General features: G+C 55.7%; 49 protein-coding genes (2 of these 49 only partly in view). 15 read left to right on the forward strand and 34 right to left on the reverse strand.

The window, feature by feature from the left end:
* The 10 genes from ACIP6T_RS10395 to ACIP6T_RS10440 form a co-directional block, all read right to left on the reverse strand.
* On the reverse strand, positions 1–2 hold a 2-nt sliver of the coding sequence (locus tag ACIP6T_RS10395; protein WP_097096464.1) for an AI-2E family transporter. The gene continues 1,072 nt to the left of window position 1, outside the view; just 2 of its 1,074 coding nucleotides fall inside the window; only part of the start codon is in view: it crosses the left edge, with 2 bases visible at positions 1–2; its stop codon lies off the left edge, out of view.
* A gap of 98 nt (positions 3–100) precedes the next feature.
* Positions 101–1,693 carry a diguanylate cyclase gene (locus ACIP6T_RS10400; protein ID WP_400456774.1) on the reverse strand — a complete coding sequence of 531 codons (1,593 nt, stop codon included), beginning with the start codon at positions 1,691–1,693 and terminating at the stop codon, positions 101–103.
* Positions 1,694–1,858: 165 nt separating this feature from the next.
* On the reverse strand, positions 1,859–2,677 hold the full coding sequence (locus ACIP6T_RS10405; RefSeq protein WP_400457121.1) for a phosphodiesterase: 819 nt from the start codon (positions 2,675–2,677) through the stop codon (positions 1,859–1,861).
* A gap of 277 nt (positions 2,678–2,954) precedes the next feature.
* Positions 2,955–3,938, reverse strand: a complete 984-nt coding sequence (locus ACIP6T_RS10410) for an ABC transporter ATP-binding protein (protein ID WP_400456776.1) — start codon at positions 3,936–3,938, stop codon at positions 2,955–2,957.
* The gene (locus ACIP6T_RS10415) at positions 3,935–4,747 is read right to left on the reverse strand and encodes an ABC transporter permease (RefSeq protein WP_400456778.1); all 813 of its coding nucleotides are present in this window, start codon (positions 4,745–4,747) and stop codon (positions 3,935–3,937) included. Before ACIP6T_RS10415 ends, ACIP6T_RS10410 begins: the two co-directional genes overlap by 4 nt.
* Entirely contained in the window at positions 4,744–5,604 is an 861-nt protein-coding gene (locus ACIP6T_RS10420) for an ABC transporter permease (protein ID WP_400456780.1), read from the reverse strand. Before ACIP6T_RS10420 ends, ACIP6T_RS10415 begins: the two co-directional genes overlap by 4 nt.
* Complete coding sequence (locus tag ACIP6T_RS10425) at positions 5,604–6,557, reverse strand: ABC transporter substrate-binding protein (protein WP_400457123.1); 954 nt, start codon at positions 6,555–6,557, stop codon at positions 5,604–5,606. Before ACIP6T_RS10425 ends, ACIP6T_RS10420 begins: the two co-directional genes overlap by 1 nt.
* 65 nt (positions 6,558–6,622) lie before the next feature.
* Positions 6,623–7,642 (reverse strand): substrate-binding domain-containing protein, encoded by a 1,020-nt coding sequence (locus ACIP6T_RS10430; protein WP_400456782.1) that lies wholly within the window; start codon positions 7,640–7,642, stop codon positions 6,623–6,625.
* A 126-nt stretch (positions 7,643–7,768) separates the two neighbouring features.
* Entirely contained in the window at positions 7,769–8,377 is a 609-nt protein-coding gene (locus ACIP6T_RS10435; RefSeq protein ID WP_097096456.1) for a DsrE family protein, read from the reverse strand.
* 23 nt (positions 8,378–8,400) lie between these two features.
* A complete protein-coding gene (locus ACIP6T_RS10440; RefSeq protein WP_097096455.1) occupies positions 8,401–9,006 on the reverse strand; it encodes a DsrE family protein in 606 nt (201 codons plus the stop codon).
* A gap of 309 nt (positions 9,007–9,315) precedes the next feature.
* Here ACIP6T_RS10440 and ACIP6T_RS10445 point away from each other — a divergent pair, with 309 nt between their 5' ends.
* Entirely contained in the window at positions 9,316–9,654 is a 339-nt protein-coding gene (locus ACIP6T_RS10445) for a hypothetical protein (RefSeq protein WP_141400243.1), read from the forward strand.
* Positions 9,647–11,110, forward strand: a complete 1,464-nt coding sequence (locus ACIP6T_RS10450) for a M48 family metalloprotease (protein WP_400456785.1) — start codon at positions 9,647–9,649, stop codon at positions 11,108–11,110. The genes ACIP6T_RS10445 and ACIP6T_RS10450 overlap by 8 nt, the downstream gene beginning before the upstream one ends.
* A 193-nt stretch (positions 11,111–11,303) precedes the next feature.
* On the opposite strand, the gene hda is transcribed toward ACIP6T_RS10450, so the two are convergent.
* The 3 genes from hda to upp form a co-directional block, all read right to left on the reverse strand.
* Positions 11,304–12,005, reverse strand: coding sequence for a DnaA inactivator Hda (hda, locus tag ACIP6T_RS10455; RefSeq protein ID WP_400457125.1), 702 nt, complete (start codon positions 12,003–12,005; stop codon positions 11,304–11,306).
* 93 nt (positions 12,006–12,098) lie between these two features.
* A complete protein-coding gene (gene uraA / locus ACIP6T_RS10460) occupies positions 12,099–13,382 on the reverse strand; it encodes a uracil permease (protein ID WP_097096451.1) in 1,284 nt (427 codons plus the stop codon).
* Positions 13,383–13,505: 123 nt separating this feature from the next.
* On the reverse strand, positions 13,506–14,132 hold the full coding sequence (gene upp, locus ACIP6T_RS10465; RefSeq protein WP_007884850.1) for a uracil phosphoribosyltransferase: 627 nt from the start codon (positions 14,130–14,132) through the stop codon (positions 13,506–13,508).
* A gap of 241 nt (positions 14,133–14,373) precedes the next feature.
* Between upp and purM the strand changes: the two genes are divergently transcribed.
* Positions 14,374–15,414, forward strand: coding sequence for a phosphoribosylformylglycinamidine cyclo-ligase (purM, locus tag ACIP6T_RS10470; protein ID WP_345828754.1), 1,041 nt, complete (start codon positions 14,374–14,376; stop codon positions 15,412–15,414).
* Positions 15,411–16,049: a phosphoribosylglycinamide formyltransferase gene (gene purN, locus ACIP6T_RS10475; RefSeq protein WP_400456788.1), complete on the forward strand. Its 639-nt coding sequence runs from the start codon at positions 15,411–15,413 to the stop codon at positions 16,047–16,049. Before purM ends, purN begins: the two co-directional genes overlap by 4 nt.
* 62 nt (positions 16,050–16,111) lie before the next feature.
* Here purN and pstB read toward each other — a convergent pair whose 3' ends face one another.
* The 3 genes from pstB to ACIP6T_RS10490 are packed head-to-tail and all read right to left on the reverse strand — an operon-like array spanning position 16,112 to position 20,580.
* Positions 16,112–16,879, reverse strand: coding sequence for a phosphate ABC transporter ATP-binding protein PstB (gene pstB / locus ACIP6T_RS10480; protein ID WP_400456790.1), 768 nt, complete (start codon positions 16,877–16,879; stop codon positions 16,112–16,114).
* 12 nt (positions 16,880–16,891) lie between these two features.
* Positions 16,892–18,490, reverse strand: coding sequence for a phosphate ABC transporter permease PstA (pstA, locus tag ACIP6T_RS10485; protein ID WP_400456792.1), 1,599 nt, complete (start codon positions 18,488–18,490; stop codon positions 16,892–16,894).
* Positions 18,487–20,580 (reverse strand): ABC transporter permease subunit, encoded by a 2,094-nt coding sequence (locus ACIP6T_RS10490; RefSeq protein WP_097096447.1) that lies wholly within the window; start codon positions 20,578–20,580, stop codon positions 18,487–18,489. The genes pstA and ACIP6T_RS10490 overlap by 4 nt, the downstream gene beginning before the upstream one ends.
* 182 nt (positions 20,581–20,762) lie before the next feature.
* On the opposite strand from ACIP6T_RS10490, the gene ppk1 reads away from it, so the two are divergent.
* The 6 genes from ppk1 (at position 20,763) to ACIP6T_RS10520 (ending at position 27,128) form a co-directional block, all read left to right on the forward strand.
* Positions 20,763–22,823: a polyphosphate kinase 1 gene (gene ppk1, locus ACIP6T_RS10495; RefSeq protein WP_097096446.1), complete on the forward strand. Its 2,061-nt coding sequence runs from the start codon at positions 20,763–20,765 to the stop codon at positions 22,821–22,823.
* Positions 22,824–22,828: 5 nt separating this feature from the next.
* A complete protein-coding gene (gene ppx / locus ACIP6T_RS10500) occupies positions 22,829–24,352 on the forward strand; it encodes an exopolyphosphatase (RefSeq protein WP_097096445.1) in 1,524 nt (507 codons plus the stop codon).
* 27 nt (positions 24,353–24,379) lie between these two features.
* Entirely contained in the window at positions 24,380–24,979 is a 600-nt protein-coding gene (gene tehB, locus ACIP6T_RS10505) for a tellurite resistance methyltransferase TehB (RefSeq protein WP_400456795.1), read from the forward strand.
* Positions 24,980–25,133: 154 nt separating this feature from the next.
* Positions 25,134–25,319 (forward strand): YfgG family protein, encoded by a 186-nt coding sequence (locus tag ACIP6T_RS10510; protein WP_097096443.1) that lies wholly within the window; start codon positions 25,134–25,136, stop codon positions 25,317–25,319.
* 120 nt (positions 25,320–25,439) lie between these two features.
* On the forward strand, positions 25,440–26,873 hold the full coding sequence (mgtE, locus tag ACIP6T_RS10515; RefSeq protein WP_400456798.1) for a magnesium transporter: 1,434 nt from the start codon (positions 25,440–25,442) through the stop codon (positions 26,871–26,873).
* A 75-nt stretch (positions 26,874–26,948) separates the two neighbouring features.
* Positions 26,949–27,128, forward strand: coding sequence for a DUF2158 domain-containing protein (locus ACIP6T_RS10520; RefSeq protein WP_097096441.1), 180 nt, complete (start codon positions 26,949–26,951; stop codon positions 27,126–27,128).
* 27 nt (positions 27,129–27,155) lie between these two features.
* Here the strand turns inward: ACIP6T_RS10520 and ACIP6T_RS10525 are convergent, their stop codons facing one another.
* The 3 genes from ACIP6T_RS10525 to guaB form a co-directional block, all read right to left on the reverse strand.
* Entirely contained in the window at positions 27,156–27,932 is a 777-nt protein-coding gene (locus ACIP6T_RS10525; RefSeq protein WP_400456800.1) for a DUF3750 domain-containing protein, read from the reverse strand.
* Positions 27,933–28,111: 179 nt separating this feature from the next.
* The gene (gene guaA / locus ACIP6T_RS10530; protein ID WP_097096439.1) at positions 28,112–29,692 is read right to left on the reverse strand and encodes a glutamine-hydrolyzing GMP synthase; all 1,581 of its coding nucleotides are present in this window, start codon (positions 29,690–29,692) and stop codon (positions 28,112–28,114) included.
* Between the two features lie 72 nt (positions 29,693–29,764).
* On the reverse strand, positions 29,765–31,231 hold the full coding sequence (gene guaB / locus ACIP6T_RS10535) for an IMP dehydrogenase (RefSeq protein ID WP_097096438.1): 1,467 nt from the start codon (positions 31,229–31,231) through the stop codon (positions 29,765–29,767).
* A gap of 169 nt (positions 31,232–31,400) precedes the next feature.
* Between guaB and xseA the strand changes: the two genes are divergently transcribed.
* The 4 genes from xseA (at position 31,401) to ACIP6T_RS10555 (ending at position 34,444) form a co-directional block, all read left to right on the forward strand.
* Positions 31,401–32,771, forward strand: coding sequence for an exodeoxyribonuclease VII large subunit (gene xseA / locus ACIP6T_RS10540; RefSeq protein WP_097096437.1), 1,371 nt, complete (start codon positions 31,401–31,403; stop codon positions 32,769–32,771).
* Between the two features lie 50 nt (positions 32,772–32,821).
* Positions 32,822–33,847, forward strand: coding sequence for a M4 family metallopeptidase (locus ACIP6T_RS10545; RefSeq protein ID WP_400456803.1), 1,026 nt, complete (start codon positions 32,822–32,824; stop codon positions 33,845–33,847).
* Entirely contained in the window at positions 33,832–34,158 is a 327-nt protein-coding gene (locus tag ACIP6T_RS10550) for a protealysin inhibitor emfourin (protein WP_097096435.1), read from the forward strand. The genes ACIP6T_RS10545 and ACIP6T_RS10550 overlap by 16 nt, the downstream gene beginning before the upstream one ends.
* A gap of 103 nt (positions 34,159–34,261) precedes the next feature.
* Complete coding sequence (locus ACIP6T_RS10555; protein ID WP_045814915.1) at positions 34,262–34,444, forward strand: general stress protein; 183 nt, start codon at positions 34,262–34,264, stop codon at positions 34,442–34,444.
* A gap of 84 nt (positions 34,445–34,528) precedes the next feature.
* Here ACIP6T_RS10555 and ACIP6T_RS10560 read toward each other — a convergent pair whose 3' ends face one another.
* The 13 genes from ACIP6T_RS10560 to ACIP6T_RS10620 all read right to left on the reverse strand — a co-directional run bounded on the left by ACIP6T_RS10560 (position 34,529) and on the right by ACIP6T_RS10620 (position 54,707).
* Complete coding sequence (locus tag ACIP6T_RS10560) at positions 34,529–36,967, reverse strand: glucose/quinate/shikimate family membrane-bound PQQ-dependent dehydrogenase (protein ID WP_097096434.1); 2,439 nt, start codon at positions 36,965–36,967, stop codon at positions 34,529–34,531.
* Between the two features lie 325 nt (positions 36,968–37,292).
* Positions 37,293–37,520, reverse strand: coding sequence for a zinc ribbon domain-containing protein (locus ACIP6T_RS10565; RefSeq protein WP_097096433.1), 228 nt, complete (start codon positions 37,518–37,520; stop codon positions 37,293–37,295).
* Between the two features lie 129 nt (positions 37,521–37,649).
* Positions 37,650–39,140: a ribosome biogenesis GTPase Der gene (der, locus tag ACIP6T_RS10570; protein WP_400456807.1), complete on the reverse strand. Its 1,491-nt coding sequence runs from the start codon at positions 39,138–39,140 to the stop codon at positions 37,650–37,652.
* Between the two features lie 178 nt (positions 39,141–39,318).
* Positions 39,319–40,500 carry an outer membrane protein assembly factor BamB gene (gene bamB, locus ACIP6T_RS10575; protein ID WP_097096431.1) on the reverse strand — a complete coding sequence of 394 codons (1,182 nt, stop codon included), beginning with the start codon at positions 40,498–40,500 and terminating at the stop codon, positions 39,319–39,321.
* A gap of 19 nt (positions 40,501–40,519) precedes the next feature.
* Positions 40,520–41,137 carry a YfgM family protein gene (locus ACIP6T_RS10580; protein ID WP_097096430.1) on the reverse strand — a complete coding sequence of 206 codons (618 nt, stop codon included), beginning with the start codon at positions 41,135–41,137 and terminating at the stop codon, positions 40,520–40,522.
* Between the two features lie 39 nt (positions 41,138–41,176).
* The gene (hisS, locus tag ACIP6T_RS10585; RefSeq protein ID WP_097096429.1) at positions 41,177–42,451 is read right to left on the reverse strand and encodes a histidine--tRNA ligase; all 1,275 of its coding nucleotides are present in this window, start codon (positions 42,449–42,451) and stop codon (positions 41,177–41,179) included.
* Positions 42,452–42,557: 106 nt separating this feature from the next.
* Positions 42,558–43,679, reverse strand: a complete 1,122-nt coding sequence (gene ispG, locus ACIP6T_RS10590; RefSeq protein ID WP_097096428.1) for a flavodoxin-dependent (E)-4-hydroxy-3-methylbut-2-enyl-diphosphate synthase — start codon at positions 43,677–43,679, stop codon at positions 42,558–42,560.
* A 38-nt stretch (positions 43,680–43,717) separates the two neighbouring features.
* A complete protein-coding gene (gene rodZ, locus ACIP6T_RS10595) occupies positions 43,718–44,734 on the reverse strand; it encodes a cytoskeleton protein RodZ (protein ID WP_400456810.1) in 1,017 nt (338 codons plus the stop codon).
* Positions 44,724–45,458 carry a type IV pilus biogenesis/stability protein PilW gene (pilW, locus tag ACIP6T_RS10600; protein ID WP_097096426.1) on the reverse strand — a complete coding sequence of 245 codons (735 nt, stop codon included), beginning with the start codon at positions 45,456–45,458 and terminating at the stop codon, positions 44,724–44,726. Before pilW ends, rodZ begins: the two co-directional genes overlap by 11 nt.
* A gap of 75 nt (positions 45,459–45,533) precedes the next feature.
* On the reverse strand, positions 45,534–46,703 hold the full coding sequence (locus ACIP6T_RS10605; RefSeq protein ID WP_097096425.1) for a bifunctional tRNA (adenosine(37)-C2)-methyltransferase TrmG/ribosomal RNA large subunit methyltransferase RlmN: 1,170 nt from the start codon (positions 46,701–46,703) through the stop codon (positions 45,534–45,536).
* Between the two features lie 188 nt (positions 46,704–46,891).
* On the reverse strand, positions 46,892–47,323 hold the full coding sequence (gene ndk / locus ACIP6T_RS10610) for a nucleoside-diphosphate kinase (protein WP_007884899.1): 432 nt from the start codon (positions 47,321–47,323) through the stop codon (positions 46,892–46,894).
* Positions 47,324–47,492: 169 nt separating this feature from the next.
* Positions 47,493–49,814 (reverse strand): peptidoglycan glycosyltransferase PbpC, encoded by a 2,322-nt coding sequence (gene pbpC / locus ACIP6T_RS10615; RefSeq protein WP_400456813.1) that lies wholly within the window; start codon positions 49,812–49,814, stop codon positions 47,493–47,495.
* 6 nt (positions 49,815–49,820) lie between these two features.
* Positions 49,821–54,707, reverse strand: coding sequence for an alpha-2-macroglobulin family protein (locus ACIP6T_RS10620; RefSeq protein ID WP_400456815.1), 4,887 nt, complete (start codon positions 54,705–54,707; stop codon positions 49,821–49,823).
* Between the two features lie 145 nt (positions 54,708–54,852).
* On the opposite strand from ACIP6T_RS10620, the gene sseA reads away from it, so the two are divergent.
* Positions 54,853–55,692: a 3-mercaptopyruvate sulfurtransferase gene (gene sseA, locus ACIP6T_RS10625; protein WP_400456817.1), complete on the forward strand. Its 840-nt coding sequence runs from the start codon at positions 54,853–54,855 to the stop codon at positions 55,690–55,692.
* A gap of 66 nt (positions 55,693–55,758) precedes the next feature.
* Here the strand turns inward: sseA and sseB are convergent, their stop codons facing one another.
* A complete protein-coding gene (gene sseB / locus ACIP6T_RS10630; RefSeq protein WP_097096422.1) occupies positions 55,759–56,526 on the reverse strand; it encodes an enhanced serine sensitivity protein SseB in 768 nt (255 codons plus the stop codon).
* A gap of 46 nt (positions 56,527–56,572) precedes the next feature.
* Positions 56,573–57,671, reverse strand: partial view of an aminopeptidase PepB gene (gene pepB, locus ACIP6T_RS10635; protein WP_097096421.1) — the 3' portion only. The gene runs 188 nt beyond the window's last position; 1,099 of the gene's 1,287 nt are visible here — the last part of the coding sequence; the start codon falls outside the window, past its right edge — the gene reads right to left on this strand; its stop codon occupies positions 56,573–56,575.

Consider the following 57,671-nt stretch of genomic DNA (forward strand, 5'->3'; position numbering starts at 1 on the left):
ATGCAAAACATCCTTGAAAACAGAAGAGCGCACATTCTGTAGCGGCGCGATAGATCACGCAATACATTGCGCCGCGGCAGAACGTGCATGAAAGGGAGGGTTAATGGGTAATGCTACTGACCAACGCATCCTGACCGGAGATCATCACGCAGTTTCGTCCGGCGTTTTTTGCTTGATAAAGCGCGGCATCGGCCTGCTTCAGGCTCTGCTCCTGCGTTCCCTCATCAGGCTGCCAATCGGCAATGCCCACCGACAGCGTGACATTGCCCACATCGTCAATCCAGTTTTCCGCGATACTGGTGCGCACACGTTCGGCCAGTATACGTGCATCCTCCACTGATGTGGCCGGCAGCAGCATCAGGAATTCCTCCCCGCCGTTGCGACACACCACATCGGTTTGACGGGCACTGTTGCGCAGAGTTCGCGCGACATGCTTGATGACCTCATCACCGACATCATGGCCAAAGGTATCGTTAACCCGCTTGAAGTGATCGATATCCAGCGCCAGCACCGAAAAAGGCTGGCGCATGGTGGCGAAGTAGTCGAGTACCGCGCTCAGGCCACGTCGATTAAGCAGATTAGTCATGGGATCGGTTTGCACTTCGGATTTCAGCCGGCCAATCTTGTCCTGTACTAAGCCAATGCCGGTGAGCAGCGCGCGTTTCACCTGCGCCGCTTCAAAATACCAGGCGCGAATGCCACGAATCTCGCTCGATACGCCCTGTGAATCCATTTGGCTGGCTTTCCGCGCCAATTGCCAAAGCGGCAGCGCAATCAATCGCGCCAGAATCACCGCCACCAACAGGGTCAGCAGCGCAAACGGCACCGAGTTTTTCAATACTTTCAATAACAAACCCGAGAGCGGCGCCAGCGTAACATGGGTCGGCTTCAATGCCACCACCATCCAACCGGTCGTGGGGACGATGGCGTAGCCGGCAAGTTTGGCCACATCCCCTTCGGTCAGCTGCACTTCCCCGTTGGTGTGCTCCTGACGCTGGCGATCGCTAATGATGCCAGGCACACTTTTGCCAATCAGCTGGCTATTCTGGTGATAGAGCACCTGATTATTGCGGTCCAACACGTAAACATGGGTGCCATCGCGATAGTACTGCTCGCCGAGCAGCGCGTTCAGAATGCTTTTCTTTTTCAGATAAATGGTGCCACCAACATAGCCTCGATAGCGGCCGTCTTTGCTGATGATCGGCCAGGAGACAAAGACAATCAGGTTATTGGCGGCGGAGATGCTGGGCTTACTTACCATCGGCTGACGCTTTGCTAGCGCTTCACGCGATGACTGGCTGGTCAATTGCATGCCTTTCAGCATCAGTGATTCCGGCGAAATCGCTTTCACAATCCCATTACTGTCCACTACCGCAACCGAGTTAAAGCTGTTGGTTTGCTCACGCAGGCGGTTCACTTCCTGCTGCGCCAGATCGGCATTATCAAAATCATTGCCCAACTGCGTCGCGCTGTAGTGCAGCTGCGACTGAGCCAGCTGAAAGAAGACTTCGGTCGTGGCTGCCAGTTTAGCGGCGTAAGCGCGATTGGCTTCCAAAGTACTTTCGATTAGGACCATACGCTGCACGCGCCAGGTGGCGTACAAGGTGTTGGCCAGCGTGATCACGATGCTGGTAATCGCTAAGAGCGCGATCAGGGTTCGCAGGTCTGTTTTTGGCCGGAGACGCGCTAACATAACGCCCCCGCTCTAATGAGTAGATTCATAAATTCGAGTGCCTGACAGTCTTGTTATTGTTGGAATACTTTGTCCTGGTGAAGGAACGGACAATTGTACACCGACAAGCCAGATTGAGCACGACGCATCCTGGCAGACCCACGCAATTCTTTCTCTAGGCTGGAACTAATCAATCAGGCCATTCGCATCGTAAAACGGCCATGGTCCCGGATAATCCCCAATGGCACACAGATGCGTACTCATGCCCTGCGTTGCATGCCAGCGATGTAACAAGAATCCGGGCGGCTCCAGCACAAAGTTTGCCGGGCCATTTTCCGTGAGATCAAATGCCACCTGATGCGATACGCCAGGCGCAACGCACGCCAGCGTCCCGGCAAAACGCGCCTGTACCGAACGATGCAAATGGCCGCTGAGCACGCGCTCCACCTGTGGATGGCGTTGGATAATCGCCGCCAGTGCATCGGGATTGCGCAGCGGCTGTTTATCCATATGCTCAATACCACAGGCAAAGGGCGGATGATGCAACAGCACCAGCGTCGGCAGCTGCGGCGCACGCTGCAGCTGCTCATCCAGCCACTGCAGCTGCGTTTCATCGACATAGCCCCACGGCTGCTGCGGCACGCTGGAATCCAGCGCCAGCAGCTGCACGCCTTTTACTTGCCCTTGCCAGTTCAGCGTTTCACCGCGTTGCAGATAGTGATGATCGGGAAACGCCGCCCGCAGGGCCTGGCGATCGTCGTGATTGCCGGGCATCAACCGATACGGCAGCAGCAGCTGCCCCAGCGCCAGACGCAGGGTTTGATACTCTTCCGCCGTGCCAAAATCGACCAAATCACCGGTAATCACCACCATATCAGGGCGCGGCGCCAGGCGATTCAGTGTCTCAATCACGCGCAGCAGCGCGGCCTGGGTATCCACTTTTTTGTACGACAGGCGACCGTTCGCCTTAATGTGTAAATCGCTGATTTGCGCGATCAACGTCATGGCTTCAGACACAACTCTTTTCCTCTGGATATGTAAGCGCCTGTTGGTCGCCATTAATGGCGTAATGCCGCTCACTTAAGAAAAAAAATGCCTGTTTATGCAGGTGCGCATGAATGCGCACCCTACGAAAACCCGGCGATATCCACGTAGGGTCACCATTCATGGTGACCGATTCACGCTTAACTGACGAGCATTACGCCATTAATGGCGATCCTACAAAACCGCATCCGTTCACGGTGGGATGCGCATTTATGCGCACCGGGCAGCTGAAAACCTGTCAAGCAAATTGCAGCGCGGCGTCCTGCGCCAGCATCCAGCTCACCGGCTGTCCGGCATGCCAGGCTTCACGCGCGTGGCGATCCACCTGAATCGGTGTCGCCAGCCCAATGTCGATCATCAACCGCTGCGAGGCACCTAAAAAGGTACTGGCCAGGATAAATCCCTGACGCCTATAGCGATTGTCGCTGGCCAGTAGCACATCTTCAGGACGGCAGAAACGCAGCGGATTACCGCGCGCATCCACATCCACGCAATTAATTGCCCCAACGAAATCGGCGACAAACTTCGAAGCCGGCTGCTGGTAGATATTCTGCGGCGTATCGATTTGCACCAAACGGCCCCGCTCCATCACCGCAATACGATCGCCGAGCGCCATCGCCTCCTGCTGATCGTGAGTGACGTAAACGGCGGTGATCGCCAGTTTCTTCAACAGTGCGCCAATTTCCAGCCGCAGACGATCGCGCAGGCGCGCATCCAGCGCTGCCAGCGGCTCATCAAACAGCAGCACTTTAGGTCGTGCGGCTAACGCGCGGGCCAGCGCCACACGCTGCTTTTGCCCGCCGGAAAGTTTGTCGATACTGCGCTGTGCAAGCGCGCTGAGATCCACCAGTTCAAGCATCTCCTGCACGCGCGCTTCCCGCTCGGCGCGCGCCACGCCTTGCACTTTCAGCCCATATGCCACGTTCTCCGCTACATTCAGATTTGGAAACAAGGCGTAGTTCTGGAACACCATGCCGACGTTGCGTTTTTCAATCGGCAAGGCGGTGACGTTACGATCGTCAAACCACACTTCCCCCCCTGCATCACAGCTCTCCAGTCCGCTGATAATGCGCAGCGTGGTGGTTTTGCCACAGCCGGAAGGCCCCAGCAGCACCAGCGTTTCGCCGGGATGGACGGTGAGATCGAGCGGTTGCAGAGCCTGATGGTGGTGAAAATGACGCGCGCAGCGGCGCAGCGTTACGGTAACGGCCGAAGGATTCATGCCGCCTCCTTGTATTGGCGCGAGACCGCGCGGTTAAGCCAGTGATTCACGGCATTGAGCATCAGCAGCAGCGGCAGAATCATCAGAATAAAAATTAACGTATAGGCAGATCCTACTTCCAGCCGCATCGAGGCGTAGCTGTCGGCAAGGCCAACCGGCAAGGTTTTGGTCAGCGGCGTGTGCAGCATCCAGGTAATGTTGAATTCGCCCACCGAGAGCGTAATCACCATAAAAGCCCCGGCGAGAATACCGTTGCGGCAGTTCGGCACCACCACGGTAAAGAAGCGCTGCCACAGCGTGGCGCCAAGACTGGCCGAGGCTTCCTCCAGCCGCGGCATATCCACCGCCTGCATGACTGCCAATACCGGCCGCATCATAAACGGCAAGGTGAACAGCACGTGACCAATCAGGATGAACAGCCAGCTATCACGCAGGCCGGAAAACTGGCCGTAGAGCAGAATAATACCCAGCGCAGTGGCCAAACCCGGCAGCGCCACCGGCAGCATCAAACACGCTTCAATGCGTGCCGCCCAGCGTCCCGGCGCTTTCAGCAAGCCCCACGCTGCCGGCACGCCAATCACTAAGGTCACCAGCAGGCAGAACAGCGCGATGAGCAGCGAGAGCCAGAAGGTATCAGCGTACATTTGCCACACCTGCTCAACCCACTTCAGCGTCAGGCCGCTGCGCAGGCCGATAAAATAGTTATTGGTCACGCCTGCCAGCATCGACAGCACCACCGGCACGATCATAAACAGCGCGGTAAAGGTGGTGATTAGCAGTTGCAGACTAAACATGCCGCGACGTCTCATTGCGCCCCCTTAGCCTGCGCCAGACGACGCGCCAGCATCAGCGCCAGCCAGGCGAATCCGCCCATCACCACCGATAGCGCGGCAGCCGTCGCAAAGTTGGCATAGTTGGTGAATTCGCCGTAGATAGTTAGCGGCAGCACCGCCAAATCGGTGCCGAGAGTAAAAGCCGTGCCAAACGCGCCCATGCTGGTGGCGAAACAGAGTGCGCCGGTCGAGAGCAGCGCGGGCTGCAGGCCGGGAACAATCACATCCCAGGTGATACGCCACTGGCTGGCACCGAGCGAACGTGCCGCCTCTTCCAGCGAGCGATCGAGTTTTTCACTGGCTGCCACCAGCGTGACGATGGCGCGCGGCAGCGAGAAATAGAGATAGCCGATAAACAGACCGGCCAGCGAATAGGCCAGCGTCCAGCGTTCATGCACCAGGTGCAGGCTAATCTGCGCCAGCAATCCCTGACGTCCAGCGAGCATCACCACCAGAAAGCCCACCACCACGCCGGGAAACGCCAGCGGAAACGTCAGCAGTGCCAGCAAGATACCGCGTCCAGCAAAACGCTGGCGCGCGAGGAAGCAGCCAACGATGGCGGCAATCATTAACGTCACCAGCGTCACCGCCAGCGACAGCAGTACCGTGTTTAGCAAACTCACCAGGTAATGCGGCTGGCTGAGTACCGTCCAGTAACCGCTGTGTTGGGTGCTGCGGTCTTCTTGCATCCCCATTTGCAGCAACCGGGCAAACGGCAACAGCCAGAAAGCGCAGAAGAATAACAGCGCGGGCAGCGTCAGCCACAGCCAGCGGCTGCCCGGCAGTGTGCGAATCTGGCGACGCGTGGTCGCCAGGGTGTCAGACATCGACATTAACGAATCTCACTCAGGTATTTTGCCGAGAAGGCTTTCTGCGCATCCGCCATCTGCTGGTAGTCCACGGTTTGCGCACGTGCATAATCGCTATCTGGCAGGAAGAATTTCTTCGCGTCGGCCGACATCGCTGAAGGACGCACCGGACGCAGGAAGGCATTGGCCCAAATTGCCTGACCTTTATCCGACAGCACGTAGTCGATCACTTTTTTGCCGTTGGCTGGGTGCGGTGCGTTCTTCACCAGGCTGATGACGTACGGCACCGTCACCGTGCCCTCTTTGGGAATAACAAAGGCCACGTTGGCGTGATCTTTATATTTGGCGCGATAGGCGTTGAAGTCGTAATCGAGCAGGATGGGGATCTCACCGGAAATCAGGCGCGCATAGGCAGTCTGCTTCGGTACGATCGGCTGGTTGGCCTGCAATTTTTTGAACCAGTTGATCGCAGGCGTGAAGTCCTGCATGTTGCCGCCCTTCGCCTGATTCACCGCCACCGCCGCCACATAGCCCACAAAGGCGCTGGCCGGATCGAGGTAGCCGATCATGCCTTTATATTCTGGCTTCAGCAGGTCGTCCCAGGATTGCGGTACCGGTGCGCCGCCAAGGGCATCAACATTAACCATAAAGCCCATGGTGCCAGAATGCAGCGCCACCCATTTGCCGTCCGGATCTTTCATGCCGGCTGGGATCTCGTCCCAATGGGCGGGCTGGTAACCGGTGATAACGCCGGCGCTGTCGGCCTGGATGCCAAAACTGACGCCGTAATAAACCACATCTGCCACCGGATTACCTTTCTCCGCCACCATCTGCGCCAGCGCCTGACCGGAGTTTTTGTTGTCCTGCGGCACCTGAATACCGGTGTCTTTGGCGATAGCTTTAAGCTGGGTTCCCCAGTCGGCCCATTCGGGCGGACAGTTGTAGCAAATCGCGGTATCGGCGGCGTGAGAGGTCATGCTGAACAGCGAACCGGCACTGATTACAAGCGCACCGGCAACGATTTTTACTTTTTTATGCAGCGTCATGATGGTTCCCTGGAGTTAGCGATCAAAGATAAAGCGGGGGCGGCGATGCTGGCGCCGAGCCGTATTTGATGTGGCAGCACGCGCGTACCGCGGCTGGCCTGTTGTAACAACATGTCGATAGCGCCAGCGCCAAGCAAATCGACTGGCTGTGTGACACTCGCCAGCGAGGGCGCCATGTGCTCGCCAATATCAATGCCATCAAAGCCCATTACCGACAGCTGCTGTGGAATGCGCACGCCAGCGCGTGCCGCGGCACCAATCAGGCTGATGGCGAGCAAATCATTGGTACAAATTACGGCGCTGAGCGGCGTATCGCCTTGCAGCTGAGGCTGCAACCGCGCGAAATCAGATTGCGTGTGGCTGGCCATTTCGATCACCGGCAGCGGAAGCAATCCCGCCCGCTGCATCGCATCGCCATAGCCTTGATAGCGCAGACGCGCGCGGTCCGATTGCAGCATTGGCCCTGCCACCATGCCGATGTGGCGATGCCCAAGCGCCAGCAGATGGTCGGTGGCTTCCTGCATCGCCTGACGGTTATCGACGCAAATCGCTGGCCAATGACTCTCCTGAGGCACGTTATGCGTCAGCACAAACGGCATTTCCGCCTGCTGTAAGGTTTGCAGCACCGCGCTGTGGTCGGCATCGGCCACGGTCAGAACCAAACCGGCGACGCGCTGGCGCAGCATGTGTTCAACAATGGCCGCTTCACGCTCGGGCTGATAATCGCTGGTCGCCACCAGCAAGCCATAACCGGCCACGCGTGCCTGGCGCTCCATCGCCTGCAGCTGGCGGGCGAAGATGGGATTGAGCAGCGACGGCAGCAGCACGCCGAGCGTGGTGGAGTTCTGGGTACGCAGCTGGCGGGCAATATGATTGGGGCGAAAGCCGAGCTGCTCGGATGCCATCAACACCTTCTGCAGGGTGTCAGTGCGCAACAGATGCGGATCGGAAAAAGCGCGTGCGGCGGTGGCGCGAGAAACGCCAGCCAGTTTGGCCACACTGATCAAATCGGACATATTCGCCTCGTAAAGTACCAATGAGATCGATCTCATTGGCGCTTAAACTAGCGGCGAACTGTGACAGCAACATCGCGGAAAAATGACGGGAAGATGACAGCAGCGCCAACTGCTGTCAGTCAGAAATTACAACATCAGGAAGGCGTAACCTTCGTTTTGCAGCGAGGCGACGGTGGTACCACTCGACAACGTATGCGTGACGCGGGTATCAATCCAGTTACGTTCCAGCTGATGGAAAGCCACCGACTGATCGCAAATAGTCACTTTCACGCCCGCCTTTTTAAGCTCATCAATCAGCTTAAGGTTTGGGTTATCGGTGCCATACGCTTTGCGGAACTGGTCGTTATTCAGCGCCGCTGGCACCGCATCGCTATTAATCGATACCACAAACTTCAGCTGATCCAGCGGTACGCCCGCTGCGTAATAGAGGTTTGTCACGCGCGCCACACGCTCCAGCCCGAGGTTGGGCTGACGAATATCGCCTTCGCTGCGGTTAATCTGGAAGACAACTTTATTGCTCAAACCCGGCGTGGCGGCGGGATTGTAGTCTGGTACGCTGACAAAGTGGATCTTGCCATAACCCGCGATGGCAGGTGTGCTCCAGAAATCGGCGGGTTCACTTTTCTTGTCCGCAAACTTGCCGCTGACTTTATCTACCCATTCCGGAAGCTGTAACACATTACCGCCGACAAAACCTGCCAGTGCGGCGATGACAATATAGGATGCTGGACGCATTTCACTTCTCCTGTAGCTGAAATTTACATCTGTAAAAGGGCATAACCCTGATTTTCCAGCGTCGACACGGTGGTCGGACTGGAGAGAGCATGAATCACGGAAGCATCGATCCACGCTTTGGGGAAGTGATGGAACGCCACGGACTGATCGCACACCGACACCTTCACACCCAACTTATTCAGTGCGCCAATCAGCGCTAAGTTCGGGTTATCGGCTTTGTAGAACTGCTGAAAATGCGCGTTATCCAGCATCGCGGGTGTGGCATCACCGGTGACCGAAACGACAAAATGCAGATCCTCGGCTGGTACGCCTGAAGCGATATAGAGATTGACCACGCGCGCCACGCGCTCCAGTCCAAGATTTGGCCGCTTCATATCCCCTTCGCTTTTGGTGATCTGAAACACCACTTTGTTGCTCAGGCCCACAACCGGCTTAAATGCCGCGTCAGCTTCATAATGGATTTTGCCGTAGCCATCGACGGCGGGAGTGCTCCAGAAACCATCCGGATCGGTCGGTTCGGAGGAAAAATGACTTACCACGCGCTGATACAGGTCATCACCTTTACTCACGGTGGCGCCCACAAAACCACCCACAATGGCAATCAGGGCATATGAAACAACAGAACGCATAAAGATTCTCCGGCATGCACTGCGCGTCAATTCACAGTCCGTTTGAATAAAGTGCCTTATCTATACCACAGCGCACGCCGGGCAAAAGTCCTGTACTGACGGGGTGTCCGGCATATTCATTGCGCGAAAAATAATTAGCAGGGTTAATTGAAAAAGCCTTTCGATTGTTACGGCGGGGAAAGCGCAGAAATGGCTGGCCGTGAAATGGTGAGCACAATCCAGAGGAAATAAGTTTACGTGCGTTTAAAATCTATCCGTTAATAACTGTATAGCGCGTAACGCGTGTCTCATTCACGATTAAATTAGTTGATGGATAAAATGGGCCAATACCTCAGATTGTCCACTGCTTTTCAGAGTAAACCTGGAAAAGTTCATGCCAAATTCAGTAATTTTGAGCAACTTTACTTAACTTTAAGTTTTGATGTTAAGCAACGCCTATTTATAAGCGCACAGCTATTCAATTTTTTGCTGCAATTTTTCAATACCGCGACCATTTTTTCATTTCACCTTCGTTTAGCGACACGCTTTGCTTGTCGCGGCAGGCTGGTTAAGATAGAGCGCGCTGCACAAATGGATGAGAGCGCAGAACATTTGAACCTCTTACCTGTCCAAAATCAGGTGACTTTTACAGGATCAAGGCATGTTTAACCGGTTGAAAAAATCAGTGCTGGCAGCCCTTATTCCTACGCTGCTGCTTACGCCCGCACTCAGTGCGCGTGCCGACCTGAGTGATACGCTGCCTGATATGGGCACCACGGCAGGTTCAACGCTGTCGATTAATCAGGAATTGCAGATGGGCGACTTCTACGTGCGCCAGCTGCGTGCCAGTGCGCCACTGATTAACGATCCGCTACTAAATCAATACATTAATGAACTTGGCCAGCGTCTGGTGGCGCACGCCAATTCGGTACGCACGCCGTTTCACTTCTTTCTGATTCAAAACGATGAGCTTAACGCTTTTGCCTTCTTTGGCGGCAATGTAGTGCTGCACTCCTCGCTGTTCCGCTACACCGATAATGAAAGCCAGCTCGCCTCGGTCATGGCGCATGAAATCTCGCACGTGACTCAGCGCCATTTGGCGCGCGCGATGGAAGAGCAGAAACGTAACGCGCCCCTTACCTGGGTGGGTGCGCTGGGTTCCATTCTGCTGGCGATGGCCAGTCCACAAGCAGGCATGGCAGCGTTGACCGGTACGCTGGCGGGCACGCAGCAAGGCATCATCAGCTTTACGCAAGGCAATGAACAGGAAGCGGACCGCATCGGCATCCAGGTGCTGCAACGGGCCGGCTTCGATCCGCAAGCGATGCCAAACTTCCTGCAAAAACTGGCCGATCAAAGCCGCTTCTCCTCCAAGCCGCCGGAAATTTTGCTAACGCATCCGTTGCCCGACAGCCGCCTGGCCGATGCGCGCAACCGTGCCAACCAGATGCGTCCAGTGGTGGTGCAATCCTCACAGGATTTTTATATGGCTAAGGTGCGCTCGCTGGGCATGTACTCCACTGGCCGTAATCAGCTGACCGATGATTTGTTAAATGAGTACAGCAAAGGCAACGTGCGTGAACAGCAAGCGGCGCAGTACGGTAAAGCAGTGCAGTTCCTGCAGGCGAAAAGCTTTGATAGCGCGAAGCGTGTGATTGCGCCGCTGCTGGCGAAGCAGCCGGACAACGTTTGGTTTCTCGATATCATGACCGATATCGACATCGGACTGAACCAGCCACAGCAGGCAATCACCATGCTGAGTAGCGCCAAAGGCAGCAGCACCAATCCGGTGCTGCAACTGAACCTCGCCAACGCCTATGTTGAAGCGAAACAGCCGGCGAACGCCAGCCGCATTCTCAACCGCTACACTTTCGCGCATCCGGACGATCTCAACGCCTGGGATCTGCTGGCGCAGGCTTCGGCCGCACAGGGCTTGCGTGATGAAGAACTCTCGGCGCGTGCCGAAGGTTTAGCGCTAAATGGGCAACTCGATCAGGCCATAAGCACCTTGAGTAGCGCCAGTGCGCAGGTACCGCTCGGCAGCCTGAAGCAGGCGCGCTATGACGCGCGCATCGATCAGTTCCGTGAACTGCAAAAGCGCTTCAAGGTGTATCAGAAGGGATAATGTCCAGGTGCGCATAAATGCGCACCCTACGAAAACCGCGCACGTAGGGTCGCCATTCATGGCTTAATGCCGATCGCTTAAGCGTGAATAAATCATCGCACGTTCCGTAGCGGCGCGATTTATCGCGCAATGAATTGCGCCGCTACGGCATGTGGCGCGGTTAATTCAGCTTAAATCCATTCGTTACAATGCGTTAAAGATCCAGCGCTTCCTTAACAAAGGGAATGGTGAGTTTACGCTGCGCGCTAATGGAGGCGCGATCGAGGCGATCCAGCGTATCAAACAGCGTGCGCATTTCGCGATCGAGTCGTTTCAGCAGGAAGCGCCCAACATCTTCCGGCAGCTCAAAGCCACGTAATCCCGCACGCAGCTGCATCGCCTGCAATTTATCTTCATCCGACAGCGGCTGCAAACGGTAGATCTGCCCCCAATCAAGACGCGAAGCCAGATCCGGTAAGCCGAGATTGAGCTGGCGCGGCGGTCGATCGCCCGTAATCAGTAAACGCGTTTTACCGATTTCCAGGATGCGATTGTAGAGATCGAAGATCGCCATTTCCCATTCGGGATCGCCCGCAATACATTCGATATTATCGATGCATACCAGCGCCAGATTCTCCATGCCTTCCAGCACTTCCGGTACGAACCACGTACGTTTATCCAGCGGCACATAACCCACCGCTTCGCCGCGCGCCGAGAGTTCGGCGCAGGCCGCGTGCAGCAAATGACTGCGGCCGCCGCCTTCGCGTGACCAGAAATAGAGATAGCTGCCGTGTTGCTGTGAAAGTGCGCCTTGCAGCGCCGCCAGCAGAGACGTGTTTTCCCCCGGCCAGAAACTGGCGAAGGTTTCATCATCGGGTAAATAGAGTGGCAGTGAGAGCTGTGCCGGCGTGTTCAGAAGTACCTCAACGGATGAGCGGGCAGAAAACCGCGCAAGTTTATCACGATCTTTGTCGGAGATGAACCGGGCTTCCCTGCCCGGCTTGCAGCCTTAGCTTTCGCGCTTCTCTTCCGCATCCAGCACCACTTCTTCAGGACGTAACAGGCTGATTAAACGGAAAATCAGTGCCAGGCCCACGCCAACAATCGTCGCCAGCGCCATGCCTTTTAACTCGGCGGCGCCAATGTGCACTTTGGCACCGCTCACGCCGATGATCAGGATTACCGACGTCAGGATCAGGTTCTGCGCCTTGTTGTAATCCACTTTGGATTCGATCAGCACACGAATACCCGATGCGCCGATCACGCCGTACAGCAGCAGCGATACGCCGCCCATGACCGGCACCGGAATCGCCTGGATTGCCGCCGCCAGCTTGCCAACGCAAGAGAGCAGGATAGCGAAGATTGCCGCGCCACCGATCACCCAAGTGCTGTAAACGCGGGTAATCGCCATTACCCCGATGTTCTCGCCGTAAGTGGTGTTTGGCGTTGAGCCGAAGAAGCCGGAGATCATGGTGGATAAACCGTTGGCAAACATGGAGCGATGCAGCCCAGGATCGCGAATCAGATCTTTCTTCACGATGTTGGCCGTCACCACTAAGTGGCCGACATGCTCGGCAATCACCACTAGCGCGGCAGGCAGAATGGTCAGCATCGCCACCCACTCAAAGCGTGGCGTGTAGAAGGTTGGCAGCGCAAACCAGGGCGCATTCTCTACCGTACTCCAGTCAACAATGCCCATCGCAGACGAGAGCGCATAACCCACCAGTACGCCGATCAGGATCGGGATGATGGCGAGGAAGCCACGGAACAGCACCGAACCAAATACGGTGACCGCTAGCGTCACCATCGAGATGATCACGGTTTTGCTGTCTGGCGAGGTACCGTCAGCAGGCAACAAACCAGCCATATTCGCCGCCACACCCGCCAGTTCCAGGCCGATAACCGCCACAATCGCGCCCATCGCCGCTGGCGGGAACATCACATCAAGCCAGCCGGTACCGGCTTTCTTCACGATCAATGCCACCACACAGAACAGGAAACCACAGAGGATAAAGCCACCAAGCGCCACTTCATAACCGAGCGGCAACAGCAGCAGCACCGGCGAAATAAAAGCAAAGCTTGAGCCGAGATAGGCCGGAATTTTGCCTTTACAGATAAACAGATAGAGCAGCGTACCGACGCCATTGAACAGCAACACCGTAGCCGGGTTGATGTGGAACAGAATTGGCACCAGCACGGTTGCGCCAAACATGGCGAACAGGTGCTGCAGGCTGAGTGGAATGGTTTGCAGTAGCGGTGGGCGTTCGCTAACGCCAATAGCGCGACGAGTCATTATTATCCCCTATCCTCTACGTTCTTCACGCTATGGCTGCATTGCCCGGGCGTGAATAACTCAAGGATGACATTGTTGTGTTTTTAGACAAAAAAAAGCCGACTCTCTGGCCGGCTGGTTGCTTTATTTGGTTCCGAAAATCTTGTCCCCGGCATCGCCGAGTCCCGGGATGATGTATCCCTTTTCGTTCAATCCCTGATCGACAGATGCGGTGTACAGCTCCACATCCGGATGCGCTTTTTCTAAAGCCGCAATGCCTTCCGGCGCGGCCACTAGCACCAGCACTTTAATGCTGGTACAACCGGCTTTCTTCAGCAGGTCGATAGTCGCAATCATGGAACCACCGGTTGCCAGCATCGGATCGACCACCAGCGCCAGGCGCTCTTCAATATTCGATACCAGCTTCTGGAAGTATGGTACTGGCTCCAGCGTCTCTTCATCACGATAGACGCCAACCACGCTGATACGCGCGCTCGGTACGTGCTCGAGCACCCCTTCCATCATGCCCAGGCCCGCACGCAGAATCGGAACGACGGTGATTTTTTTACCTTTGATCTGATCGATTTCGACCGGACCGTTCCAGCCTTCGATAGTTACGCGCTCGGTTTCCAGATCGGCAGTAGCTTCATAGGTCAGCAGGCTGCCCACTTCCGAGGCCAGCTCGCGGAAACGCTTGGTGCTGATATCATGCTCACGCATCAGGCCCAGTTTATGTTTGACCAGCGGGTGTTTGACTTCCACGATCTTCATGATTGTTCTCCCGGAATTGAGTTGAGCTAAAAAAAAATCGCCGGATTATACCGCCTTTTCGCCGCCGCGCCACTTGTCATCGGTCAATGGCTTGCCTTAATCAGCTCAAGAGTAAGGATTGGCGAAAATCTGACGCTGTGCAAAGGCAGCGTGAGATGGGACTCGCAAACGTTTGCCTGCGCTGTTAGAATTGCCGCGCTTAATTTTTGCCACCAACCGCAACTCGCGTGGGGATTCCGCAGTGACCGACAAAACCTCTCTCAGCTACAAAGACGCCGGTGTCGATATCGATGCTGGTAACGATCTGGTTGACCGTATTAAAGGCGTAGTGAAAAAAACCCGCCGCCCGGAAGTAATGGGTGGATTGGGCGGATTCGGTGCGCTCTGTGCGCTGCCGCAAAAGTACCGCGAGCCGGTGCTGGTCTCCGGAACTGATGGCGTCGGCACCAAGCTGCGTCTGGCGATGGATCTCAAACGCCACGATAGCATCGGCATCGATCTGGTTGCGATGTGTGTCAACGACCTGATCGTGCAAGGTGCAGAGCCGCTGTTCTTCCTCGATTATTACGCGACCGGCAAGCTGGATGTAGAAACCGCGTCATCGGTCATCACCGGCATCGCCGAAGGCTGCTTGCAGTCGGGCTGTGCGCTGGTGGGCGGCGAAACCGCTGAAATGCCAGGCATGTATCACGGCGAAGATTACGACGTGGCCGGTTTCTGCGTTGGCGTGGTGGAAAAATCAGAAATCATTGACGGTTCGAAAGTGCAGGACGGCGACGTGCTGATTGCGCTGGGTTCCAGCGGCCCGCATTCGAACGGTTACTCGCTGGTGCGCAAAATTCTGGAAGTCAGCCAGACCGATCCAGAAACCAAGCAGCTGGACGGCAAATCACTGGCCGATCACCTGCTGGCACCTACCCGCATTTACGTGAAAAACATCCTTAGCCTGATTGAACAGGTTGATGTGCATGCGATTTCACATCTGACCGGCGGCGGCTTCTGGGAAAATATCCCACGCGTGTTGCCAGACAACACCCAAGCCGTGCTGGAAGAGAGCAGCTGGCAGTGGCCGTCAGTATTTACCTGGATGCAGCAGGCCGGCAACGTCAGCCGTCACGAAATGTACCGCACCTTTAACTGCGGCGTGGGCATGGTGATTGCGCTGAGCCCAGCGGATGCGGATAAAGCGGTACAGCTAATGACCGACGCTGGCGAAAAAGCGTGGAAAATTGGTGTGATTAAAGCCTCTGATGCTGAAGAGCGTGTGGTTATTAACCCATGAAAAAACTGGTTGTGCTGATCTCCGGCAACGGAAGCAATCTTCAGTCCATCCTCGACGCCTGCGCAAGCGGGCGGATTAACGGCAGCGTTGCTGCCGTTTTCAGTAATAAAGCCAGCGCCTATGGTTTGACGCGCGCGCGGGAAGCCCATGTTCCCAGCCACGCGTTAGCCGCCAGCGAGTTTGCCGACCGTGATGCTTTTGATCGCCAGCTGATGCAGGAGATTGATGCTTACGCGCCCGATCTGGTGGTGCTCGCCGGCTATATGCGTATCCTCAGTCCGACCTTCGTCGCGCACTATCACGATCGTTTGGTGAATATCCATCCGTCGCTATTGCCAAAGTATCCGGGTTTGCATACTCATCGTCAGGCGCTGGAAAACGGCGACGAGGAGCATGGCACCTCGGTGCATTTTGTGACTGACGAGCTGGATGGCGGACCGATCGTTTTGCAGGCGCGCGTGCCGGTGTTTGCGGGCGATAGCGAAGATGACATCAGCGCGCGCGTGCAGCATCAGGAACACGCAATTTATCCACTAGTCATCAGCTGGTTTGTTGATGGGCGTTTGCAGATGCGTGCGGGTAAAGCATGGTTGGATGGTGAACCATTGCCGCCGCAGGGTTACGCCCACGACTGATTTCTCTGGTGCGCATAAATGCGCACCCTACGATGTAGGGTCGCCATTCATGGCGACCGTCATTAACCAAACCTTCCCGTAATGTAATCTTCGGTGCGTCGCGCTTTTGGCGAGGTAAAGATGCGATCGGTTTCATCAAATTCCACCAGCTGACCGTTATGCATAAACGCGGTGTAATCCGACACCCGCGCCGCCTGCTGCATGTTGTGCGTCACCAGCACCAGCGTGAAATGCTGCTTCAGCGTGGTCATCAGCTCTTCGATCACCAGGGTTGAAATCGGATCGAGCGCCGACGTCGGCTCATCCAGCAGCAACACCTCGGGTTCAATCGCAATGGCGCGCGCAATCACTAAACGCTGCTGCTGACCGGTCGAGAGCGTTAACGCATTCTGCCCCAGCTGATCCTTCACTTCGCTCCACAGCGCCGCCGCGCGCAGCGCACGTTCGCAGGCTTCATTCAGCACGCGGCGATCGCGCACGCCCTGCAAGCGCAGGCCGTACACCACGTTTTCGTAAATTGATTTGGGGAACGGATTCGGTCGCTGAAACACCATGCCTACGCGGCGACGCAGGGCGGGAAGATCCTGATTCGCCTGCATCACGGCGTAACGATCGAGTAAAATTTCGCCCTCAATGCGACAGCGATCAATCACATCATTCATACGATTAAAACAGCGCAGCAGCGTGGATTTGCCACAGCCGGAAGGACCAATCAGCGCCGTGATACGGTTTTTGGGGATCTGCAGATCAATATTATTTAACGCCTGGCGCTCGCCGTACCACAGCGATAGCTGATTAACGGTAAGAGCAATGTCGTGATCGCGCGTCATCAGAAAACCTTTTTAGTGCGTCATGAGCCGGTAACGCTCACGCAGCCGATGACGCAGCGCCATGGCCAGCAGATTGAGCGACAGAATGATCACCACCAGCAGCAATGCAGTGGCGTAAACCAGCGGTCGATCAGCGTCAATATTTGGGCTTTGGAACGCCAAATCGTAGATCTGAAAACCGAGGTGCATGAATTTGCGATCGAGGTGCAGATAGGGGAATACCGCATCCACCGGCAGCTCTGGCACCATTTTCACCACGCCTACCAGCATCAGCGGCGCGGTTTCTCCGGCTGCGCGCGCCACGGCCAGAATCAGGCCAGTCAGCATTGCCGGTACCGCCAGCGGCAGCACCACGCGCCACAGCGTTTCCGCCTGGGTTGCGCCCAGCGCCAGCGATCCCTGACGCAGATTATCCGGAATACGCGACAATCCTTCTTCGGTCGCGACGATAACCACTGGCAGCGTCAGCAGCGCCAGCGTTAGCGCGGCCCACAGTAAACCTGGCGTGCCGAAGGTGGGATTAGGTAACGCGCTGGCGAAGAACAGCTGATCAATCGTGCCGCCGATTAGCCAGACAAAGAAGCCGAGACCAAACACGCCGTAAACAATGGATGGCACGCCCGCCAGGTTAACCACCGCGATGCGCACCAGGCGCGTCAATGCGTTGCGCCCGGCATACTCATGCAACCAAAGCGCGGCAATAACGCCAAGCGGCATCACAATTATCGACATCAGCAGCACCATCAGCACGGTACCGAAGATCGCCGGAAACGCGCCACTTTCGCCGCCGCCGGAGGTCGGTGAATCGCTGACAAATTGCCAAATCTGACTGAAAAAGTGCAGCATTTTGTTGGTTAATGTCATGGCATTCGGGTACCACGCATCAACAACCTGCGCCAGCGGAAGGGTATGATCAACGCCCTGCACATCACGCAGCACCAGCGTATCGCGCTGACTTTCCTGCTGCAGATGCGTTAACTGCTGGGCCAGCGCGTTAAAGCGGCGCTGTAACGCCGTGCGATTAGCATCAAACTCGGACTGCACTTCGAGGTTGAAAGTGCCGTTACGCTGCTGCTCATCGGCCTGCTGTTGCAGGCTCTCCAGCTGCGCGTTAAGACGCGCCATATCAATGCGGCGAATTTGGCTCGCCTGCCGCAGTTGCTCATGCACCTGCTGCAAACGCTGATGCAGCAAGGCATCGCGGCTGCGTGCGGTCATCACTTCATTATCCTGACGCAGCTCCACCAGCCAGCCGTACGCATTGCCGCCATTACGACGCTGCAGCACTATCACATCAGCAGGTCGACGGGTTTTCGCTGCGCCCTGGCTATACAGCACGCGAAAATCCGGCGCAGCAAAATCGCGGTTGCCGGTTTTCACCACGTAACGCCACTGCGCGCCCTGCTGCTGTTTTTGCAGCGTTTCACCCAGCACCATCACCGCGCTGCCTTCCGGCGGCTGGAACTGATATTGATCGACTGGTTGTGGCCAGAAGGCGCGTACGCCCTGCCAACCCAGCAGACCAATCAGCAAGGTAAACGCCAGTAGACATACCGCGACAGCGCCGGCCGTCAGCCAGCGCCAGCGATCGTTCTGTTGCATCGCTTTCATCCCTGGCCCTCATGCTGGCTGTAACGTTGGCGCAGGCGCTGACGAATCAATTCGGCAATGGTGTTGATCACTAAAGTGAAGATCAGCAGAAGCAAGGCACTGAGGAAAAGAATGCGGTAATGCGCGCTGCCGGCCGCCGCTTCGGGCATTTCAATGGCGATATTGGCGGAGAGCGCACGCAGGCCAGTAAACAGGCCACCTTCGCTCACTGGCGTATTACCGGTGGCCATCAGCACAATCATCGTCTCGCCGACGGCTCGGCCAAAACCAATCATTAAGGCGGCAAAGATACCCGCCGAGGCGCCCGGCAGCACGACGCGCGTCAGGGTTTGCCACGGCGTGGCGCCCAGCGCCAGCGAACCCTGCCCCAGCGCACCCGGTACGCTGAATAACGCATCTTCAGATAAGGTGAATATTAGCGGCACCAGCGCAAAACCCATCGCCAGCGCGGCTACCAGCAGGTTGCGCTGTTCGTAATGCGCTAAGCGTTCACCCATTTCCGGCCAAAACAGCGTTGGCAGCCACAGCGTGAGTAACGTCATGACGAACAGCACCGGCAGCAGCAGAATCACTTCAAAACCCGGACGTCGCCAACTTGCAGGCAAACGCGGACTGAGCACGCCGCATAATAATAACGTGGCGGCGAGTACCAGCGGCAGCAGCAAAACGCCGACCAGCGCGGTGCTGATATGCGGCGCCAGCCAGACGCCGGCGATTAAACCAATCACCACGCTCGGCAGTGCCCCCATCATTTCAATGCCAGGTTTCACCCAACGGCGTAAAGCGGGCGACATGAACCACGCGGTATACATTGCCGCGGCCAACGCCAGCGGCGTAGCAAACAGCAGCGCCAGGCTGGCGGCTTTCAGCGTGCCCAGCACCAGCGGCATCAGGCTGAACTTGGCCTGATAGCTATCTCCCGCCGCCGTGGATTGCCATACCCAGTCGGGCTGCGGATAGTTTTCATACCAGATCTTTTGCCATAGGTTGCGCCAGGTGAAGTCTGGCCACGGATTATCCAGCGCAAACTGTTGCCATTGCCCGGCTCGCTCAATGATTAAGCCATCACCACGCGGCGAGAACGCCAGCGCCTGAATGCCCGGTGCCAGCTGACGCGTTAATATCGCGCCCAGCTGCTTGCTGGCGAACAGCTGAATGTTGCCCTGTGCGTCATAAGTGGCAAAGACACGACGCTGCGCTTCAGGCGCAACGCCGAGCGCATTCTGGCTGCCGTTGAAAGTATGAATCGCCTGCAGGCGCGGCCCTTTATCACCCGCAATCGCAAACCATTGTTGCACGCCACGCGCATCCTGAATCAGCAAGCTACGACCGCCCGCCAGCATATGCAGGCTCTGCGGCGGCAGATTAAGGGTTTGGGTTTCGCGCAGCTGCGCAGCCTGCGCGGTGATTTGCCAAACGCGCAGCAAACGTCCGCTGCTGGCGTACAGCAGCGTGCCATCTGGCGATAGCAGCAGATGCTCAGCCTGCTGCTGCGGCAAAAGAATCTGTTGTACTGGTTTTTGATTTTCCAGCGTTAACAGAGTGATGCCCGCGGCGGTTTGCGCGGCGATAAGCCAGCGATTATCGCTGAGCGACGTCAACGCCATGTTGCTGACCGGCCCCTGAGGGAGATGCAGCGGCCGATCGCCAAGTGGGAAACGCCATTCGCCGCTGTCGTTGTTGATAACCGGTTGCATTAACAGCAGTTCGCCCTGCATATTGAGCAGCACGCTGCGGTTATCGCTGCTGGTGACCGCCGCATTAGGCGTGCCATTAAGCGCCAGCGCCGGTCCGGCCGGCTGGCCATCGAGCGGAATAAAACGTGCTTCGTTGCGGCTAATGCGCCAGCCCAGATGGCCATCGCTGCCCATCGCCAGCGTCGGGGCTTTATCCCAGAGCTGGATGTTGGTGGTGGCGTGCATGCCCGGTGCGCTGAACAACGGCACTACCACCCAGATCAACCAAAAGAACAGCAGCAGCATCAACAGCAAAATTCCCACGCCACAGGCAGTGACTACGCGGCGCACAAAAGTATCAGTGGCGCGTCGACGACGGTCGCTAAAGTGGACAGGAATACGATTTATGCTCATGCAGGCCAGGTTACCGGTGGAAACAAGTCGCTATGTTGCCCGTAGCTGATTGATAAGACAACCTTTGACGTTGGACAAGCCTGCCATACTCTCGCCATAATGGTGACGGACACTGAGCGGTACCGCATTTTTGCGCTTTTTCCGCCGGACATTCCGTCCAGCATCAGCATCTCGGAGTCAGAATGGGTCAGGATAAGCTGTATATAGAAAAAGAATTAAGCTGGTTAAGCTTTAATGAACGCGTATTGCAGGAAGCCTCGGACAAAAGTAATCCGCTGATTGAGCGGATGCGCTTCCTGGGAATCTATTCCAATAACCTTGAAGAGTTCTACAAAGTTCGCTTTGCCGATCTCAAGCGGCGAATTTTGATCAGTGAAGAGCAAGGCAAGCCCACTTCCCTGCGTCATTTATTAAAAAAAATTCAGCTGCGCGTGCAGAAATCGGATCAAGAGTTTGATGCACTCTACAACGATCTGCTACTGGAGATGGCGCGTAATCAGATCTTCCTGATCAACGAACGCCAGCTGTCACCGAATCAGCAAGAGTGGCTGCGCTACTACTTCAAACATCAATTACGCCAGCACGTTACGCCAATTCTGATCAACCATGACACCGACCTGATCGAATTCCTGAAAGACGATTACACTTATCTGGCGGTCGAGATCATTCGCGGCGACGATGTGCGTTATGCGCTGCTGGAGATCCCGTCGGATAAAGTGCCGCGCTTTATTAACTTGCCGGCTGAATCGCCACGCCGTCGCAAACCGATGATTCTGCTGGATAACATTCTGCGCTATTGCCTGGATGAAATTTTTAAAGGCTTCTTCGATTACGATACGCTGAATGCCTATTCAATGAAGATGACGCGCGATGCCGAGTACGATCTAGTGACGGAGATGGAATCTAGCCTGCTGGAGCTGATGTCATCGAGCCTGAAGCAGCGTCTTAATGCCGAGCCAGTGCGCTTCGTTTATCAGCGCGATATGCCGGATGCGATGGTAGAAATGCTGCGCCATAAGCTGTCGATTTCAAACTATGATTCGATTGTGCCCGGCGGCCGTTATCATAACTTCAAAGATTTCATCGGCTTCCCGAACGTCGGTAAAAGTAATCTGGAAAACCGCCCACTGCCGCAGATTCGCCACATTGGCTTCGATGGCTTCCGCAACGGCTTCGATGCCATCCGCAATCGCGATGTGCTGCTCTATTATCCGTATCACACCTTTGAGCACGTGCTGGAGCTGCTGCGCCAGGCTTCGTTCGACCCGAACGTGCTGGCCATTAAGATCAACATTTACCGCGTGGCGAAGAACTCGCGCATCATGGATGCGATGATTCACGCCGCCTACAACGGCAAGAAAGTGACGGTGGTGGTTGAACTGCAGGCGCGCTTCGATGAAGAAGCCAATATTCGCTGGGCAAAACGCCTCACCGAAGCCGGCGTGCACGTCATTTTCTCTGCGCCAGGTCTGAAAATTCACGCCAAACTGTTCCTGATATCACGCCGCGAAGGGGAAGAGGTGGTGCGTTACGCGCATATCGGCACCGGGAATTTCAACGAAAAAACCGCACGCATTTATACTGACTATTCATTGCTGACCGCCGATGCGCGCATTACCAATGAAGTACGTCGCGTATTTAACTTTATTGAAAACCCGTATCGCCCGGTCACCTTCGAGCACCTGCTGGTGTCGCCGCAGAACTCGCGTGACGTGCTGTATAAGCTGATTGACGCGGAAATCGCCAATGCGCAGCAGGGGAATCCTTCGGGCATTACGCTGAAAATCAATAACCTGGTAGATAATGGTTTGGTTGATCGGCTATATGCAGCATCATCAGCGGGTGTAAAAGTGAATCTGCTGGTGCGCGGCATGTGTTCCCTGATTCCGGATTTACCGGGCATTAGTGAAAATATTCGTATTACCAGTATTGTTGACCGCTATCTCGAGCACGACCGCGTCTATATTTTTGAGAATGGCGGCGAGAAAAAGGTGTTCCTCTCTTCCGCGGACTGGATGACGCGTAACATTGATCACCGCATTGAAGTGGCTGTGGCGATTCTTGATCCACGCGTGAAGCAGCGCATACTGGACATCATTGCCATTCTGTTTAGCGATACGGTGAAAGCCCGCATCGTCGATAAAGAGCTGAGTAACCGTTATGTGCCGCGTGGCAACCGTAAAAAAGTCCGCTCGCAGCTGGCCATTTACGACTACATCAAGAAACTGGAACAACCCGAATAACGCCTATGCCAATCTCACATAAAAGTACGCCGAAACCTCAGGAGTTCGCGGCAATCGACCTCGGCTCGAACAGCTTCCATATGGTCATTGCCCGCGTGGTGGATGGCGCTTTGCAAGTGCTGGGCCGCCTGAAACAACGCGTACATCTGGCCGATGGGCTGGATGCACAAAATCGCCTAAGCGAAGAGGCGATTGAACGCGGGCTGAGCTGTCTGGCGTTGTTCGCTGAACGTTTGCAGGGCTTCAGCCCGGCCAACGTCACCATCGTCGGCACGCACACGCTACGTATCGCCAGCAATGCAGAAGAGTTCTTGCAGCGCGCTGCCGAAGTGATCCCCTACCCTATCGAGGTCATTTCCGGCAATGAAGAAGCACGTCTGATTTTCATGGGCGTGGAGCATACGCAGCCGGAAAAAGGCCGCAAGCTGGTGATTGATATCGGCGGCGGCTCAACGGAACTGGTCATTGGTGAAGATTTTGAGCCACAGCTGGTGGAAAGCCGCCGCATGGGCTGCGTCAGCTTCGCCAATCTCTATTTCCCAAAAGGAGAAATCTCAGCGGAGAACTTCCGCCGTGCGCGCCTGTCCGCTGCGCAGAAGCTGGAAACCATGGCGTGGCAATATCGTCTGCATGGCTGGCAATACGCGCTGGGCGCGTCGGGCTCGATTAAAGCCGCCTGTGAAGTGCTGCTGGCGATGGGCGAAAAAGAGAAGCTGATTACCCCGGAAACGCTGGAGCTGCTCACCAGCGAAGTGCTGAAGCATAAATCTTTTAACGCCCTGAGCCTGCCGGGATTATCGGAAGAGCGTAAAGCGGTGTTCGTGCCGGGCTTAGCAATTTTGTGTGGCGTGTTTGATGCGTTAGCGATTCGCGAGCTGCGTCTCTCTGATGGCGCGTTGCGCGAAGGCGTGCTGTATGAGATGGAAGGACGTTTCCGCCATCAGGATATTCGTAGTCGCACTGCGCAGAGCCTGGCAAATCACTATGCGATTGATAGCGACCAGGCGCGTCGCGTGCTGGAAACCACCGAGCAGCTCTATCTGCAGTGGCAGGAACAGAATCCGAAGCATGCTAATCCGCAGCTGTCAGCGCTGCTGAAATGGGCGGCGCTATTGCATGAAGTGGGACTAACCATCAATCACAGCGGCATGCAGCGCCATTCGGCCTATATCCTGCAAAACTCAAATATGCCGGGTTTTAATCAGGATCAACAGATGCTGCTGGCCACGCTGGTACGCTTCCATCGCAAAGCGGTGAAGCAGGATGAGATGCCACGCTTCACCTTGTTTAAAAAGAAACAGTTTCTACCGATGGTCTTCCTGCTGCGCCTCGGCACGCTGCTGAATAACCAGCGCCAGGCAACCACCAAACCGGATTCGCTCAAATTGAGCACGGACGATGGTCATTGGACGCTCACCTTCCCGGCGGGCTTCATGAGCCAGAACACGCTGGTGCAGCTGGATCTGGAGCGTGAGCAAGCCTACTGGAATGATGTCACCGGTTGGAAACTGATGCTGGAAGAGGAGTAAAACGGGCTGCTGGCCCGTCGTATCACCATGACAACACGCCCCGATAACTATTTCGCTGAAAAGTACGGTCTGACGCCGACGCATTCTGAAGTCCTGGCGGCCCTTCCCCACCTTGAAGTGGGGAAAGCGCTGGATTTAGGCTGTGGCCAGGGCCGAAATAGCCTTTTCCTCAATCAGCATGGCTTTGAAGTCACGGCCTGGGACAGCAATCCGACGAGCCTCGATCGCCTGAACAGCATCATCGCTGAAGAGAATCTGCAGAATATTCACACCGAATTGTGCGACCTCAATAGCGTACGGTTTAACGGTGACTATCAGTTTGTACTTTCGACTGTGGTGATGATGTTCCTGCAGCCGTCCACCATCCCACAGCTGATTGCCGATATGCAGGCCAGCACGCGCAAGTACGGCTACAACCTGATTGTGGTGGCGATGAACACCGATGATTATCCTAATACGCAGAACTTTCCGTTCGCCTTTAAATCCGGCGAACTGAGCCATTACTACCGTAACTGGCACATCGTGAAGTACAACGAAGATGTTGGTGAACTGCATCGGCGTGATGAAAACGGTAATCGCATTAAAACCCGTTTTGCCACCTTGCTGGCGCAGAAAGCCAGCTACTGATACAACGGCCGCCGCGCGCGGCCGTTTTTTTGTCTGACTTCGATCAACACTTTGCCCCTTTCTTGCTCATTTTTCACACAGCGATTGATTTAGCGATGAAGGTATGACTAAATGTTGCCTCCGCCCTGATGGGTAATTACAGGAACCACCCCGCGTGAATAGCGCTATATCTCCACGAAGACGTCCCAAAACCAGCACCATGAGCCGCATTATTTTGCTGATCAGCTTCTTTATTTTGATTGGCCGCCTGCTTTTCATCATTCCCGGTGCCATTGAGCATCATCAGCAAAAGAAAGCCATTCCTGAGCCGGTCACGCTAAGCACCAGCGATTCCCGTTAAATTCGCTGCGGGTGCCGATCGCTTCTCGACATTGTTCTTTGAGACAATGCTGCTTTTTACGCTCTGTTACCCGCAACGCGCTACACTGTGAGCTGACTTTACAGACACAAGGAACGCGTTATGTCTGCTGTGCATTCGCAAAAATTAGCTGAAACCCGTCACCATATTCTTACTCTGCTGCTTAATGAGCATGATCTAGTCGATGTGCTGCTGGATAAATCCGTCGATCTTAATGCTGCCGAGCTGCGCAACATCACCGATTGGCGCCAGCAGCTAGAAGATGAACTTCAGCAGCTGCACGCTGCGGATTTAGCCGATATCCTTGAAGCCTTACCTGAAGAGGAACGTCAGGCGCTATGGCGCTTAGTTCCCACAGAACAGCGCGGCCGCGTGCTGGTTGAAGCTTCGGAAACCGTTTGGGCCAGCCTGACGGAAGAAATGTCTGATCGCGATATTCTGCATGCCATTGAGCCGCTGGATATCGACGATCAGGTATATCTGGCGCGCTATTTGCCGCGTGATTTAACCGGCCGTCTGCTTACTACGCTGGAACCGAGTTTGCGTGCGCGTCTGCTGAGCGTGATAGAGCTGGATCGCGATCGCGTTGGCCAGATCATGGATTTCAACATCCTGACGGTGCGATCGGACGTCACTCTGGCCACGGTGCAGCGCTATCTGCGTAAAGGCAAAAAGATGCCGGACGGCACAGATAAGATCTTCATTACTGATGAACAAAACCAACTGCTGGGTGAGTTAACCCTCACCGATATTCTGCTGAACAAACCAAAGATGTTAGTTGCCGAGGTGATGAACTCACATCCCACTACCTTCCAGCTCAACGATAAAGCCGAAGACGCTGCCAGTGCGTTCGAACGTTATAACCTGATCTCCGCCGCCGTTACCGATGCGCAAGGCAAGCTTATTGGTCGTATCACCATCGAAGACGTGGTTGATTTGGTCAATGAAGAGAATGAAAGCAACATTCGTAAAATGGGCGGTATCAGCCAGGGCGAAGATGTGTTTGCGCCGGTGCGTAAAGCGGTTGGTAAACGGTGGGCCTGGCTGGCGGTAAACCTGTGCACCGCGTTTGTTGCGTCCCGCGTGATTGGCCTGTTTGAAGCGACGATTTCACAGCTGGTGGCCTTGGCCGCACTGATGCCGATCGTTGCGGGCATCGGCGGCAATACCGGCAATCAAACCATCACCATGATTGTGCGTGCGCTAGCGCTGCACCAGGTGGAACCGGGTAACTTCTCGTTTCTGATTATGCGTGAACTCGGCGTGGCGCTAATTAATGGCCTGTTCTGGGGCGGTATTATGGGCGGCGTCACCTGGCTGATGTACGACAATCTGCAATTGGGCGGCGTGATGATGCTGGCGATGGTGCTCAATCTGCTGCTGGCCGCGCTGATGGGCGTGCTGATTCCGTTAATCATGACTAAGATGAAACGCGATCCTGCCGTTGGCTCCAGCGTACTGATTACGGCAATCACCGACACCGGCGGGTTCTTTATTTTCCTCGGTCTGGCGACGGTGTTTTTGCTGCATCACTAAGGCACAAAATCAAGCGCACAGCCAGTGAAGTACATATAAACTCTGTAAATATCACTGACCTGATGGAGAAAAAGCATGTTTAAGGTAGATGATTTTGTACAGTCGAAGACCGGTGGCCCAAAGATGCAGGTGCTGCGCGTGGAAGGCGATATGCTGTGGTGCGCACGCGTTGACGATCACATTAAGCGAGAAATTGAACTCAAAGCCGATACCGTGAATCTGTATCACGAAGATGGCGATTTCGGCGTCTGCTAAAAGAGCGGCCCCATTTCGGGGCCGCTTTTACGGATTGTCGCGCTGCACGTTATTTTGACCGATACCGCCGATAAACGGCAGACGCAGCCTGAATGGGGTGAAATCCAGTCCCATATTCAGACCCAGCACATTCACCTCTAATCCCTCTTCCGCTCCCACCGTTACGCCAAGCACACCGAGTACAGAGAGCTGTACGCCGCGTCCTGAAGGCGGTAACCCCACCGGATTCAACAGTGAGCGATAATCCTTGCCGAGCGCATTGGCTGGCAGATCTAGTTTCAGCGCGGGCACTTCACGGCCAATATGCGCCATAAAGGTATTGCTGTTGGGCCCCGGCCAGGCGTGATAGGTAGTTGGCCATGGATACGATTTAATCGCCGCTTCGATCTGCGGAATCATCGCCTGTGCCGCGCTGCCGCGATGATCTACCAGCAGACGTGGCTTGGCACCGTACCAATAGCCATCCGGCAGATTACTGTTACGCCGCACTTTATCGCCGCTGCCCCAGCTGATGACTTCATAGCGATTGTAGTGGGTCTCCCCGGCGCGCTTGAAGATAATCCACGGATGCACCGCCACTGCGCCCTTCCAGCCATACGTAGGCGCGGCATAGACCTGTACGATAGCTTCGGATGCGTAACGCTGGGGATCGGGTGCGATACCGGCAGAATCGCGTCGGGCGGACGCCCAGCCGCCGCGTTCCGACGTTAACTCACCACCACGCGTTGCCTGCGCCAGACTGGCGCCTAATGAGAGCAAGATGATGCATAGAAAAGAGATCAGTACGGCTTTGAAAGGCAACATCGACGGCATCCTGATGAGTAATAATCACGCGCTATAGTGCAACGAAAGGGGCGAGTTTGTATTCACGAACTATGCGATTGAACTTTATTGAATGAACGCCCTATTACTAACCAAAATACAAATATAAAAAAGCCCGCAGTTAAGCGGGCTTCGTTTTTACGCATGACTCAGAGTCGGATTTATTCCCATTCAATCGTCGCAGGTGGTTTACCCGAAATATCATAAACCACGCGGGAGATGCCGTTCACTTCGTTGATTATGCGGTTGGAGACGCGGCCGAGGAAATCGTACGGCAGGTGCGCCCAGTGCGCGGTCATGAAGTCGATGGTCTCCACTGCGCGCAGGGATACCACCCAATCATATTTACGACCGTCGCCCATCACGCCCACAGAACGTACCGGCAGGAACACGGTGAAGGCCTGGCTGACCTTGTTGTACAGATCGGCTTTGTGCAGCTCTTCAATGAAGATAGCATCGGCACGGCGCAGCAGATCGCAATACTCTTTCTTCACTTCGCCCAACACGCGTACGCCTAAACCTGGGCCCGGGAACGGGTGGCGATACAGCATGTCGTACGGCAGGCCGAGTTCCAGACCAATTTTGCGCACTTCGTCTTTGAACAGCTCTTTCAGCGGCTCAACCAGCCCCATCTTCATCTCTTTCGGCAGACCGCCCACGTTGTGGTGCGACTTGATCACGTGCGCTTTGCCGGTCGCTGAAGCGGCAGATTCAATCACGTCAGGATAGATGGTGCCCTGCGCCAGCCATTTCACGTCTTCCAGACGCAGCGCTTGCTCGTCGAAAACTTCAACGAAGACACGGCCGATGATTTTACGTTTGGCTTCCGGATCGTTCTCGCCAGCCAGCGCATCAAGGAAACGCGCCTCAGCCGCAACGTGTACGATGTTCAAACCAAAGTGGTCGCCAAACATCTCCAGAACCTGCTCAGCTTCATTCAGACGCAGCAGACCGTTGTCCACGAACACGCAGGTCAGACGATCGCCGATGGCGCGGTGCAGCAGCATCGCGGTCACCGAAGAGTCAACGCCGCCTGACAGGCCAAGGATCACTTTATCGTTACCCACCTGCTGACGAATACGCTCAACCGCATCTTCGATGATTTTGGCTGGCGTCCACAGCGCTTCACAGCCGCAGATGTCACGAATGAAACGCTCCAGCATACGCAAGCCCTGACGCGTGTGCGTCACTTCCGGGTGGAACTGCACGCCGTAGAATTTCTTCTCTTCATTCGCCATGATGGCAAACGGACAAGTTTCGGTGCTGGCAACGGTTTCGAAACCGGCGGGAATAGCGGTAACTTTATCGCCATGGCTCATCCACACGTCCAGCAGCGGTTTACCTGCCGCGCTAATCGCATCTTCAATGTCACGCACCAGCGCGCTCTGGGTCAGCACTTCTACCTGCGCATAACCAAATTCACGCTCGTTGGAGCCTTCAACCTTGCCGCCCAACTGCATCGCCATGGTCTGCATGCCATAGCAAACACCCAGCACTGGAACGCCAGCGTTGAACACATATTCCGGCGCACGCGGGCTGTTCTGCTCGGTGGTGCTTTCCGGACCGCCAGAAAGAATGATGCCGTTTGGGTTGAACTGGCGAATTTGCTCTTCGGTGACATCCCACGCCCAGAGCTCGCAGTAGACGCCCAGCTCGCGCACGCGGCGCGCAACCAGTTGCGTGTACTGAGAACCAAAATCGAGGATCAAAATACGATGTTTATGAATATTTTCAGTCGTCATTGAGGCGTTTCCATTGGGATGGACTTAATAATAAAAGCGCCCGGCTGGTGCCGGGCGCTAAATTTTACGGGATTATGAACCCATGCGGTAGTTTGGTGACTCTTTGGTGATGGTCACGTCATGCACGTGGCTTTCGTTGATGCCCGCGCCGCTGATACGTACGAACTCTGCCTTGGTGCGCAGGTCGTCAATGGTGCCGCAGCCGGTCAGACCCATGCAAGAGCGCAGGCCGCCCATTTGCTGGTGCACGATCTCTTTCAGGCGGCCTTTGTAGGCAACGCGCCCTTCGATACCTTCTGGTACCAGTTTGTCTGCCGCGTTATCGCTCTGGAAGTAACGATCTGAGGAACCTTTTGACATTGCGCCCAGTGAACCCATGCCGCGATAAGATTTGAACGAGCGGCCTTGATAAAGCTCGATTTCGCCCGGGGATTCTTCGGTACCGGCCAGCATTGAGCCCACCATAACGGCTGCTGCACCGGCTGCGATCGCTTTAGCGATATCGCCAGAGAAGCGGATACCGCCATCTGCAATCACCGGAATACCGGTGCCTTCCAGCGCGGCAACCGCGTCAGAAACGGCTGTGATTTGTGGCACGCCAACGCCAGTGACGATACGCGTGGTACAGATTGAGCCCGGGCCGATACCCACTTTCACCGCGCTCACGCCGGCTTCCGCCAGCGCCAATGCGCCTGCGCCGGTCGCTACGTTGCCGCCGATGATTTCGAGGTTTGGATATTTTGCGCGGGTTTCACGAATACGCTGCAATACGCCTTCTGAGTGGCCGTGTGAAGAGTCAATCAGCAGCACGTCAACACCGGCAGCCACCAGCGCATCAACACGCTCTTCGTTGCCCGCGCCTGCGCCAACCGCTGCACCGACGCGCAGACGGCCTTCCGCATCTTTACAGGCGTTAGGTTTACGTTCGGCTTTCTGGAAATCTTTAACGGTAATCATGCCCAGCAGGTGGAAGCTGTCATCAACAACCAGCGCCTTCTCAACACGCTTTTCGTGCATTTTGTGCAACACGACTTCACGTGCTTCACCCTCTTTCACCGTCACTAAGCGCTCTTTCGGCGTCATCACTGCAGAAACCGGCAAGGTCAGGTCAGTCACAAAACGCACGTCACGACCGGTGATGATGCCCACCAGTTCGTTGTCGGTGTTCACCACGGGATAACCAGCAAAACCGTTACGCTCGGTCAGCTCTTTAACCGCCGCCAGCGCGGTGGTCGGCAATACGGTTTGTGGATCGGTTACCACGCCGCTTTCGTGTTTTTTCACCTTGCGAACTTCATCCGCCTGGCGCTCAATTGACATATTTTTGTGGATAAAGCCCAATCCCCCTTCCTGCGCCAGCGCAATAGCCAGACCCGCTTCAGTTACGGTGTCCATTGCCGCCGAGAGCATTGGGATGTTCAGACGAATGTTTTTTGTCAGTTGCGTGCTGAGATCAGCGGTGTTGGGTAAAACAGTGGAGTGAGCGGGAACGAGCAGAACGTCGTCAAATGTGAGGGCTTCTTTCGCGATTCTTAACATTGCAATATCTCCACCTGGGGGCGATTAAAACAGATAAAATATTGCCGCGGCATTATACAGGCCGAAACCGATTGCCTCCAGTGTTTTTTCAGAAAAAGTCTTGATCCTCAGGGTGAGCAATGTAGTATCAGTTGATTAACCCTCTGATTTAAAATTTGATCTACATCACATGTCGCTACCGCCAACCGCCAATATTTTTACTGTCAGCCGCCTGAACACCACGGTGCGTCAACTGCTGGAAAATGAGATGGGCCTGGTGTGGCTCAGCGCTGAGATTTCAAATTTTACCCAGCCCGCTTCCGGCCACTGGTACTTCACATTGAAGGATGATGGTGCGCAAGTGCGCTGCGCGATGTTCCGCAACAGCAATCGTCGCGTCACTTTCCGTCCTCAACACGGCCAGCAAGTTTTAGTGCGCGCCAGCATTACGCTGTATGAACCGCGTGGTGACTATCAGCTGATTATCGAAAGCATGCATCCGGCAGGCGAAGGCTTGCTGCAACAGCAGTTCGAACAGCTGAAGGCGCGTTTGGCGGCAGAAGGTTTATTTGATCAACAGTTCAAACAGCCGCTGCCGGATCCAGCCCGTCAGGTGGGCGTGATTACCTCCGCCACCGGAGCGGCGCTGCACGATGTGCTGCGCGTGCTGCATCGTCGCGATCCCTCCTTGCCCGTCATCATCTATCCCACGGCGGTGCAAGGCGTGGATGCGCCGGCCGGGATTGTGCGCGCCATTGAGCTGGCCAACCAGCGTGATGAGTGTGATGTGCTGATTGTGGGACGTGGCGGCGGTTCACTGGAAGATTTGTGGAGCTTCAATGACGAACGCGTGGCGCGGGCGATTTTTGCCAGTCGCCTGCCCATCGTCAGCGCCGTCGGGCACGAAACCGATGTCACCATCGCCGACTTCGTTGCAGATTTACGCGCGCCAACGCCTTCTGCGGCGGCAGAACTGGTGAGCCGGAACCAGCTGGAGCTCTTACGCCGTTTGCAATCGCAGCAGCAGCGTATGGAGATGGCGATGGATTTCTATCTGGCACAGCAGCAGCGCCGCTTCACCCGTATCCAGCATCGCTTACAGCAGCAGCATCCGCAGCTGCGTCTGGCTCGCCAGCAAACCGCGCTGTTTCAGCTGCAGCGCCGTCTGGGCGAAGCAATGGACCAGCGCATGCGTGTGGCGAATCGTCAGCAGGACCGCCTGCTGCAACGCCTGAACGCACAGCAGCCGCAGGGACGTATTTTGCGCGCTCAGCAGCAGCTGCAGCAGTGGCACTATCGTTTACAGCAGGGCATGGAAAAACAGCTCAATCATAATCGTCAGCGCTTTGGCAACCTGGCCGCGCAGCTGGAAGGCGTGAGCCCTTTGGCGACGCTGGCGCGAGGCTTCAGCGTCACCACTGACACGCAAGGTCAGGTGGTGAAGAAAACCCAGCAGCTGAGTAAAGGCGATCTCCTACGCACCCGGCTGGATGATGGCTGGGTGGAAAGCCAGGTTACCGCGCTGGAACCGCAGAAATCCCGCAGCCGTAAAGCGCGTTGATAGGTTAAAAACTATACTTTTGACATATTCATTTATGATCAGGAGTTAGTATGCCTTTTAGCGTTATTCCTCCCTACATGCTGCGCAATATCATTGATAACTGCACCGGTGCGCAGCAAGACTACGCGCGCCGCACTCTAACGCACGTGCAACAACTGATGGGTGAACATAACCATCAAGCCCCCAGCGTCGCCACTGCCAAACCAGGCATCGTACAGCGCGCGATTTACGACGCCGAAGGCACGCAAAATCTACCGGGTACGTTAATCCGCGCAGAGGGTCAGCCGGAAAACGGTGATGTCGCTGCCCAGGAAGCCTGGGATTATCTTGGCATTACCTACGATTTCTTCTGGCAAACCTACCAACGCAATTCACTGGACAATAAAGGCCTGAAGCTTGATGGCACCGTGCATTACGGTAAGGAGTACCAGAACGCCTTTTGGAACGGTCAACAGATGGTATTTGGCGACGGTGATGGCCAGATATTTAATCGCTTCACCATCGCACTGGATGTGGTGGCCCACGAGCTTACGCACGGCGTAACGGAAACCGAAGCCGGACTGATTTACTTCCAGCAGGCTGGCGCCCTGAATGAATCAATGTCGGATGTGTTTGGCTCGCTGGTGAAGCAGTTCCATCTCAAGCAGAGCGCCGATCAAGCTGACTGGATTATCGGCGAAGGATTGCTGGCACAGGGCGTTAATGGTCGCGGGCTACGCTCGATGTCGTCACCTGGCACCGCTTATGACGACCCGGTGTTAGGCAAAGATCCGCAGCCGGCCGATATGCAACACTACATCGAAACGCGCGACGACAACGGTGGCGTGCATTTGAATTCCGGTATTCCCAATCGGGCATTTTATCTGGCGGCAAAAGCGCTGGGTGGCTTTGCGTGGGAAATCGCCGGGCAGGCCTGGTACGACACATTGTGCGATAAAACCCTGCCGCAGGATGCTGATTTCAGCACCTTTGCGCGCTTTACCGTGCAGCACGCCAATCAACAGTTTAATCAATCAGTGGCGGAAAAAATTCAATCCGCCTGGCAGCAGGTGGGCGTAACGTGGACATCCAACTGACCGACGACGCCATCATCGAGCTGGCACGTGAAGGCGGTATCGCCTTTATTCCCAAGTTGCGCGGTGAGCGGCGCTTTGCGTTGTCAGAATTGCCTGAACCGCAAAAGCAGCGCGTCTGCCAGGTATTGGAACAGGCCATGCCGCTCGGCGAACCAGAGGATCAGGCTGCCAATCTGGGGCACGGAGACCAGCGTTACTATCGCATTCAAATCACCTATGCCACCCACCGTGAGGCCAGAACATTAGTGATGTTAATTCCCGAGCAGCTGGCGCCACCCGAGCTGCAATCGCTGTGGCGCGACGGCGAATAAGTTATAAGATATCTCTCAAGGAAAGACATAACTTATTGACTATACTCATTATGTGGCTAGCTAGTCCACGTCGAAGAAAACACCCTTAGATGAGGTCTCTGCTATGACACAAAAAAAGCAACGAGGTGGTGCCGGGAACTTTGCAGAGGACCCGGAGCGCGCCAGGGAAGCAGGTAGCGCTGGCGGCAAAGTCAGCGGGGGTAATTTCAGAAACGATCCTGAAAGAGCCAGGGAAGCTGGAAGAAAAGGAGGTCAAAAAAGCCGCCGCCCTTCTAAGCAGCAGTGAATAAGGTACCTTGAGGGATAAAGTGCGCTAAGGATGGTAAAAAAAAGGCCGACATCATGATGTCGGCCTTTCTCATAGTGGAACTTATTTGCTGTCTGGCAACGCGTAAGCAATCACGTAATCACCACGGTCTGGCGATTGACGTGCGCCACCTGCGGAGATCAGGATGTACTGTTTGCCGGTTTTTGGCGAAACATAGCTGATTGGACCGCCCTGGCTGCCCACTGGCAGACGTGCTTTCCACACTTCTTTACCGGTTGAGCTATCGAAAGCGCGCAGATAGTAATCCTGCGTACCGGCAATAAATACCAGGCCGCCCTGCGTGGCCAGCGTGCCGCCTAATGTCGGCATACCAATTGGCATTTTCGCGCGCATTTTGATGCCGAACGGACCGGTATCTTCTACGGTACCAACTGGCACCTGCCAAACGATTTGGCGCGTTTTCATGTCAATCGCCGACAGTGTACCGAACGGCGGTGCCTGGCAAGGAATACCCAGCGGAGACATAAAGCGGTTTTTATTCACCGCGTAAGGCGTGCCTTTCAGCGGAACCGCACCCATACCGGTGTTGATCGCTTCACCACCGTTGCTGGCAGCCGTTTTGCTGGTGTCCTGCGGGATCATCTGTACCCACAGGCCCAAACGCATATCGTTGACGAACATGTACTGATTGTTCGGATCAAACGAAATACCGCCCCAGTTCATACCGCCCAGGGAACCAGGGAAGCTGAGGGATTTATCGGTATCCGGCACGGTGAACAGCCCATCGTAACGCATGCCTTTAAAGGCAATACGGCACACCAGCTGGTCGAACGGCGTTGCGCCCCACATGTCAGACTCGGTCAGCTTCTGGTTACCAATGCCCGGCATCTCCACTGAGTGCGGCTGGGTTTTGGTGTACTGCTCGTTCGGGATATGGCCCTGCGGCATCGGTTGCTCTTCAACTTTCGTTAAAGGCTTGCCGGTCAGGCGATCCAGCACCCAAATCATGCCGGTTTTGGCACCGATGACCACGGCTGGCTTATTGGTGCCATCCTTCATAGGGAAGTCGACCAGGCTCGGCTGCATTGGCAGGTCGAAATCCCACAGATCGTTATGTACGGTCTGATAAACCCACTTCTGCTTACCGGTGGTTGCATCCAGCGCCAGGATGGATGCGCCGTAAGTGTGATCCAGTTTGGTGCGGTTCGCACCCCACAGATCCACTGACGAACTACCCATCGGCAGGAACACGGTGTTCATCGCCGGATCGTAAGACATCGGCGCCCACGAGTTTGGTGTGCTGCGGGTGTAATCTTTGCCCGGCATCAGGACCGCATTAGGATCGTCGTTGCCTGGGTCAAACGCCCAACGCATCTGGCCAGTGATCACGTCAAAACCACGCAGCACGCCGCCAGGCATGTCAGTTTGGACATTATCCGCGACGCGACCACCCACCACTACCGTGGTTCCGGCCATCGCAGGAGGCGACGTCAGCTGATATTGCGGATCGGGCGCGTTACCCAGACCGATTTTCAAATCAACCACACCGTGCGTACCAAAGCTGTCACACAGCTCACCGTTGTCGGCGTTGATAGCAATCAGGCGCGCATCAATGGTATTCATCAGAATACGACGCTGGCAGGTATCGCCTGCGGGCAGCACGGCGGCCGTGACCGGCGTTGAACCCGGCTGGCTTGGCTGCTGCAAGGGTTTAGTCGCATCGAAGTAGGCTAAACCACGGCAGCGGTTCCACACTTCAGCCTGCGCGTTGATTTCACGTTTCCAAATTTGCTTACCGCTATCAGCGGCTACCGCAATCACGTTGTTGTGTGGAGTGCAAAGATACAGCGTGTTGCCAATCTGCAGCGGAGTTTGCTGATCTTCCGCACCGTTGCCCGTTGGGCTGATCGGCGTATCGCCCGTATGGAACGTCCAGGCAACCTGCAGATCTTTCACATTATCGCGGGTAATCTGATCGATGGCTGCGAAACGGTCGCCACCCGGCGTACGGCCGTAGCTGCTCCAGTCCTGCTGCGGTTTCGATTTATCCACCGGAATCAGCGGCAGCTCTTTGCCATCAAACGCCACGGTAGGATGCGGCTGGAACATCTGCACGAAAGTCACCACCATGCCAACCGCGATAACCGCGGACAGTACATAGGAGACTTTCGCCAGGGAGTTTTTGCCTTCACGCTTACGCAGGGCTGGCCAGGTGATGAATGCCAGCAGCATCAAGCCAGCCGGAACCATCAGACGTGATACCAGCGGCCAGAAATGCCAACCAGCATCAAACAGTGACCAAATCAACGTACCGGCAAACACCAGAATAAACAGCGTGACGGCGGATGATTTGCGACGGAAGAACTGGACGGCCGACAGCAGCATCACGATACCGGCGATGAGGAAGTACCAGCTGCCGCCCAGCGCCACCAACTTGCCACCGCCGATAGCGAAGAACAAGCCGATTGCAACCAGGACCAGGCCTAACAGTACAGACCAGATGCTCAGCCCTTTGCCGGGACGAGCGGAATTTTCTGCCATAACAAAAACTCTCCTGAAAAAATAACGCGCTGGTGCCGGTAAGCCTGTGGCAGCCGGTATTGGCTCCTGCCGAGGCGGGAGACAAGAACATACCTTTACGCTTTATTTTATATCTATTGGTACGGGAGCAAGGCCCGTGATTCGTCGCTTGTGAGCGAGGACACAACGCAGATGAGAGTGATTCTCGCCCCAAGGCGGCAGGATTGTACCACCTGGTACATTAAAAAGTGAACATCCATAACGCGGTAGTTACTGGTTAATAGCATTTTTGCTACAAACCGGGTCGTAACCTATTAATAAATAGACCAGCGTAGAATGACATTTCTTAGGAGGCAGGCAGATCAGGCACAAACTCCACGCGTTTTTTCGAGATTAAACCGTCGCCATGCTGACAAAAATAGTCCACGGCGCCGCAGGCTTTCAGCACCTGTAAGGGTTGATGGCAATCAGGACATAAGGCGATGTGTTCGAAATGACGTTCACAGCTGGAGCAGTTAAATCCGGTTTCATCGTGAGTCAGCGGCTGCTGGCAGATTGGGCATGGAGAATTCATAGATCATCCTCTGCATTTGGCGGTTGGTCGCCATAAATGGCGCCCCTACGTTTAAAGCGCTCGGTTTTCGCAGGGTGCGCATTCATACGCACCTGCATAAAAAAAGGGCCCTGCTGGGCCCTTCTCATTTTAACGCTTGTTTTTCTTCAGATGCGACATCAAACGCTGACGTTTACGCTGCTGCGTTGGCGTCAACAGGTTGCGTTTGCCCGCGTACGGGTTATCGCCTTCTTTGAACTGAATGCGAATTGGCGTGCCCATCACGTTGAGTGAACGACGGAAGTAGTTCATCAGGTAACGCTTATAAGAATCCGCGAGATCCTTCACCTGGTTACCGTGGATCACCACGATTGGCGGGTTATAACCACCGGCGTGCGCATATTTCAGCTTCACGCGGCGGCCTCGCACCAGCGGTGGCTGATGATCGTCGGCTGCCATGGTCATGATACGCGTCAACATTGCCGTGCCCACACGCTTGGTGGAGCAGTCGTAGGCTTCGGTCACGGATTCGAACAGGTTACCCACGCCGCTGCCGTGGAGAGCTGAAATAAAGTGGATGCGCGCAAAATCGATAAAGCCCAGACGGAAGTCCAGCTGCTCTTTGACTTCATCTCGCGCTTCCTGCGTCATGCCGTCCCACTTGTTGACCACAATCACCAGTGAGCGCCCACTATTCAGGATGAAGCCAAGCAGCGACAGATCCTGATCGGAAATTCCGGCACGCGCATCAATCACCAGCATCACCACGTTAGCGTCTTCAATTGCTTGCAGCGTTTTGATGACAGAGAATTTTTCTACCGTCTCGGTAATTTTACCGCGCTTACGGACGCCAGCCGTATCAATCAGAATATACTCGCGCTCGTCACGTTCCATCGGAATGTAGATGCTGTCGCGCGTGGTGCCCGGCATGTCGTAGACCACAACGCGATCCTCACCAAGAATACGGTTGGTGAGCGTTGACTTACCTACGTTTGGACGACCAACGATAGCCAGTTTGATCGGCAGTGTAGTTGGGTCGAAATCTTCTTCTTCCTCTTCCTCCAGCGCCTTCTCGCCATCTTCTTCTAATGCGGCCCAATAGGCGGCGTTCTCTTCTTCTTCCGTGAGTTCCACTTCTGGAACGATTTCGTCCATCCACGGCAGCAAGGCGGTTTCCAGCAGGCTATTCACGCCGCGGCCATGCGACGCTGCAATCGGGTGAATTTCACCTAAGCCCAGCGCATAGAAATCCAGCACTGCCGCTTCAGGATCAATTCCATCCGTTTTGTTGGCGACGACAAAGGTCGCTTTCTCGCGTGCACGCAGATGATTGGCGATTTGCTGATCCGCCGGCATGACGCCCGCGCGCGCATCAACCATAAACAGCACCACATCGGCTTCTTCAATCGCCAGCAGTGACTGTTCCGCCATGCGGTTTTCAACGCCTTCCTCGGTGCCATCAATACCGCCGGTATCAATAACAATGAATTCGCGCCCTTCCACTTCGGCGCGACCATATTTGCGATCGCGAGTCAGTCCAGGAAAATCCGCTACCAGCGCATCACGTGTGCGTGTTAAACGGTTAAATAGCGTAGATTTTCCCACATTGGGACGCCCAACCAGCGCGACCACAGGTACCATAAGACTTGCCTCAGTTTTTTAAATAATTCGCCAGAATGGCGTGATTATAACGATATTTGACGCCAGACGTCAGGCTGAAGGCGCAAAGAATACCATGCCTGACTAAAAACGAAACGGCCCCTGACGAATCAGGAGCCGTTTAAGCGAGCGGAAAATGGATTCCCGCAGAGCCAAATCCTTAACGGGTAATGGCGTAAACCTCACCGCCTTTCGCCTGGATTAGCAGCTTGTCACCGGCAACAACCGGTTCAGTCTGGAAGCCATCGCTATCCAGTTTCTGCTGCGCCACGAAGCGTCCGTCAAGCGTGTTGATCCAGTGCAGATAACCTTCGCTGTCACCCACCACCAGATAACCGTTGAACAGCACGGGCGAAGTCAGGTTGCGATGCAACAGGTCGCTTTGACGCCAGATAGCCACGCCACCGTCAGCATTAAGCGCAATCACACGGTCATCTTGATCGACCAGATAGATACGTCCCGCATCGACCACCATGTCTTTCACACCACCAATCTCACGTTTCCACAAGATCTGACCGGAACGCAGTTCCAGCGCGGTAAGGTTGCCATTATAGGCCAGCGCATATACCACACCGTTAACCACGACAGGTGTGGTATCGACATCACTCAGACGATCGATTTCAGTGGCGCCACTTGGCTGAGAAATACGTTGCTGCCAGATCAGTTGGCCCTGATTGAGAATGACTGCACTCACACGGCCGTTATCACCGCCAACGATCGCGCCGCCGAAGGCAACAGTAGGTGCAGATTCACCGCGCAGCGACAGCGCAGGCATATCGAGGTTTACGCTCCACTTGATCGCGCCAGTGCTCTGATCAAGTCCCTGCAACATACCGTTGCTGGTGTGAATCAGAATCAGACCATCGCTCACAACCGGACGCGACAATGCTTCACCGGCCACTTTGGTCTGCCAGGCAATACCACCGTCGCTGGTATTCAGCGCAAATACCTGACCACGTTCGCTACCGATATAGATGCGGTCGCCGTTGGCGGTTACGCCACCCGAGAGCAGTGCAGAGATGTTTTTAGAGAAGAAGCCGGTTTTCTCAGAGAGATTAACCTTCCATTTCTCTTTGCCATTGCTGGCATCAAGCGCTTTAACCACGCCAAAACGATCCGCGGCATACACGGTGCCATCTAGCCAGGCTGGATGCAGATTGGAATAGAAATCACCCACGCCATCGCCAACAGACGTGCTCCACGCCGTTTGCGGCGTAAACTGGTTTTCTACCTTTGGCAGCGGGGCCATTTTCACTACATCTTCTTCGCCGCTGAACAGCGAGCAACCGCTGAGCAGAGTGACTGAAATCAGCCCTGGCAGCAGGTATTTACGTAATTCCATGTGCGCTCTCTTGACTGGCTTAACTTAAGTTATTCATCTTCATCTGCAGCATTTGCTTCAGCGCAGGAGAGGCCTGCGATTCAGCACCTTTGCTCCAGGCATCACGTGCGCCCTGCTTATCGCCTTTGCTCAGCAGTGCTTCTCCGCGAATATCCGCCACAATGGCTGTCCAGCCATCACCCTTGACATTGTTAAGGGTAGAAAGGGCGGCATCGGCCTGACTTTGCTGCAATTGAATGCGTGCCAGACGCAGGTTAATTACCGCCTGCAGGTTGGCATCTTTGGTATCTTTCAGCCCACTCTGTAACAGAGCGATTGCTTTGTCTAACTGATTGGCTTCAACGTACTGCTTAGCCAGATCCAGCGATGCCAGCGCACCATAGGTGTTGTTATTTTCGCTGGCGAATTTGGCTACCGCGTCCAGCGTTTGCGGCTTGTCAGCCTGCATCGCGCTGGTCAACTGCTGGTACTCTGCTGATGCCGCTTTATCGGTTCCTTCCTGATGGCTGGACCAAAAACGCCAGCCACCCAGCGCAGCGATACCGATGATCACGCCAACGGCCAGGAATTTGCCATTGTTGGCAAAGAACTGACGCAGCGCGTCAACTTGTTCGTTTTCGTTGCTGTAAACTTCCACGCAATCCCTCTCTTTAAAATGGCTGTTGCAGTGCTGCGGTTACTGCAGCAGCGTGCGCAACGTCGCAGCGGCGTCGCTCTGAGCCAGCGTCTGTTGATCGCCGGTACGCAAGTCTTTAACTACCACCTGGCCCGCTTTCACTTCATCTTCGCCCAGCACCAGTGCAATGCGTGCGCCCCACTTGTCTGCACGGGCAAACTGCTTCTTGAAGTTACCGCCACCAAAGTTGGTCATCAACTTCAGCGCCGGCTCGGCATCACGCAGTTTTTCCGCCAGTTGCATCGCGGCGGACTGAACGCCCTGCCCCGAAGCGATAACATAGACATCAACAATGCGCGTCGGTTCAAATTCTGGATTAACCGCCTGCACCAACAACACTAAACGTTCCAGGCCCATGGCAAATCCGACGGCTGGCGTGGCTCGGCCACCCAACTGTTCGACCAGGCCATCATAACGTCCACCAGCGCATACGGTACCTTGCGAGCCAAGACTGCTGGTGACCCACTCGAATACGGTACGGTTGTAGTAATCGAGGCCGCGCACTAAACGCTGATTGACGCGATATTTGATGCCGGCGTCGTCCAGCAGCGCGCACAGGCCGCTGAAGTGCTCACGTGAGTCTTGATCAAGGAATTCACCGAGCGTCGGTGCATCGTTGAGCAGTGTCTGAATATCAGGATTCTTACTGTCGAGTACGCGCAGCGGATTGGTATACATGCGGCGCTTACAATCTTCGTCCAGTGCTTCTTTATGCTGCTCAAGGAACGCTACCAGCGCATTACGGTAGTCAGCGCGCGCCTCCAGCGAACCGATAGAGTTCAGTTCCAGCTCAACGTGATCGGCTATTCCCAGCGCTTTCCACCAGCGAGCGGTCATCATGATCAGTTCGGCATCGATATCCGGACCCTGCAGACCAAAAACTTCCGCACCAATTTGATGGAACTGGCGATAGCGACCTTTCTGCGGGCGTTCATAGCGGAACATAGGGCCAACGTACCACAGGCGTTGTTCCTGATTGTACAGCAGACCGTGCTCGATACCGGCGCGCACGCAACCTGCGGTGCCTTCCGGACGCAGCGTCAGGCTTTCACCGTTGCGGTCTTCAAAGGTGTACATCTCTTTCTCAACCACGTCGGTGACTTCACCGATTGCACGGCTGAACAACGGGGTGTGCTCAACGATTGGCAGACGGATTTCACTGAAACCATAGCTGGCCAGCACCTGCTTCAGGGTGCCTTCAATACGCTGCCAAATCGCGGTATCCGCCGGCAGGTAATCGTTCATCCCGCGAATCGCTTGAATATTCTTCGCCACGTTAGAATCTCTTTAAGACAAAAAAACCTGAGCGGCATCATACCTTATGAGGATGAAACCGCACAGGTTCAATCACAAACTGGTACGCGATGCGCGCGTACCTTGGTTATTTTTCCAGCTGCTGTACGTTGATACGACGGCTTTCATCCAGCATGGAAGCTTTAGCACGAATACGCGCTTCCAGCTGATCGATCATGTCATCGTTATCGAGGCGATCGCGCTGTCGCACGCCATCTTCGTAGAAGCCACTTTTCTTGGCTCCGCCGGTTACGCCGAGGGTAGAAACCGTGGCTTCGCCCGGACCATTCACCACACAACCGATGATCGAAATATCCATTGGCGTGATGATGTCCTCCAGACGTTCTTCCAGCGCATTCACTGTGCCAATGACATCAAACTCCTGACGTGAACAGGTTGGGCAGGCGATAAAGTTGATGCCGCGCGAGCGGATACGCAGGGATTTGAGGATGTCATAGCCCACTTTTACTTCTTCAACTGGATCGGCTGCCAGTGATATACGCAGCGTATCACCGATGCCTTCGGCCAGCAGTAGGCCTAAGCCAATCGCCGACTTCACCGAACCGGCGCGTGCGCCACCCGCTTCGGTAATACCGAGGTGCAGCGGCTGATCGATGGCTTTCGCCAGCAGGCGGTAGGATTCAACGGCGAGGAAGACGTCCGAGGCTTTGACGCTCACTTTAAACTGATCAAAGTTGAGGCGATCGAGATGATCCACATGGCGCATAGCGGATTCGAGCAGCGCCTGCGGCGTTGGCTCACCGTACTTTTCCTGCAGATCTTTTTCCAGCGAACCGGCATTAACGCCGATACGAATGGGAATGTTGTAATGCCGCGCACAATCCACCACCTGGCGGATACGCTCATTGTTACCAATGTTGCCCGGGTTGATACGCAGGCAATCCACGCCATACTCGGCGACTTTAAGCGCAATGCGATAGTCAAAGTGAATGTCCGCTACCAGCGGCACGTTGACCTGTTGTTTAATCAGTTTGAAGGCTTCAGCCGCATCCATGGTCGGAACGGAAACGCGAACAATATCCACCCCGACGCGCTCAAGCTGGCGAATCTGGTTGACGGTCGCGTCCACATCGGTGGTGCGGGTGTTGGTCATTGACTGAACGGCGATGGGCGCACCATCGCCAACTGGCACCTTGCCGACGTAAATCCGTGTTGATTTGCGACGGATAATGGGTGCTTCGTTATGCATATTCTCTCTCCACAATTCCCCGGAAAGCGCGCTGCGCGTTATTGCGCACCCAGCGTCAGACGGGCAACCTGGTTATTACGGATAAAACGACTTAAATCAACGGGCTGATTCTGATATTGCACGTCAACCGCACTCGGTGCGCCAATTTTCAGACGATACGGAGCCGTACCAGACAAACTCAGTTTACCGCCGCTACGTTGTAAACCGCTGAACAATTTCTTGCCGGTTGCATCGCTCACTTCCAGCCAGCAATCGGCCTTGAAGTTCATCACTACGGTATTTGGATCGCCTGCCGGCTGGCTGACTGCCGCGTTAGCGGTAGGCATTTGGCCGGCCGGAACGCTGTTAGCAGGAGCCGGAGACGTGGCCGCTGGCGGCGCATTATCAATCGGTGCCTGGCTTGGTGAAACCACGGCGTTAACGCTACCGTTGGTTTGCGCAGTATTGCTCGCAGCAGGCGCGCTGCTCGCGGTGTTGCTTTCAGGCGTTGCGACGGCACCCGCACCGTTATCGACTGGCGTACCGGCTGCATTGGTATCCGCATCGGTATTGCTGTCGGTGCTGTTATCACCCAGTGGAATGGATTGGCTGTTGTCGCCGCTGCCATTTTGGTCGGCCATCGACACCAGATCCGCCTGTGACGCTTTATGGTTCTGCCACCACCACGCACCGGTTAAACCCACTACGACAAAAATCACCAACCAGGTGAAGATCATCAGCCAGCCATCGCGCTTTTTACGACGCTTACCCAATGAGAAGCTCTGCATTGGCTCGATCTTAGCGGCACGCACCGGAGCCTGTTTTGCCATCATCGGCAGCAGGTCATCTTCCGGCACATGCACCAATCGGGCATAGGAGCGAATGTAGCCGCGCAGGAAGGTAGAAGCTAAATCAGCGGGTGATTTATCCTCTTCAATATCACGCACGGTAGTAAGTTTCAGGCACAGGCGTTCAGCGACGTTTTGCTGGGTCAGCCCCATTTGCTCACGGGCCAGACGCAGGCGTTCACCTGTGGAATGTACTGCAGAATTCTCTTGAGTGGCTTCAGTATTCATTAGCTAAATAACGCTGGTACTGTATCGATTGTGGAAAACTTCGCGCCAACCGGTCGCCATAACGTGTAACGTCAGCAGCGTTTCCCTGTTGCGCGGCGAAACGTATCTGTAACCATGTGCTCTCTGCCGTTGCAGGCAAATGCTGATGGTACACTTCTAAAAGCAGCGGAACCGACGTATGTTCCGGCTGTTCAAGCCGCCTTTCCACTTCCCTTAGCAGTTGATTGCCCTGCTCCGGTGCGGCATCCAGCGCGTAACCTAACTGCTCGCGCGCTGCGGCACTCTCATCAGCTTGCAGGTAACAATAGCCCGAAAACAGAAAAGCATCCTGACGAGCGTCGATCTCCTGCGCGGTAATTGCCAGCTTAAACTGTTGATGCGCTTCGTCATACTGCCTTAAACCGCAGAGAAACGCACCGTAATTGTTAGCCACATAACCATTCAGCGGCGCTAATTGCTGCGCCCGTTGATAGTGCCAACGTGTTTGCGCGCTATTCTGCTGCGCCTGCGCCACGCGAGCCAGGGCCAGCGAGACACGATAATCATCCGGTGCTGCCTGCTGAGCACGCAATAAATTGCGCTGTGCTGCGGCATAATCCTTCACCGCCAGGTAGTGCAATCCGAGCTGCAGGCGGATATCCGCTGCACTCTGCTGTACAGGATGATTGACACAACCGGTTACAACAAAACCAGCCAGAATCGCTGCGGGTAATCCGTTACGCATTTCAGTCTCTCCCTAAAAAGTGTGCGGAGAGACTGACACGAGTTACGCCCGGTGAGTATCACCAGGCGCTGGCTTTCAGAGCGCCTTCACAGAGATGGCTTCACCCGCCATTTTCTTACGCAATGTCCGCTTGGTGCGGTCAATCACATCGCCCGCCAGCTGACCGCAGGCGGCATCGATATCATCACCACGGGTTTTACGCACGATAGTGGTGAAACCGTAATCCATCAGCACTTTAGAGAAGCGATCGATACGGCTGTTAGAGCTGCGGCCATAGGGCGCGCCTGGGAACGGGTTCCAGGGAATCAGGTTGATTTTGCACGGCGTCTCTTTCAATAACGCTGCCAGCTCATGGGCATTGTCGGTGCTGTCGTTAACGTGATCCAACATCACATACTCGATCGTCACACGGCCCTGATTGGCGTTAGACTTGCCGATGTAGCGTTTTACCGCCGCGAGGAAAGTCTCGATGTTGTACTTTTTGTTGATCGGCACGATTTCATCACGAATGGCATCATTCGGCGCGTGCAGTGAGATTGCCAGCGCTACGTCGATCATATCGCCCAGCTTATCCAGCGCCGGCACCACGCCTGACGTTGACAGCGTCACGCGACGTTTTGACAAACCGAAACCGAAGTCATCCAGCATGATATCCATCGCCGGTACCACGTTGTTCAGATTGAGCAGCGGTTCGCCCATGCCCATCATTACCACGTTGGTAATGGGGCGCTGACCGGTGATTTTCGCCGCACCGATAATTTTGGCGGCGCGCCACACCTGGCCGATAATCTCAGACACGCGCAGATTGCGGTTAAAGCCCTGCTGCGCCGTCGAACAGAATTTGCACTCTAGCGCACATCCCACCTGCGAGGAGACGCACAAAGTGGCGCGGTCAGCTTCCGGGATATACACGGTTTCCACCAGCTGATCGCCTACGCGAATCGCCCATTTAATGGTGCCATCGCTGGAACGCATCTCTTCCGCCACTTCCGGCGCACGAATTTCAGCGCGCTGCATCAGTTTGCCACGCAGCACTTTGTTGATGTCGGTCATCTGCTCGAAATCATCGCAGCAGTAGTGGTACATCCACTTCATAACCTGATCGGCACGGAATGGCTTTTCGCCCATTTCAAGAAAGAATTCGCGCATCTGCTGACGGTTAAGATCCAGCAGGTTAATTTTTTCGTTTTTTGGGGAAACAACCACGGGGGAAGCGGACGACGGCGTCACAATCTGTTCGGACATAATGTTCTCTGGCCTCGTTGTTACACGTTACGGCTCTGGTTAATAGTAGGAAAAAAACAGCGCCCTCGCTGAGTCGGACTCAACAAGGGCGCATAATTGTACTACATCTGCTGCATGATGCCAGGGGAACCGTTTCACAGATGTTGAACAGCTGTAAACACGCGTGTCCGCTTAGGCATCAACGCGACTTAGCGAGTGCGTGGGCAGACTTCGTTTTCTGCGAAGAAGTACGCGATTTCGCGTGCTGCAGATTCAGCAGAGTCAGAACCGTGGGTTGCGTTCTCGGTGAAGCTGTCTGCGTAGTCAGCACGCAGAGTGCCTGCCAGCGCGTTGTCTGGGTTAGTTGCACCCATCAGATCGCGGTGACGCTGAACGGCGTTTTCGCCTTCCAGCACAGAAACCACAACTGGACCAGAAGTCATAAATTCAACCAGACCATCAAAGAATGGACGACCTTTGTGCTCAGCGTAGAAGCCTTCAGCCTGCTCTTTGGTCAGGTGCAGCATTTTTGCGCCAACGATTTTGAAGCCCGCGCTTTCAAAACGGTTATAAATTGCACCAATCACGTTCTTAGCGACGGCGTTTGGTTTCACGATTGAGAAAGTACGTTCGATTGCCATGTTGACCTCTAGTTAGCATCCTGAAGAATCCGGGAGTCCGCTCCCGGTAAGAAAACGCGCCGATTATAGGGATATCGTTGGGCGTTGCCTATTGGCGATTGGTGGAATTATTGAAAATAATTGATTTTTGTCGGGGCGCGCAGGCAAAAAATATGCCATATCGCTCTACTTAACCGCGAGTGAATACCACCGATGACAGCTGCCCGGCTTCATCCATCACCACTAATTGATAGTTGCCCGGTTGGTCCAGCACTAACCCCGCACTATTTTTCCCGGCATCCCGCTCCAGCGGCTCTCCATTCAAAAACCACCAGCGCTCGGTACCTTGGCCGCCCTGAACGGCGACCGGCATTACCAGCACTACCTTGCCCGGCAGCGGCTGCACGCGCTGGCCGCTGATGACACCAGTGATCACCAGCGGCGGCGCATTGCCCTGATTGAGCGGCGGACAGGCGGGATCGATGGGCGGTAAACGCTGCGTTCGCCGCTCTGCAATCGGCAGCCATGGCTCAAGCGGCAATGGCCACATCACACGTTCGCGGCTTTGCGCGTCAGGACAATCGGCCGCCACCCGCAAACCGTGGCTATTCTGCCAGTAGCGCTGGCGCAAGCCATTGACGCTTTCCTGGCCCGGCGCCAGCAGCGTCGGCGGCACGGTTTGATTCAGTACCCAACTTTGACGGCGCTGACGGCAATTTTCGTCGCCTAATGGCAACGGCTGTCCGCCGGGCCAGCAAATGCTCATTGCGCTGACAGAAGCTGGACGAGGATCGCGTGGCACGCTCACCGCCCCGTGTCCGGCCAGCAGATGATTGACCTGATTCATCACTGGCACTGCCGAAGCAAATCCAAACTGTCCGGCGACCGGCGTGGCATCCGGCCGTCCCACCCACACGCCAATCAAATAGCGCGGCGTGATACCTATGGTCCACGCATCGCGATAGCCGTAACTGGTGCCGGTTTTCCACGCCAGCGGCGCAACATCGGCGACTGCGCCACTGGCCGGCGGTTGCGCTGCACCCGCCAGAATTCGCCGTACAATCCATGCGGCACCTGGCGACAACAGCCGCCTTTCTTGCAACGGCTGTGTCGTCAGCCAGCGAAGCTGCGCCGCGTTACCGTGTCGGGCAAAAGCGCTGTAGGCCGCCACAATGTCATCCATCCGCGCACCGGTACCGCCAAGGATCAGCGACAGATTAGGTTCTGCTCCCGCCGGGAAGCGTAGGTTTAGCCCCACATTACGCAGTCGTGCAGCGACCGTTTTCGGCCCCAGGGCATCCAAAAGCTGCACCGCTGGCAGATTCAGCGATCGCTCCAGCGCTTCACTGGCGCTTACTGGCCCATGGAAGCCCGAATCAAAGTTGCCAGGACGATAGTCGCCAAAGCGGCGCGGTACATCCTGCAACAGTGATTCGCCATGAATCAGCCCCTCATCCAGCGCCATGCCATAAACAAAGGGTTTTAGCACCGAGCCCGGCGATCGCACGCTGGCTATCATGTCCACATGACCAAAGCGGCTGTCGTCAGTGAAATCCGCCGATCCCACATAGCCCCGCACCTTCATGCTCTGATGATCCACCACCAGCAGCGCCAGCGAGGTGCGCGGCGGCAGGTTGCTTTTTAGCGACGCCGCCAGATTTTCCAGCTCGCGCTGGAGCGACAGATCAATTGTGGAGGTAATTTTGTTGTCGGGTGATAGCGACAATAAGCGCCGGGCCAGCAGTGGCGCACGTTGTGGCATCTGGCGCGGCGGTAGCCAAACGGCTTCTTGTTTGATTTCGGCGACATCTTGCATCGACCAGACGTGATACTCAGCCAACCGATCCAGCACTTTATTGCGTGCCGCTGCGGCGCGCTGCGGCCAGCGGTCCGGACGTAAGCGGCTCGGTGCCTGTGGCAGCACCGCAAGCAGCGCGGCTTCACCTTTGGTGAGCTGTGACGGCGGCTTTCCCAGCCAAATCCAGCTCGCCGCGCCAACGCCTTCCACCGTGCCGCCGAAAGGCGCGCGATTAAGATAGAGCGTGAGAATATCGCGTTTGGAGAGATGATATTCCAGCTGCAGCGCACGCCACGCCTGCACCACTTTACCGCGCACGGTGCGCGGGTGTGGATCGATAAGTCGTGCTACCTGCATGGTGATAGTGCTGCCACCGGAAACCACCCCGCGATGCAACACGTTTTGCCCAATGGCGCGAACAATCGCCAGTGGGTTAATGCCGGGATGGCGCCAGAACCAGCGATCTTCGTAGGTGAGCAGCGCCTCAATATAGGCGGGTGACACCTCATCAAGAGTGACCGGGTAGCGCCATATGCCTTGCGGGTCTGCAAAGCGCCACAGCGGCGTGCCATCTTCTGCCACCACCACGCGCGCCGGTTGTACTTCACGCAGCGGCAATGGCATGAGGCGATCCAGCAGCCACAGCGCAGCCACCAGCAGCAGTAAACAAAGCGGCAGCCAGCGCCACCGCTTTGAGCGGTTCCTCCTACCCATCAACACTTATCGCACATTGATTTTTTCAGGCGTTGTACCAATCGCGCGCCACTCAGGCACATACATCGACTCCACCTGCGGCGGCGGCAGGCGATAGCTGCCCGGCGTGACCGCACGCGCCAGATACAGCAGCGTGCCCGGCGTGTAGCCGTCGAGCGCCAGCGCGGCGACAAAGCGATCGTCACGGAACTCAATATGTTTAATATTGGCCTGCTGCATATCCATCATGCTCTCTTTCAGCGCATCGGCGCTGTCGCCCAAGCTGGCGCTGCTGTCGCTCAGGTTCTGGTTTTCCAGCTCGAGTCCGGCAGGCAGCAGATCCACCACCAGCGCATCGCTGACCCGCTCGCTGGCCGCAATCTTCAATCGTACCACCAGCAGTTCGCCACTTTTCAGGTTGGTGAGGTCGGCGGGCTTACCGTCCAGTGAAAAGTATTCCCGGCTGATCTTCAGCACATTACTCATTGGCGCCGGTGCGTTGCGCGGATAGCCCACCACATTCAGCGTGCCATAAAGTGGCGACGCGTTGTCGCTTTTTACCGACACGCCTTGTCGCAGCTGATCTTCAGTCATGCCGATATTCAGTGGCTGATTGCTACTCAGCGGCTGCGCGTTGCCTTGCAGTGTCGCCTGCCAGTTTTCACCTTTGTGCTGCTGCAAGGTGCGAGCGGCAAGGAACAACGCATTGTTTTCCTGGGTGGAGAACCAACGTTGCCCATGAACAGCTTTCGCCAGCTCGATCAGCAGCGGACCTTGCATCTCCGGCAGCAGTTGGTTTTCGGCGAGTAGCGACAGAATAAGCGCGCGATCGCGCACCGGGCTGCCGTAATCACCAAGCCAGCTGTTCGGCTTACGTTCAAGACCAATACCTTGCGCCAGCGCCAGCTGTGCGCGTTGCTGATCGCCCATCATTTTCAACGCCACGCCAAGCTGCACCATTGCCAGCCCGGATTTGGCCTGCTCACGCTTTTCATACAGTGCGCGCAATGCGCCAAGTGGAGCCTGTTGCTGGCGGGCCAGCACCAATCCAGCATAGGCCTGCACGCTGAAACGTAAACCATCGGCATCGCTGCTCCAGCTGGTTTCGATCTGCGCCGGGTCCTGCAGGTAGCGCAGCAAGCGTTCATCGGCGCGGCTGATCACGCCATCCGGAACGCTGTAGCCCGCTTCGCTGGCGCGCAACAAGAAATCGGTGACGTAAGCGGTCAGCCAAAACTCTTCCTGACTCTCTTTGCTCCACAGGCCAAAGCTCCCGTTGCCACGCTGCATGCCAGCCAGACGCGCGATGCCGGTATCAATTGACGCGCGGCGCGCCTCATCGCTGCTGGTTTTAATGCCCATCGCTGTCAGCTGCGCATGGTTGGTGAACACCGAGGGCCAAATGCCGCTGGCGGTCTGCTCCAGACAGCCGTAGGGATAGGCATACAGCGAGCTGATGAAGCTGGCGATATTCAGCGGTGGACGGTTGCTGAGTGACAGTTGTCCACTCAGGGTATCCTGCTGTAGTCCATTGAAAGCACTCGCCATCACCTGCCAGTTCTGGCCGGTTTGCATCACGTTATCGAAGCTCAGCGTTTGCGCCGGATAAGCCGGGCGTACGCCAATTTTCCAACTGTGCTCACTCGCTGCCAGGGTTTCGCCCGGCAAACTCATGCCGGATACGTTGACCTGCACATTGCCTTCGCCAAAGCCGCCCTGCGCTTTCACCGGGATCTGCAGCGTGGTGCGTGCGCCTTTCGCTAGCTGCACGCTGGCGGGGATCTGGCCGTTAAGAGCAACCAGGCCGCTGGCGCTGACGTTAATTTTTAGCGTTTGCGCTTGATCGGTGAGATTGGTGAGATCCAGTGCCAGCGTGGATTGATCGCCGCTGGCAAGGAAGCGCGGCGTCGCCAGTTCGCTGATCAACGGTGCGGCTACCACCAGCTTGCGATCGGCAGCGCCAAAGCTATCGTCGCTCCAGGCCTGTGCCATTAAACGCAGCTCACCATTAAAAGCCGGGATCGGCAGTTCCAGCGTGCCTTCACCGTTGGCATCCAGCGTCACCGGCTGCAGCTGTTGTGCGATGATCTGCACGTCGGTAACCGGCTTTTTACCGCCGCGCGAAAGCGCATCCGCCTCGTCGCCGTCACCGCCAAAGCGCAGCGCGGCCAGCTTGCCGCCGCCTTCAATTAGCTGACCAAATACATCGTATTGATCGGCGTTATAGCGCTTACGACCAAAGAAGGCGTCCCATGGATTGGGGGTTTTGTAATCGGTGATGTTAAGCACGCCGCTATCTACAGCAGACAGCAATACCTGAACCTGCTTCGGCAATGCGCCACCTTCACGGCTGGCTTTTACCTTCACTTTTAAGGTCTGCTCAGGGCGGATTTTATCCGGCGCGTCTAACGCTAAGCTGAGGCGGCGCGCTTCAGTGGCCATCGGCAGATGCAACAAGCCGACCGCGCGTTTCGGCGTAACGCCGCTAGCTTTGTCGCCGTCACGTACTACGATGGCGCTGAGATAGAGATCGTGTCGCTGCCAGCTGTCGCTAATCGGCACATCAATGGTTGCGCCGCCCGCCGGAACATCCAACGGTTGCCACCACAGCGTGCCGCTGCTGGATTCCACCATCAGATAGCCTTTACCGGCGGCGGGTGATTCAACCTGCACATGCGCGGTGTCGCCCCCTTGATAGGCGGTTTTATCAATCTTCAGTTTGACCTGATCCGGACGCAGCGCGCCGGTGCCGTTGGTGTTGTCCTGCCAGCCATATCCGGCCTGGAACCGTACGCTGCTGATGATGTTGTCACCGGCATGTACCTCCAGACGATAGCTGCCCCACTCCACCGGGAAACTCACTTTCTGACTGCCGCCAGCGGGAAGAGTGATGCGCTGCTGCTCTTCCTGCAGATCTTTTTGATCGTAGCGCGATTGCCAACCTTCGCTGTCGGAAAAGCTCCAGTAATAGTCGCGGCGTTCGTGGATCAAGCGTACATCCAGATCCTGCGCCGCCAGTTTTTCACCCTGCGCATTTGCGTATACCACATCGAACTCGGCGAGGCTGTTTTCCGCCACCGTGGGCTCATCGTGATAGCGATCGGTACGATAGTCATATACCGATTCACTGTTAAACAGCGGACGAATCCCCGGCAGCGCAGGCGCGGGCCAGATTGCCTGGGTAGCGCGACGCGTCACCGGACGGCCGCCGGTTTCCAGCAGGCTGGCTTGCAGAATCAGGTTGAGCGGCGAATGGCTCTCCTTCCAGCTGCTCTCAACCTTAAGCTGCAGCTTTCCGCTCTCATCCAACTTCTCGTCTACGTCATCCAGCGTACGTTTCACATCTTCGGTGATGTCACCAAACTGATAACCCGGCAGCGCCGCAACCGCGTCACGCGCTGGGCGCAGGAACAGTTGCCCTTGTAATTCATTGCCAGCAGCAGGCGCACCGTATAGATAGCGCCCGTCCACATCAAAGGTAACGTCTGCAGCCGGATTGAGCGGCTGTGCGTTGTTACTCAGCGCCAGCGCCATGCGCTCGGGTAGGAAATCTTCGACGTGGAACGGCCAGCTACGCGGCTGGTTGTCACCGCTGTTAATGCGCAGTGTCCATTCACCGGTCATGGCTGAGGGAGGTAACGCGAAGCGATGTTGATAAACGCCGTTGTCCGCTTGCCAGACGAAGGTTTGCGATACTTCACCATTCGGCTGCACCACTTCGGCTTTCACCGGCTGCGGCGGCAAAGGTTTACCATCAGCATCACGCAGTAGCGCATTGACGATCACCGTTTCACCGGGACGATAGAGATCGCGCGGGCCAAAGATGAAGAACTGTTTGTCATAGCCTTGCGGGCCATCAATCGGGAACTCCGCCAGATCCAGCGCGGGTCGAGCGAGATCGATCAGCGAAGTTTGGCCTTTTTGTGTTGCCAGTAGCAACTTGCCTTTGGCATGCGCGGGTAAACGCAAATGGCCGTTACGGTCGCTGGTGCCGCTCGCCAGCTGCTTGCCCTTTTCATCCAGCAACTGCACGCTGACGTCATCAAGCGGTGCGCCATTGACCAGACTTTGGGCAAACAGCTCCAACTGATCAGGGAATTGGTGCAGCGACAGGCCGATGTCGCTCAGGGTAAACAGTGTCGCCGGTTGCGTGTAGCTGTAAGTTCCAGCCTGTTTCATCACCGCCAGATACACGCCTGGCTGTTTTAGCGCCTCAACATCGCCCAGCGGCAGCTGCATTTTTTCGCGCGTGTTACGCGCCGGATTAAGATCGAAACGCCCGCTGTAGACCAGATCGGCGTTTTTGAGCAGATCGCGTGATTCCCAGTACGAGATATTATTGCCGTAATTCCACTGAGCGAGGAAATCCGCCAGCGTGGCCTTCTTCACGCGGAAGAAATCCACGTCGACGTTGTTCACATTCAGCGCCAGCACTGGTAATCCCTGTGTCAGACGCAGCGGCAGCAGCGAACCGCGGCTGGCAAAACCCACCATCGGCTGGATATCACGCGTGGTCAGGGTCTGGCTAAAGGGTGCAGATAACGTGCTGCCATCGATCGCTTTGAGGCCAGCATCGACATTGACGGTCAATTTGCGAGAGGGTTCAGGATGGCGAAAACGTAGCGCTTTACCGTTTTGCGCCAGCTCCCAGCCGCCATCAACTTTGCCACTTTTGTCATCGATAATTTGCACGCGTGCCGCGAAATCCTGCTGGCTATCGAGCGGCGCGTTAAAGGTCAACACCAGCGCTGCGGCACCGTCGAGTTGCAGTTCGGAGAGATCGATAACGGAGAGTGATTTCTGCGTTGCTGTTGCGGCTGCAGTTTCCGCCGCGTAGAGCGTCGATGCTGTGCCGCCCACTAGTACACCACCGATCAGCATGCTGAGCAGCAACCGGTTAGAAGGTTTTGCCATGGTAAATCCCTCACCACTCTCAAGTTAAGAAAACGTAATGTTGCGCAATTTCACATCAACCCGCCAACTTTAGCAATCATGCCCTTGAGATAGCGTTCACATTCCCGGAGACTGGTCTTTTCCCGTTTGCTGAGAAGAGGTTGCTATGACAGCCATATTTGTGTCCGCCGATTGGTTGAAAGAACATTACAACGAGGAAACGTTGCAGGTTATTGACGCCCGCATGTTGCCACCCGGCCAGGAAGCCGTAAGGGATCTGAAGGCTGAATATCTTGCCGGCCATTTACCGAATGCACCGTTCTTCGATATCGAAGCGCTTTCAGATCATACCAGCCCCTATCCGCATATGATGCCGCGCGCCGAAGCCTTTGCGGTAGCAATGCGCGAGCTGGGCATCAGCCGGGATAAACATCTGGTGGTGTATGACGAAGGCAACCTGTTCTCCGCGCCGCGCGCGTGGTGGATGCTGCGCGCCTTCGGTTGTGAAAACGTGTCAATTCTCGCCGCGGGATTACAGGGCTGGAAGGCAGCCGGTTTCGAATTAGCCAGCGGGCCGGTTACTCTGCCAGAAGCGGAATTTGAGGCGACCTATGACAGTACGCAGGTAAAACGTCTGACCGACGTGCTGCTGATTAGCCATGAAGGCGGCGCACAGATTGTGGATGCGCGCGCGGCTAACCGTTTTAACGCCGAAGTAGATGAGCCGCGTCCAGGGCTGCTGCGCGGTCATATACCTCATAGCCTCAACGTGCCGTGGAACAGTTTGGTGGCGAACGGTGAACTGAAACCGGCGGCAGAACTGCGCGATTTGTTTGAAAAAGCAGGCGTGAAGCTGGATCAGCCGGTGATTGCCAGCTGTGGTTCCGGTGTGACGGCGGTGGTGGTGATTTTGGCGCTGACCTCACTTGGCGTACGCGATGTGACGCTGTACGACGGTTCGTGGGGGGAATGGGGCAGCCGCGACGATGTACCGATTGAGAAGTGATGATCAGGTCGCCATGAATGGCGCCCCTACATCTAAGGTGCGCATTCATGCGCACCAGGCAATACATCAAATAATCCGCTGGCTGCCTTTGAAATCGCGCAGGAAACTGCCCCAGCGACGCTCGTAAAAAGGCGTAATGTGGGCAGTAAAGAAATGGCTGACGCCGCGATCTTCACTCACCACTTCACAGATATCAATCGGTGCATCGTCGGCGAGCGTATCGGTTGCCACCCCGCCCGCTGCCTGAATAATCTCATCAATATCGCTATCCGCTTCGATGCCAATCAATAGATTCGGCTCTTCCGCTGCGCTTTCACGAATGCTGGCAACGTAAGCACGGCGCACCTGCTTATACTTGGCAAACAGCTGCGTCAGCGAATCAATCATCTGCGCCGGTGGCTCTGCCACTTCGGAGAGCAGCAGCGCTTGTCCGCCTTCCAGCACGGTTTGCTGACTCAGCGCACTGCCCTCTTCACTCAGCAAATGGGCAATTTCGCCCGGCGAAAACTCTTTGCCGGCAGGCAGTTTCGCATTGAGAAACAGCGTGTCGCCCTGTGTAATCTCAAACAGCGTACGCACCGGCATGCGCAGATACGGCTGTTCACCTTTGATCGCCTCGCCCATCGCTTCTTCGGAAGTGAAGAACGGGATTACGCTGCCGCCGCCCTCTTTTTCCCAGTGCTGTAACTCAACCGGTGAGGTGGCATCAAACTGTTCGGCAGGACTTTCGCCAGGTACCCAAACATCGGCTTCCAGCAGCAGTTGGAAAAATTCCGGACGGTGCGCAGGCTCAGTGGCGGCCAACTTCAGCACCTCTTCAAGACGGTTACTCATGTAGTCATTTCCAAAAAAAGCAGGCCTGCGCCTGCCGTGATGGGGATTATTTCAGCAATAGATTGGCGACGGTACGCACACCTAAACCGGTTGCACCGGCGGACCACTGATCCACCGCACCTTTGCGATAGGTGGCAGAGCAGTCAATATGCAGCCAGCCCTGCTGGTATTTGCTGACGAAATGCGACAGGAACGCGGCCGCGCTGCTGGCACCCGCCGCGTGTGACGGGCTGGCGATGTTATTCAAGTCGGCAAAGTTTGAAGGCAGATGGCTGCGATGGAATTCCGCCAGCGGCAGACGCCAGAAGGCTTCGTTCTCACCGGTTGCGCTGCCGAGCAGCGATTCGGCCAGCACATCGTCAAAGGTAAATAGCGCGTGGTAATCGTTGCCCAAGGCCGTTTTCGCTGCGCCCGTCAGCGTGGCGGCATCAATCAGCAGCTCTGGATTTTGCTCGCTGGCATCGATCAGGCCATCGGCCAGCACCAGACGGCCTTCCGCATCGGTGTTCATTACTTCAACGGTTTTACCGTTGCGATAGCGGATGATGTCACCCAGACGGAACGCGTTGCCGCTCACCATGTTGTCTGCGCAGCACAGGAACAGTTTCACGCGCTTGTTCAGACCACGCGAAATCGCTAACGCCAGTGCGCCGGTCAGCGTTGCCGCGCCGCCCATGTCGGACTTCATTGAATCCATAAAAGCGCTCTGCTTGAGGCTGTAACCGCCGGTATCAAAAGTAATACCTTTACCCACCAGACACGCATAAACCGGTGCAGCTTCATCGCCGGTTGGGTTGAAATCAAGCGCCAGCAGTACCGGTACGCGCGAGGAACCACGCCCAACGGTGTGGATGCCGGCATATCCCTGCTCGCGCAGATCGTCACCTTTGGTGATGCGATAGCTCACCGCTTTGCCGCCGACTTCGCTGATCAAATCAACCGCGTTATGCGCCAGCTGCTCGGGGCTGAGATCTTCCGCCGGCAGGTTGATGGTGTCGCGAACCCAATCAACGATCTTCAAACGACGCTCAAATTCAGCTTGATCGGCTTCATTGAATTCCGGCCACTCGACCTGGCGCTTGCCTTTCGGGCTACGATAGCCTTGCCAGAATGCCCAGCATTTTTCCAAATCCCAGCCTTCGCCG

It is taken from the genome of Pantoea sp. NPDC088449, assembly GCF_044753225.1.
GTDB lineage: Bacteria > Pseudomonadota > Gammaproteobacteria > Enterobacterales > Enterobacteriaceae > Pantoea > Pantoea floridensis.

Excerpts from the sequence above, each read along its gene's own strand:
- ACIP6T_RS10400 (WP_400456774.1), bottom strand. The coding sequence starts at position 1,693 with ATGTTAGCGCGTCTCCGGCCAAAAACAGACCTGCGAACCCTGATCGCG.
- ACIP6T_RS10405 (WP_400457121.1), bottom strand. The coding sequence starts at position 2,677 with ATGACGTTGATCGCGCAAATCAGCGATTTACACATTAAGGCGAACGGT.
- ACIP6T_RS10410 (WP_400456776.1), bottom strand. The coding sequence starts at position 3,938 with ATGAATCCTTCGGCCGTTACCGTAACGCTGCGCCGCTGCGCGCGTCAT.
- ACIP6T_RS10415 (WP_400456778.1), bottom strand. The coding sequence starts at position 4,747 with ATGAGACGTCGCGGCATGTTTAGTCTGCAACTGCTAATCACCACCTTT.
- ACIP6T_RS10420 (WP_400456780.1), bottom strand. The coding sequence starts at position 5,604 with ATGTCGATGTCTGACACCCTGGCGACCACGCGTCGCCAGATTCGCACA.
- ACIP6T_RS10425 (WP_400457123.1), bottom strand. The coding sequence starts at position 6,557 with ATGACCTCTCACGCCGCCGATACCGCGATTTGCTACAACTGTCCGCCC.
- ACIP6T_RS10430 (WP_400456782.1), bottom strand. The coding sequence starts at position 7,642 with ATGTCCGATTTGATCAGTGTGGCCAAACTGGCTGGCGTTTCTCGCGCC.
- ACIP6T_RS10435 (WP_097096456.1), bottom strand. The coding sequence starts at position 8,377 with ATGCGTCCAGCATCCTATATTGTCATCGCCGCACTGGCAGGTTTTGTC.
- ACIP6T_RS10440 (WP_097096455.1), bottom strand. The coding sequence starts at position 9,006 with ATGCGTTCTGTTGTTTCATATGCCCTGATTGCCATTGTGGGTGGTTTT.
- ACIP6T_RS10445 (WP_141400243.1), top strand. The coding sequence starts at position 9,316 with ATGGATAAAATGGGCCAATACCTCAGATTGTCCACTGCTTTTCAGAGT.
- ACIP6T_RS10450 (WP_400456785.1), top strand. The coding sequence starts at position 9,647 with ATGTTTAACCGGTTGAAAAAATCAGTGCTGGCAGCCCTTATTCCTACG.
- uraA (WP_097096451.1), bottom strand. The coding sequence starts at position 13,382 with ATGACTCGTCGCGCTATTGGCGTTAGCGAACGCCCACCGCTACTGCAA.
- upp (WP_007884850.1), bottom strand. The coding sequence starts at position 14,132 with ATGAAGATCGTGGAAGTCAAACACCCGCTGGTCAAACATAAACTGGGC.
- purN (WP_400456788.1), top strand. The coding sequence starts at position 15,411 with ATGAAAAAACTGGTTGTGCTGATCTCCGGCAACGGAAGCAATCTTCAG.
- pstB (WP_400456790.1), bottom strand. The coding sequence starts at position 16,879 with ATGACGCGCGATCACGACATTGCTCTTACCGTTAATCAGCTATCGCTG.
- pstA (WP_400456792.1), bottom strand. The coding sequence starts at position 18,490 with ATGAAAGCGATGCAACAGAACGATCGCTGGCGCTGGCTGACGGCCGGC.
- ACIP6T_RS10490 (WP_097096447.1), bottom strand. The coding sequence starts at position 20,580 with ATGAGCATAAATCGTATTCCTGTCCACTTTAGCGACCGTCGTCGACGC.
- ppk1 (WP_097096446.1), top strand. The coding sequence starts at position 20,763 with ATGGGTCAGGATAAGCTGTATATAGAAAAAGAATTAAGCTGGTTAAGC.
- ppx (WP_097096445.1), top strand. The coding sequence starts at position 22,829 with ATGCCAATCTCACATAAAAGTACGCCGAAACCTCAGGAGTTCGCGGCA.
- tehB (WP_400456795.1), top strand. The coding sequence starts at position 24,380 with ATGACAACACGCCCCGATAACTATTTCGCTGAAAAGTACGGTCTGACG.
- mgtE (WP_400456798.1), top strand. The coding sequence starts at position 25,440 with ATGTCTGCTGTGCATTCGCAAAAATTAGCTGAAACCCGTCACCATATT.
- ACIP6T_RS10520 (WP_097096441.1), top strand. The coding sequence starts at position 26,949 with ATGTTTAAGGTAGATGATTTTGTACAGTCGAAGACCGGTGGCCCAAAG.
- ACIP6T_RS10525 (WP_400456800.1), bottom strand. The coding sequence starts at position 27,932 with ATGTTGCCTTTCAAAGCCGTACTGATCTCTTTTCTATGCATCATCTTG.
- guaA (WP_097096439.1), bottom strand. The coding sequence starts at position 29,692 with ATGACGACTGAAAATATTCATAAACATCGTATTTTGATCCTCGATTTT.
- guaB (WP_097096438.1), bottom strand. The coding sequence starts at position 31,231 with ATGTTAAGAATCGCGAAAGAAGCCCTCACATTTGACGACGTTCTGCTC.
- xseA (WP_097096437.1), top strand. The coding sequence starts at position 31,401 with ATGTCGCTACCGCCAACCGCCAATATTTTTACTGTCAGCCGCCTGAAC.
- ACIP6T_RS10545 (WP_400456803.1), top strand. The coding sequence starts at position 32,822 with ATGCCTTTTAGCGTTATTCCTCCCTACATGCTGCGCAATATCATTGAT.
- ACIP6T_RS10555 (WP_045814915.1), top strand. The coding sequence starts at position 34,262 with ATGACACAAAAAAAGCAACGAGGTGGTGCCGGGAACTTTGCAGAGGAC.
- ACIP6T_RS10560 (WP_097096434.1), bottom strand. The coding sequence starts at position 36,967 with ATGGCAGAAAATTCCGCTCGTCCCGGCAAAGGGCTGAGCATCTGGTCT.
- ACIP6T_RS10565 (WP_097096433.1), bottom strand. The coding sequence starts at position 37,520 with ATGAATTCTCCATGCCCAATCTGCCAGCAGCCGCTGACTCACGATGAA.
- der (WP_400456807.1), bottom strand. The coding sequence starts at position 39,140 with ATGGTACCTGTGGTCGCGCTGGTTGGGCGTCCCAATGTGGGAAAATCT.
- bamB (WP_097096431.1), bottom strand. The coding sequence starts at position 40,500 with ATGGAATTACGTAAATACCTGCTGCCAGGGCTGATTTCAGTCACTCTG.
- ispG (WP_097096428.1), bottom strand. The coding sequence starts at position 43,679 with ATGCATAACGAAGCACCCATTATCCGTCGCAAATCAACACGGATTTAC.
- rodZ (WP_400456810.1), bottom strand. The coding sequence starts at position 44,734 with ATGAATACTGAAGCCACTCAAGAGAATTCTGCAGTACATTCCACAGGT.
- pilW (WP_097096426.1), bottom strand. The coding sequence starts at position 45,458 with ATGCGTAACGGATTACCCGCAGCGATTCTGGCTGGTTTTGTTGTAACC.
- ACIP6T_RS10605 (WP_097096425.1), bottom strand. The coding sequence starts at position 46,703 with ATGTCCGAACAGATTGTGACGCCGTCGTCCGCTTCCCCCGTGGTTGTT.
- ndk (WP_007884899.1), bottom strand. The coding sequence starts at position 47,323 with ATGGCAATCGAACGTACTTTCTCAATCGTGAAACCAAACGCCGTCGCT.
- pbpC (WP_400456813.1), bottom strand. The coding sequence starts at position 49,814 with ATGGGTAGGAGGAACCGCTCAAAGCGGTGGCGCTGGCTGCCGCTTTGT.
- ACIP6T_RS10620 (WP_400456815.1), bottom strand. The coding sequence starts at position 54,707 with ATGGCAAAACCTTCTAACCGGTTGCTGCTCAGCATGCTGATCGGTGGT.
- sseA (WP_400456817.1), top strand. The coding sequence starts at position 54,853 with ATGACAGCCATATTTGTGTCCGCCGATTGGTTGAAAGAACATTACAAC.
- sseB (WP_097096422.1), bottom strand. The coding sequence starts at position 56,526 with ATGAGTAACCGTCTTGAAGAGGTGCTGAAGTTGGCCGCCACTGAGCCT.